The sequence below is a fragment of the Streptomyces siamensis genome (assembly GCF_039543605.1).
Classification (GTDB): domain Bacteria; phylum Actinomycetota; class Actinomycetes; order Streptomycetales; family Streptomycetaceae; genus Streptomyces; species Streptomyces siamensis.
In genome coordinates, this window is record NZ_BAABKB010000018.1 from 56,118 (window position 1) to 113,086 (window position 56,969).

A 56,969-nucleotide genomic window follows, 5' to 3' on the forward strand; every position below is an offset into this window, starting at 1 on the left:
GGGAGTTCGACCTCGTGGTGATGACCGGGCACGCCTTCCAGGTCCTGCTCGGTGACGAGGAGTTGCGGGGCGCGCTCGGCACCGTGCGCGAAGCCCTGTGCGACGGCGGGCGGTTCGTCTTCGAGACGCGCCATCCCGCCGCCCGCTCCTGGGAGTCGTGGAGCCCCGAGCACGTGCACGAGGTGAGCGACGCGCACGGAGCGGTCGTCCGCGTGTGGCACGAGGTGGAGGCGCCGGTGCTCGGTGAGCGCGTGACGTTCACGGAGACGTTCGAGCATCCGGCGTGGGAACGGCCGCGGACCAGCCGCAGCACGCTGCGCTTCCTCGGCCCCGAGGCGCTGTCCTGCTTCCTGGACGAGGCCGGGCTGGTGGTGCGCGAGCAGTTCGGGGACTGGGGGCGGGGGCCGCTGACCCCCGCCTCCTCCGAGATCATCACCGTGGCCGGCCCGGCCGGACGCCGCTGACCACTCCCGGCCGGGGACCGGGAGGCGGGCCTGCGTGGCCGGGCCACGATCCGGCCGACGGGCGCCGGGGGGTGCCGTTCGGCGCCCCCTCTAGTCGTCCTCGGCCTCCAGCGCCGCCAGCGCCGGATCCAGCACGATGTCCTCGGCACGCGCCTCGATGGTGGGATCCTCCGGGAAGTGGCACGCGGTGAGGTGGCCCTCGGCGTTGCCGGAGATGCGGACCAACGGCGGCTCCTCCTGCGCGCACTTGTCCTGCGCCTTCCAGCAGCGCGTGCGGAAACGGCAGCCGGACGGCGGGGAGATGGGCGACGGGACGTCGCCCTGCAGACGGATGCGTTCCTTCTTCTCGGCATCGATGTCCGCGTCGGGGACGGCCGACATCAGCGCGTGGGTGTACGGGTGTCGGGGGCCGGTGTACAGCGAGGTCCGGTCGGCGATCTCCACGATCTTGCCGAGGTACATGACCGCGACGCGCTGCGAGAAGTGGCGGACGACGGCGAGGTCGTGGGCGATGAAGACGAAAGCGATGCCCATCTCCCGCTGGACCTCCTGGAGGAGGTTCACCACCTGCGCCTGGATGGAGACGTCGAGCGCGGAGACCGGCTCGTCCGCGACGATCAGTTTGGGCTTGAGCGCGAGCGCGCGGGCCACACCGATGCGCTGGCGCTGACCGCCGGAGAACTCGTGCGGGAAGCGGTTGTAGTGCTCGGGGTTGAGACCCACCGTCTCCAGCAGTTCACGCACGCGCTTCTCGCGCCCGCCGGGCGGGTTGACGCCGTTGATCTCCATCGGTGAGGAGATGATCGTACCGACCGTCTGCCGCGGGTTCAGCGAGGCGTACGGGTCCTGGAAGATCATCTGGATCTCGGAGCGGATCGGGGACAGCTGACGCCGGCTGGCGCGGGTGATGTCCTTCCCGCGGTACGAGATCATGCCTTGGGTGGGTTCCATCAGGCGGGTCAGCAGCCGTCCCGTGGTGGACTTGCCGCAGCCCGACTCGCCGACCAGTCCGAGGCTCTCACCGGGGAAGACGTCGAAGGAGACGCCGTCCACGGCCTGCACGGCGCCGACCGTCCGGCGGATCGGGAAGCCTCCCTTGACCGGGAAGTACTTCTTCAGGTCGGTCACCCGCATGAGGGGTTCGCCCGGGTCCGCGTCCCGCTGACCGGGGATCACATCGGTCACGACCGCGGTTTTCTCGTCGCTCACAGTCAGTCCCCTCAGCCCAGCCTGGGCCGAATCGTCTCGGTGAAGATGCGGCTCTTTTGATCCGACGTCAGATGGCAGGCGGAGCCGCGACCCGTCGGCAGCTCGGGCCGGATGTCCACACACCGGTCGGCGCCCTCGACCTCGTTCCTGAACGTGCACCGCGGATGGAACGGGCAGCCCGAGGGCGGGTTCAGCAGCGACGGCGGCGCGCCCGGAATGGGGGTCAACGGCTCGTCCACGTCAGCCGTCAGGCGTGGCATGGACGCCAGCAGACCCCAGGTGTAAGGGTGTTGCGGAGTCTTGAGCACCTCACGGACGGTGCCGCGCTCCACCGCGCGGCCCGCGTACATCACGAGCAGGTCGTCCGCCATGTTGGCGACCACGCCGAGGTCGTGGGTGATCATGATGATCGCGGAGCCGAACTCCTGCTGGAGGTCCTTGAGCAGGTCCAGGATCTGCGCCTGGACCGTCACGTCGAGGGCCGTCGTCGGCTCGTCGGCGATCAGCAGATCCGGGTTGCAGACCAGCGACATCGCGATCATCGCGCGCTGGCGCATACCGCCGGAGAACTGGTGCGGGTAGTCGTCCACGCGCCGCTTGGCGTGCGGGATGCCCACCTTCTCCAGCATCTCGATCGCCCGCTCCCGCGCCTCCTTCTTCGAGGCGCCGGTGTGCTTGCGGAACGGTTCGCCGATCTGCCGACCGACGCTGTGGTACGGCGACAGGGCGGTGAGCGCGTCCTGGAAGATCATCGCCATCTTGTTGCCGCGGAGCTTCTCCAGCTCCGGCTCCGTGGCGGTGATGAGTTCCTTGCCGTCGAGGACGATCTCGCCCTCGATCGTGGTGCTCAGCGGGTTGTGCAGGCCCAGGATGGTCAGGTTGGTGACGGACTTCCCCGAGCCGGACTCGCCGACGATGCCGAGCGTCGTCCCGCGCTCCAGGTCGAAGGAGAGTCCGTCGACCGCCTTGACGACGCCGTCCTCCGTGGCGAACCGGACGTGCAGGTCGCGTACCGACAGGAACGCGTCGGAGGCGCCGGCGGCCGGGGCGTCCTCGGGCTTGGTGAGTGTGGTCACTTCAGAGGGCTCCTCAAGCACTAGGACAGCCGCACACGCGGGTCGATCACGGCGTACAGGGCATCCACGATGACGTTGAGCAGGAGGATGAACGCGGCGCTGAAGAGCATCACGCCCATGAGTTTCGGCAGGTCCTTGCCGACGACCGAGTCCACGGCGAGCCGTCCGATGCCGGCGAGTCCGAAGGTGAACTCGGTGACGACCGCGCCGCCGAGGAGCGCCGACAGGTCCATGCCGAGGATGGTGAGGATCGGGATCAGCGAGCCGCGCCAGGCGTACCGGAAGAAGACGTACTTCCCGGTCATGCCCTTCGCACGGGCCGCGCGGACGTGCTCCTCCTGGAGTTGCTCGATCATCGTCGAGCGGGACATACGTGTGTAGTTGGCGGTGAAGATGACGGACATCACGATCCACGGGATCAGCAGGCCCATGAACCACTGTGCCGGATTCTCGCTGAACGGCACGTACTTGGGCTTGTCCAGCCAGCCGGTGCTGTAGACGAAGATGCCGAGGACGACCGGGCCGAGGAAGTAGATCTGCATCGAGCTGAGCACCAGCGAGATGCTGGAGAACGTCTTGTCGAGCCAGGTCCCGCGGTAGCGGGCGGCGATGAGACCGGTGCCGAGACCGACGACCAGGAAGACGAGCAGGCCGCCGACGGTGAGGGACAGCGTCAGCGGGAAGCGGTCCATGATCGTGTCCCAGACCATCTGCTGGTCACGGAAGGAGACGCCGAAGCAGGGTGCCGGGCAGTGTCCTACGGCGAAGTCGCGCCCGACGAACAGGCCGGAGAGGAACTTCCAGTACTGCACCGGGATCGGATCGTCGAGCCCCAGGTTCTTGTGGATGATCGCCAGCGCGTCCGGGGTGCAGTTCTTGCCGCACGCGAGTGTCGCCGGGTCCTGGGGGATCGCGTAGTACATGAAGAACGTGAAGGCGCTGATCAGCAGGAGGATGAGCACCGCGCCGAACGTCCGGCGAAGGATGAATCGAAGCATGGCGGAACGCTGCTCTCAGGACGGCGGCCAGGGACAGGAGCGCCCGGGGCGCACTGCGCGCAGTGCGCCCCGGGAGGGTGGTCAGCTCTTGAGGAAGACCCGGGTCGGGTCGGTGTAGCTGGTGACCGTGGAGTAGCGCAGGCCGCCCACGTTGGTGCCGGCGATCTGGAACGTCTTGGTGTAGTAGATCGGCGACGCGGGGTTGACCTTCTCGCTGATGTACTGGTTGAGCGCGGTCCAGGCCTTGGTGGCCTCGGCGGTGTCCGTGATCTTCAGGATCCGCTGGATCTCGGAGTTCACGTGGTCGTCGTTGATGTGCGCGTAGTTCGACGCACCGTCCTGGATCTGCGCGCCGTCGTACAGCGGCGGGAAGACGGTCGAGGCGGAGGACCAGTCCTGGCCCCAGCCGGTCATGTAGATGTCGAAGCCGTTCTTGACCTTGCCCACCTGCTCGTACCAGGTGGCGGCGTCGATCTCCTTCTTCTGGACGTCGAGGCCGATCTTGGTGAGGGCGTTCTCGACGAGGACCGCCTGCTGCTGGCGGACCGGGACGTTGGCGTAGGCGTAGACGATCTTCTTGCCCTTGGCGCCGGCCTCGTCGATCAGCTTCTTGGCCTTCTCGATGTCACCGTTGGGCTTCTTCGAGCGCTCGAAGGGGTCGTAGTCCTTCTGGTAGCCCGGAGTGGTCGGCGACATCAGGCTGTTGGCGACCTCGCCGCCGTACGCGCCACCGTCCGCCTTGTACATGGCGGTGGACGGCATGGCGTAGGTGATCGCGTCGCGGATCTTCTTGTCCTTGATGCGGTCCATGTTGAAGTTCATCTGCCACACGTACGGCGCGTAGCCCTGGATGGTGCGCTTCATCGCCGCGGCGTTGGAGACGACCTTCTGCACCTGCGTGGTCGCGACCTGGCCGGTCATCATGATGGCGTTCTTGGCGTCACCACGGTCGGCGAGGATCGTCTTGGTCTGGTCCTCGTCGTCGTGGTTGATGTCGATGTTGAAGCCGTCGACGTACTGGTGACGCATGGCGTCGCTCTTGGCGTCCCAGTTGGTGTTCTTGACCAGCTTCACGCTCTTGCCGGCCTTGAACTCCGAGATCTTGTACGGGCCGATGGCGACCGGCTTGGTGTCGTACTTCGCCTTCGTGTCGGTCTTCTCCGGGACGACGGAGTAGCCGGCCATGGCCAGGGCCTGCGGCAGGTCGGGCTGGGCTTCCTTGAAGTGGAAGACGACGGTCTTGTCGTCGGGGGTGGCGAGCACCGAGTCCGGCAGGTGCTTGCCGCCCTTGAACGGACCGGCGTACGCCTTGCGGTAGGTGGTGCCGGTACCCGACAGCCACTGCTGGATGTAGGACGGGCCGTCCGTGATGAACGGGTCGTAGAGCCGCTCGAAGGTGTGCCGGACGTCGGCCGAGTCGATCACATGACCGGTCTCGTCCTTGATCCCGTCCTTCAGGGTGTACGTCCACGTCTTGCCGCCGTCCGACATCTTGCCGGGGTCGGTGGCGAGGTCACCCACGACGGTGAGGGCGCCCTTGTCGTCCTCCTTGTACGTGGTGAGGCCGCGGAAGATGAGCTTGGAGAGCAGGCCGGCGTCGCTCACGTAGATCTGGCCGGGGTCGAGGTGCGAGAAGTCGTCCTCCTCGTACACCTGGATCGTGCCGCCGGGCTTGGCGCCCTGGACCTCCTCGGCAGGACCCGTCGAGTCCGCTGCGGTACCCATCGTCACCGCGGCCGACTGGGCGGCGGCCTCCTTCTTGCCCTTGCTCTTGTCCTTGCCGTTGCCGCTGTCACTGCTGCTGCAGCCGGCCAGCGCGAGGGCGCCGGCCGCGACCGCGACGACGGCGGTCCGCGCTCTGCGAGAACTGATGATGCTCATGGAGTCGAGTCCACCTGCCTGTGAGTTGTGATCAGTGATCCACTGGTGCTGCCTGGCGGTGCACTGCCGGTTCGTCGCCGGCTCCCGGGTGGCAGCGGCACCCCGCACTCGGGGTCAGCGGCCCGTCTTGGGATCGAAGGCGTCCCGGACCGAGTCACCGAGGAGGTTGAACGCCACGACGAAGATGACCATGGCGACACCCGGGAAGAACATGTAGACGGGGTCCTGTTCGTAGATGTCCGACCCGATGGCGAACATCCGGCCCCAGTCGGGGGTCGGTTCGGTGTAACCGACGCCGACGAACGAGAGAAACGCGACCGACAGGATGGTGCTCGGCAGCATGTAGGTGCCCTGCACCAGGATCGGTGTGACGAGGTTGGGCAGCAGTTCCTTGCGGATGATGCGCCACGGCGAGGCGCCCGCGACCCTCGCGGCCTCGACGAACTCCCGCTCGCGCAGCGAGAGGGCGACCGCCCTGATCAGCCGGGCGAGGCCCATCCAGCCGAGGAACCACAGCACTCCGATGATCGCGAGCGCGTGGATATAGGTGGGCGTCTCCTCGTCGGGGGCGACGAACACCGCGGTGATGACGGGCATCGAGGCGATCATGAACAGCTGCTGCGGGAACGCGAGCAGGAAGTCCGTGAGCCGGCCGAGCCAGTAGTCGACCTTGCCGCCGAAGTAGCCGCCGACCAGGCCGATCAGCACGCCCATGAACACCATCGCGACGGTCGCCGCGAGCGCCGTGTACAGCGAGGTGCGCATGCCGTACAGGAGCTGCATGAACACATCGCGCCCGAGGGTGGGTTCGATCCCGAACCAGTACTCCGACGTGATGCCGCCGTTGGGGCCCGCCGGCATGTTGAAGTCGTTCAGGAGCGTGGGGTCGTCCTGCCCGTACAGCGTGTACGGGTTCTTGCCGTACAGCTTCGAGATCAGCGGAGCGAGGGCGGCGATCAGGAAGAAGAACAGCACCACGTAGGCGGAGACCACACCGGTGCGGTCTCGCTTGAACCGGCGCCACATCAGCTGGCCGGGCGATCGGCCCTCCAGCTTCTCCGGCGTGTCGGAACCCTTCTGCGGCGTCTGCTCGTCGACCTCGGTGGAGGCTTCCGCGCCCTCGATCTCGATCGGACTCGTCATGATTCGTCCATTTCATGGGTACGCCGAGTCCGTGGCCGCCTCAGGGTGCGGGCGGCCACGTTCGGACCATGCGGATCAGGAGAGACGTATGCCTAGCGGTCGCTGTGCGCCGCGGCGCGATATGCGACAACTCGCAGATGAACACGCGTAGTTGGCATCTGGTGCCTCCTCATGACTCAACCGGTGCACGGACAGGAGGGGTCCTGACTGACCTCCGACACCCCTGACGGAGGGTCAAACACCCCACTGTGCTCGTGAGTCGGCGCTGTCCCCACAGCGCATGACCCATTGACCCGAGCGTTACGCGGCTAACTATCTGACATGAGCCAACTACCGACCACTGCCTTTAGGTCTCGGTTCCATCACAGCTGTCGCGTACATCTTCCAAAATCTGGACAAAATGATCTGAGAGAGAAGCCCGCGAAACGGACGTGTTACATGCGTATCGGGCGGCAGGCTCCGCATTTCGGACACGAGAGCCGGAAAAAACCGGTTGTACGGGACGGCACGAACGGCTAGATCTTCCGCAACGAAAAAACCCGGGCACCCCGTGACGGGGTACCCGGGCTCGATTCCCGGTGGATCAGCCGCGCCCGGCGCGGTCGATCAGCCGCGCTCGGCGCAGTGGATCAGCCGTGCTTGGCGCGGCTCGCGGTGCGGCCGCGCTCCTTCTGGTCGAGAACGACCTTGCGGATGCGAACGGCCTCCGGAGTCACCTCGACGCACTCGTCGTCGCGGCAGAACTCCAGCGACTGCTCCAGGGAGAGCTTGCGCGGCGGGACGATCGCCTCGAACGTGTCGGCCGAGGAGGACCGCATGTTCGTGAGCTTCTTCTCCTTGGTGATGTTCACGTCCATGTCGTCGGAGCGCGAGTTCTCGCCGACGATCATGCCCTCGTACACCTCGGTGCCGGGGTCGGTGAACAGCACGCCGCGCTCCTGGAGATTCGTCATCGCGAACGCGGTGACGGCGCCGGAGCGGTCAGCGACCAGCGAGCCGTTGTTACGGGTCGTCAGGGTGCCGAACCACGGCTCGTGGCCCTCGTGGATGGAGTGCGCGATGCCCGTGCCGCGCGTGCCGGTCAGGAACTCCGTACGGAAGCCGATGAGACCGCGGGACGGGACGACGAACTCCAGGCGGACCCAGCCGGAACCGTGGTTCGACATGTTGTCCATCCGGCCCTTGCGGACACCCATGAGCTGCGTGACCGCGCCCATGTGCTCCTCGGGGACGTCGATCGTCATGCGCTCGACGGGCTCGTGGACCTTGCCGTCGATGACCTGGGTGACCACCTGCGGCTTGCCGATGGTCAGCTCGAAGCCCTCGCGGCGCATCTGCTCGACCAGGATGGCGAGCGCGAGCTCACCACGGCCCTGGACCTCCCAGGCGTCCGGGCGCTCGGTGTCGAGCACACGGAGGGAGACGTTACCGACCAGCTCGCGGTCGAGGCGGTCCTTGACCTGGCGGGCGGTGACCTTGCGGTCCTTGACCGCAGACTTGGCGTCCGCGCCCTTGCCCGTGCCGCCGCGGCCGACCAGCGGCGAGGTGTTCGTGCCGATGGTCATGGAGATCGCCGGCTCGTCGACCGTGATCAGCGGCAGCGCGATCGGGTTCTCGGTGTCGGCGAGGGTCTCGCCGATCATGATGTCCGGGATACCGGCGACGGCGCAGATGTCACCGGGGCCGGCCACCTCGGCGGGCTTGCGGGTGAGCGCCTCGGTCATCAGCAGCTCGGTGATGCGCACGTTGGACATCGTGCCGTCGCGCTTGATCCACGTGACGGTCTGGCCCTTGCGCAGCTCGCCCTGCTCGACGCGGAGCAGCGCGATACGGCCGAGGAAGTTGTCGGCGTCCAGGTTCGTCACATGGGCCTGGAGCGGCGCGGACTCGTCGAAGGACGGGGCCGGGACGTGCTCCAGGATCGTGGAGAAGAACGGCTCCAGGTTGTCGCTGTCGGCCGGGACGGTGCCGTCCTCCGGCTTGGTCAGCGACGCCACGCCGTCACGCGCGCAGGCGTAGACGATCGGGAACTCGATCTGGTCCTCGTCGGCGTCCAGGTCGAGGAAGAGGTCGTACGCCTCGTTCACGACCTCGTCGATGCGCGAGTCCGGGCGGTCCGTCTTGTTGATGCACAGGATGACGGGCAGGCGGGCCTGCAGCGCCTTGCGCAGCACGAAGCGGGTCTGCGGCAGCGGGCCCTCGGAGGCGTCGACGAGGAGGACGACCGCGTCCACCATCGACAGACCGCGCTCGACCTCACCACCGAAGTCGGCGTGGCCGGGGGTGTCGATGATGTTGATCGTGATGGCGTCGCCGCCATCCTTCGGGTGGTACTTGACCGCCGTGTTCTTCGCCAGGATCGTGATGCCCTTCTCACGCTCCAGGTCGTTCGAGTCCATCATGCGGTCGTCGAGCGACTCGGCGGCGTGCGCGGCGAAGGCACCGGCCTGCTTGAGCATGGCGTCGACCAGGGTGGTCTTGCCATGGTCGACGTGGGCGACGATGGCGACGTTGCGGATGTCGTGGCGCGTGGCCATATTGAGGCGCTTCTCCCGGGGTGAGTGGACGGCCTCCGCTGCGCGGGGCCTGCCGGGCTGAACACGCCACGGCCTTACCCCATGGTACGTGGCCGCGACGGAGGCGGCCTCCGCAGGGCCACGACGGCGACGGCCCGGCGAGCTCTTCTCCGAGCTCACCGGGCCTTTTCGGTCCGCCGGGTCCCCCTCCTGGGGAAGGGGGACCCCAGGACGTCCCCGGCTGTTCGACCGACGGTCCCCCACTGTTCGACGGCGGGCCCCCGGCGCGCCGGCGGGTGGTCCCGGCGGCTAGCTCTTCGACGGGCCGGCCGAGGGGTTCGCGCCCTTCTTCAGGAAGCCCATGTCCTCGTAGATCGGGGTCTGGAAGCCGAAGGCGCCGGTGTTGACGAGGGTGGAGCGGGCGGCGGTGAGCTGGGGGCGCTGGAAGAGCGGGATCGAGCCGGCGGCGGCCCAGATCCGGGCGTCGGCCTTGCGGACCAGCGAGCTCGCCTCGTCCTCGTCGAGGGTGGCGATGGCCTGGTCGAACAGTTGGTCGACCTGGTCGGTGCCGACGCGGGTGTAGTTCTGCTCGACGCTCAGGGAGCCGTCGGCGGCGGGCACCGGCTTGGCGTAGATCGGACGCGCGTCGGTGGCCGGGAAGGCGGAGGCGGGCCACGAGTAGAGCGCCAGGTCGTACTGGCCCGAGGCGATGTGGTCCTTGAAGTAGCTCTCGTCCGCGACCCTGGACACGTCGGTGCGGATGCCGATGCGCTGGAGCATCTGCGAGATCCGGTCGGCGACCGTGCGCAGGGGCTCCGAACCGGGTCCGGAGGGCAGGACGAAGCGGAGCGTGAGCGGCTTGCCGTCCTTGGCGAGCGCGCCGGCCGCGGCGCCGGCGGGGGCGGCCGTGCCCTTGGGGGCGTACGCCCCGGGCGCCCCGCCCGCCGGAGCGTCCCGATGGGCGTCCTTGTGCCCGTAGCGGGTGCCGTCGAGGTGCCCGCCGGCCTGTTCGTCGGCCGGCTTGTACTGGTGGTTCCCCGAGTGGTCCTTCGGGTCGTTCTTCTGCTCCCGGTCGGCCTCGGCGGGCTTGTTGTCCTCGCCGACGATGTACGTCCCGTCGTCGCCGGAACCGTCCTGGTCCTCGGCGTCCTCCGCCTTCTTGCCCTTGGACCCGGCGGCCTTCTCCGTCTTCTTCTCCTCGGTGATCGGGCCGCCACGCACCCATCCCGCGTCGGAGAGCAGGGCCTGCGCCTCGGCGGTGTCCTGGTCACCGAGCGCGCCGCTGTTGTCGGCGTACGCCTGCTGGCCCGCGAGCGCGAGGTGGCTGCCGACCGGCTCGGCGGGCAGACCGAGCGGCTGGAGCACCACCCGGGCGAGTTCCTTGCGGTCGAGGGCGCGGGCCACGGCGCGGCGCACGCGCTCGTCGGCGAGCGGGCCCTCGGAGCCGTTGAGGGCGAGCTGGGTGTAGGCCGGTTCGAGGGACTTGCGGATCACGAATCCGCTCAGGCCCGCGACCTGGTCGGCCGGCTCCGCCTTCTTCCCGTGCTTCGTGCCGCGTGCGGGCTTGCCGTCGTCGGACGCGCTCGCCGACGCCTTGCCGCTCGCGGACGCGGACGCCTTCTGGGAACCGTCGGGAGAGGACTCGCCGGACGCGCTCGCGGAGGCATCGCCGGACGCGCTCGCGGAGGCATCCTCGGACGCGCTCGCGGTCGCGTCGGCGGACGCCTCACCGGATGCCGTGGCCGACGCGGACGCCTCGCCGGATGCCGTGCCCGACAGCGACGCGGACGCGGACGCGGACGTGCCGGGCGAGACGTGCGCCCCTTGGAGGGGGGCGGTGCCCTTGTCGCGGGAGGCGAGGGTGATCTGCTCGGCCTGCGCGGCGTCGACCTCGGCGAGGTCGACCCGGCCCGCGGCGAGCGCCGTGGTCCGATCGGCGCGCGGGACGGCGACGAGGTCGATCTCGGAGAGCTTGGTGGGACGGCCCCACCAGCGCGGATTGCGGGTGAGAGTGACCTGCCCGGCCGTGCGGTCGACCGCCTGGAGGGCGAACGGCCCGGCGGTGACCTTCAGCTTCCTGCGCGCGCCGTCGTTGAAGGTGTCCGGGGTGCCCATGACGTCCTTCGGGTACAGCGGCGAGAACAGCGACTTCCAGTCGGCGTAGGGCCGGCTGAAGGTGACGCGGACCTCCAGGTTGTTCTTGCCGCGCTCGACCTTCTCGATGCGGTCGTAGCCGGCGTTGCGGGCGGTCCAGTACGCGGTGTCCTTGCCGGACAGGGCCCGCCACTGGGCGGCGAAGTCGGCGGCGCCGATCTCCCGCCCGTCGCTCCAGACCGCCTGCTGGTTGAGCTTGTACAGCACGACCTGCTTGGGCTCGCTCTCGACGACCTTCGCGGACTCCAGGTAGTTCGGGTTGATCTGCGGGCGCCCGTTCTGGTCGAGGCGGTACATCGACGGCAGGACGGCACCGGCGACACGCGTGGTCGCGGCGTCGGCGTCCGCCTGGAAGGCGTTCAGAGTCTCCGGAACGGAGTCCACGGCCCAGCGCAGCGTGCCGCCGTCGGTGATCAGGTCACGGGACGCGGGCGCGATGTCCTGCGCGGCGATGGGCTTGCTCGCGTCGTCCTCCGAGCTGCACGCACTGAGGAGGGGTACCGCGAGCGCTCCCGCGGTGAGGAACGCGACCGAGCGCATCACCGCGCGCAGTCCGACGCCGTCGTGGGACATCACTGCAACCTCCGGGGGATGCTCCGCTGTGGGGCAGGTCGGTTTCTGATCACGTTTGGCGGTATATGGAGCTGATCAGATCTATGCGCCCACTGAAGGGGAGAGGGGCTTCGCGGGCGCGGCGACACGGCGGTGGAGGGCCCGAAGCCCACCCGTGCGGAGCAATGCCGGGCGGTTCCGGGGCCTCCGGGGCCGCCCCGTGCGCCGGATTCCCGGCCTGTGACCGTTCCGCCCCCCGGAGCCGCGTCGCTCCCCGGAGCCGCGTCGCTCCCCGGAGCCGCCCCACCCCCCGGAGCCGCCCCACCCCCTGGAGCCGCTCCACCCCATGGAGCCGCGTCGCTCCCAGGAGCCCGCCCGCGCTCGGAGCCACGTCGGTCCCCCGGACCCACCCCGTCCGCCCCTTCAGCCTCGCCGCTCTCAGCGGCTCCGGACAGCCCCGGAGGGTTCCGGGGCGCTCCGGGCTCTCGTCCCCCGCGCCCCGGCTCTCACAGCCGATCCGGTGGCCGAGCCGCGGGGGGCGTGACCTCAAATCCGTGCACGCGCCTTCACACGGGCGTATGTGACGCGCAACACTCGCAGGCGCATGAACGTTGCCGCCTGGGACCGCAGTGTCCGTGGAAGTGAGGGCAAGTCATGTCCGTGCACGACGACTTGACGTCAGTCCAGCGCTGTCTCGACGACCTCCAGAGGTCGGTCGGGCGGCTGGAACAGCAGATGGGCGGCGGTCTGGAGATGCGCCGGGTGCGCACCGACGCCGATCACCTGCGCGAGAGCGTCGCGCTGCTGCGCGAGGCCGCCTCGGGGACCTCCCCCGAGCGCTCGGCCGCGACCGCCCGGGGTGGCCCCCCGTCGCCCCGCCGACCCGATCTGGTCCCCATCCCCGACACCCCGTACGACAGCTCCCTGTGGACCGATTCGGACGACGAGGGTCTCGGCGCCCGCGACCGGCACGCCCCCTGACCCCGACCGGAGCATTCGTTGACCACTGGTACGGAACCTCATCTGAACAGCGGCGGCGTACGTTCCGGTACGCGCGCCGCGATCGCCGAACCGCATCTGCGGACCGACCGCTGGTGGCTGGCACCCGCCGTCACGGCGGCCGGGCTGCTGGCCTTCGTCGTGTACTCGACCTGGCGGGCCTTCGCCGACACGTACTACTACGCGGCGCCGTACGTCTCGCCGTTCTACTCGCCGTGTCTCGCGGACCGGTGCAGGACGATGCACGCCGGGCCCAACGCGGACCTCTTCGGGAGCTGGTGGGGCCTGTCCCCCGCCATCATCATCCTGATCTTCCCGCTCGGCTTCCGGCTGACCTGCTACTACTACCGCAAGGCCTACTACCGGGGCTTCTGGGCGTCGCCACCGGCCTGCGCGGTCGCCGAACCGCACAAGAAGTACACCGGCGAGACCCGCTTCCCGCTGATCCTGCAGAACATCCACCGGTACTTCTTCTACGCGGCCGTCGTCGTCGCGGGAATCCTCACGTACGACACCGTGCTCACCTTCCGCGACGAGCACTACCGCTGGGGCCACATGGGCCTGGGCACGCTGGTGTTCCTCGTCAACATCGTCCTGATCTGGGCGTACACCCTTTCCTGCCACTCCTGCCGGCACATCGTCGGCGGCAAGCTGAAGCACTTCTCCAAACATCCCGTGCGTTACCGGATGTGGCAGTGGGTCGGGAAGCTGAATGCCCGTCACATGCTGCTGGCCTGGTCGTCGTTGGTGAGCGTGGCACTCGCCGACTTCTACGTGTACCTGGTCGCGTCCGGCGCCTTCGACGATCCGCGCTTCTTCTAGTGAGTGGGGCCTTGTGATGTCCGTGGTCGACCGGCAGGAGTGGGACGTGGTCGTGGTCGGCGCCGGAGGCGCCGGGCTGCGTGCCGCCATCGAGGCCCGGGAGCGGGGCGCCCGTACGGCGGTGATCTGCAAGTCGCTGTTCGGCAAGGCGCACACCGTGATGGCCGAGGGCGGCATCGCCGCGGCCATGGGAAACGTCAACTCCGGCGACAACTGGCAGGTTCACTTCCGCGACACCATGCGCGGCGGGAAGTTCCTCAACCAGTGGCGGATGGCCGAGCTGCACGCCACGGAGGCCCCGGACCGCGTCTGGGAACTGGAGACGTGGGGCGCGCTCTTCGACCGCACCGAGGACGGGCGGATCTCGCAGCGCAACTTCGGCGGCCACGAGTATCCGCGGCTCGCCCACGTCGGCGACCGCACGGGCCTGGAACTGATCCGCACGCTCCAGCAGAAGATCGTCTCCCTCCAGCAGGAGGACATGAAGGAGACCGGGGACTACGAGTCGCGTCTGAAGGTCTATCAGGAGTGCACCGTCACCCGGATCCTGAAGGACGGCGAACGCGTCTCCGGTGCCTTCTGCTACGAGCGGGAGACCGGCCGTTTCTTCGTCCTCGAAGCGCCCTCCGTGGTGATCGCCACCGGCGGCATCGGCAAGTCCTTCAAGGTGACGTCGAACTCGTGGGAGTACACCGGCGACGGGCACGCGCTCGCCCTGCTCGCCGGTGCGCCCCTGCTGAACATGGAGTTCGTGCAGTTCCACCCGACGGGCATGGTCTGGCCGCCGTCGGTGAAGGGCATCCTCGTCACCGAGTCCGTACGCGGCGACGGCGGAGTGCTCAGGAACTCCGAGGGCAAGCGGTTCATGTTCGACTACATCCCCGACGTCTTCAAGGAGAAGTACGCGCAGTCGGAGGAGGAGGGCGACCGCTGGTACGAGGACCCGGACCACAACCGGCGTCCCCCCGAACTGCTCCCCCGGGACGAGGTCGCGCGCGCCATCAACTCCGAGGTGAAGGCGGGCCGCGGCTCGCCGCACGGCGGTGTCTTCCTCGACGTGTCCACCCGTATGCCCGCCGAGGTGATCAGGCGCCGGCTCCCCTCGATGTACCACCAGTTCAAGGAGCTCGCCGACGTCGACATCACAGCGGAGGCGATGGAGGTCGGCCCCACCTGCCACTACGTCATGGGCGGCATCGCGGTCGACTCGGACACGGCGGCGGCACGCGGCGTACCGGGGCTGTTCGCGGCCGGTGAGGTCGCGGGCGGCATGCACGGCTCCAACCGGCTCGGCGGCAACTCGCTCTCCGACCTCCTGGTGTTCGGCCGCCGGGCGGGCCTGCACGCGGCCGAGTACGCCGCCGGCCTGGACGGCGGGCGCCCGCCCGTGGACGACGTCCAGATCGACACGGCGGCCGCGGAGGCGCTGCGGCCCTTCTCCGCCGAGGGCCCCGAAGCGGGTGAGGAGGACGGCCGCCCGCCCGAGAACCCGTACACCCTGCACCAGGAACTCCAGCAGGCCATGAACGACCTGGTCGGCATCATCCGGCGCGAGGCGGAGATGGAACAGGCCCTGGAGAAGCTCGCGGACCTGCGGGTACGGGCACGCCGGGCCGGCGTGGAGGGGCACCGCCAGTTCAACCCGGGCTGGCACCTCGCCCTCGACCTGCGGAACATGCTGCTGGTCAGCGAGTGCGTGGCCCGGGCGGCGCTGGAACGCACCGAGTCCCGGGGCGGGCACACCCGCGAGGACCATCCGTCGATGGACCGCGCCTGGCGGCGGATCAATCTGCTCTGCCGGCTGACGGACCCGACGGGCGGACTGGCCGCGACCGACCCCGTACGCGGGCAGATCGACCTGGTCCGCGAGACCACCGAACCCATCCGCTCCGACCTGCTCGCTCTCTTCGAGAAGGAAGAGCTGGTCAAGTACCTCGCCGAAGAGGAGCTCTACGAGTGAGCAGTTACGAGGCCCGCTTCAAGGTGTGGCGGGGCGACGTCAAGGGCGGCGGCCTGGAGGACTTCGCGGTCGAGGTGAACGACGGCGAGGTGGTGCTGGACATCATCCACCGGCTCCAGGCCACACAGGCCCCCGATCTGGCCGTGCGCTGGAACTGCAAGGCGGGCAAGTGCGGTTCGTGCTCGGCGGAGATCAACGGACGGCCGCGACTGATGTGCATGACGCGGATGTCCGTGTTCACGCGCGAGGAGACGATCACCGTCACGCCCCTGCGCGCGTTCCCTGTGGTGCGCGATCTCGTCACCGACGTCGGATTCAACTACACGAAGGCGAGGGAGGTCCCGGCCTTCGTACCGCCCGCCGGACTGGCGCCCGGCGAGTACCGGATGCAGCAGGAGGACGTCGACCGGTCGCAGGAGTTCCGCAAGTGCATCGAGTGCTTCCTGTGCCAGGACACCTGCCATGTCGTGCGTGACCACGAGGAGAACAAGACCGCCTTCGCGGGCCCGCGCTTCCTGATGCGGGTCGCGGAGCTGGACATGCACCCGCTGGACGCCGCCGCCGACACGGGACTCGACCGCAAGGCGACCGCCCAGGACGAACACGGCCTCGGCTACTGCAACATCACCAAGTGCTGCACGGAGGTCTGCCCCGAAGGCATCAAGATCACGGACAACGCGCTGATCCCGCTGAAGGAACGCGCCGTCGACCGCAAGTACGACCCGCTGGTGTGGCTCGGGTCGAAGATCGGCAGGCGCCGGACGTAGCGCACGCGGGGCCGGACCGGAGCCTGCGGGAGCCGGCGGCCGCGGGCCCGGCTCAGGGCCGGCCGGGTCGCTGCGCCGCCATCTGGAACACGTTGCCCAGCAGGAACAGGCCCATGCCCGCCATGGCGAACGAGGTCATTTCGACGTCGGGGCCGTGGAACGGGCCGAGGAACATGAACAGGGTCATCCCGACGCTCGCCGTCACCGCTCCGTAGCCCCACAGCTTCGGACGCAGCACGCGGTGGCGGCCCAGCGGCATCAACCAGCCCGTCGTGATGGCCACGATCCCCAGCGCCGCGAGAGCGACCACGGCCAGCACGGCCGCCGCCACCAGATACGGGTGCATCGCTCCCCCTTCCTCCGGCGCGCAGGAGAAGCACGCCGTCGCGTGGGCGGGCCGGAGCGCACCCACGGACCGATCATGGCAGGCGGGCGTCGGGGCCTCCAGAGCCCCTGCGTCAAGAACGCGTACGGATCGGCGGCCGCGGCGAGAGCAGGGCCCGTCAGCGCACCCAGCCCTCCCGGTAGGCGGTCCAGTCGGCCTCGGTCGCCGCGAAGTCGACGTAGAGGGCGAGGCCGAAGCGGTCGCGGTGGCGGTCCGTGCGGGACAGGCCGAGGCGCGCGCCGCGCACGGCCGCGGTGACCGTCTCGGCGGACTCGTGGTGGCTCATGTCGTCCTCGTGGAAGAACGGCAGGCCCATCAGCAGGTCGGTCGACTTCGGGGTGACCTCCAGGGCGAGCGAGGTCTGCTGGGCGACGTAGCCGCCGTACAGGCTCTCCATCGGAAGGGCCGTGTCGTACGACATGAGGGCGATCTGGTCGACCCGGCGGGCGACCTGTCCGAAGTACCACTGGGACCACCACTTGGGGTGGTTCGTGAGGGAGCCGCGGACCGCGTGGGCGGCCGGCAGCGGGTCGATCTGGTGGGCGGCGACGGAGAGCGGGACGTGCCGGGAGCGGGTCACCTCACGCAGGTCGTCGAGGAGGGAGAGGTAGTCGCGGTTGCCGGAGTGCAGGGGCTCGAAGTCGAAGTGGACGCCGTCGAATCCGGCCGCCAGGATCTGCCGGGTGGAGCCCACGACCGCCTTCCGGGTCCCCGCCCGCTCCATGCGCAGCCCGTTCGGCCCCTCGCTCGCCAGCGCGTCGCCGAGCCAGGCCTGCACACGTACGCCGGGCAGTTCGCGGTGCACCGCCGCGATCAGCCACGCGGCCCGCGGGTATGCCGTCCGCGGCAGGGTCCCGTCGTGCTCCAGCGGTCCCGCGTGCACGTACAGATCGCGTATGCCGGTGCTCCGCAGCCGCGCCGCCAGCGAGGTGACGTCCGCGTCCTTCTTCCGACCGTCGACCCAGGCGTGCCCCAGCCAGAGGGCGTCACGGTTCCTCGTCGCGGTCCCGGGCCCGGGGTCTCCGGCGTAGTTCACCCGCAGGGCGATGCCCGCGGCCAGGGAGGGCACCAGCAGGACGAGGACCAGCGCGAGCAGCGCGCGCTTGGGCCACCGCAGGCGCGGGTGCCGCCAGATCCGCCCGACGGGCCCGCGCCGGGTGCCCGCCCCGGACTCCGGGACGGCCCCGGGCGGCTCCTCGGTGGCGTGCCGCGGGGCCTCGGCGGGCCCTGACGGGGGCTCTGCCCGGCCCGCCGAGGTCTCCGCGGGGGCGGACACGATGTGGGTGTCCGCGGGGTCCGGCGCGGGATCTGTCGCGGAGTCCGGCGCGGGATCTGTCGCGGAGTCCGGCGTGGGACCTGTCGCGGAGTCCGGCGTGGGACCTGTCGCGGGGCCCTGCTCGGGATCGGCCGCAGGACCGGTCACGGAGGCCGACGCAGGGGTGGGTGCGGAGGCCGACGCAGTATCGGGTTCGGGGTCCGGCACAGGACCGGGTCCGGGGTCCGGCACCGGCTCCGGCGCGCGATCGGGTTCGTGGTCCGGGGGCGCGGCGGTGGCCCGTGCGGCGGCCGGTGTCCCCGTGCCGGGCTCCGTCGGCGATGTCTCCGTCTCGGGACCGGGGCCGCCCGCACGGGCCTCGTTTCCGGAATCCGCCCGCCCAGTAGCCATCCCCCGTGCCCCTCCCGTACGTCCCCGTATCCCCCGTACCTTAGGTGCCCCCGCCTCGGCGCACCCCGGTCGCGTCTGCGCGCATGCGGCCATACGCTCCCAAATGTGACGTCGCCCCTGAGCCGAAGCCGGTCGCGCCAGGCCCCGTCGCACATAGCCGTGCGGGTGGCGCATGCCGCGCTCGGGGGGCTCATGGCGGTGGGGTGGCTGGTGCTGCCCCTGGTCACGGAGGACGGCGGGGCGCCGTTGACCGCGGCACGGAACGCGCAGGGCACCGACGGGGTCGTGGCCCAGGAGACGGCGGTCGCGGACGGACCGGACGGGACGGCCACCGGGGACCTCGTCCTGCCGCTCGTCGCCGTCGGCACCGCGGCGGCGCTGGGGGCGTACGGATACGCGCGGCGCAAGCAGCGCGCGAGGACCCGCACGACACCCGGCGGGCACCCGGCCGGACTGACGTCCGTACCCGAACTCGACCGGCAGATACGGTCGTTACTCGTGGACACCGACGACTGCGTCCGCACGAGTGCCGAGGAACTCGACTGCGCCAGGACGCAGTTCGGCGACGCGGCCGTCGAGCCGTACACGGGCGCACTGGCCGGTGCGAGGTCCGAGCTCGCGGCGGCCTTCGGGCTTCGGCAGCTGCTCGACGAGACGGGCCGCGGCGCCGAGGACCGGGGCACGCTGGAGGAGATCCGGTCCCACTGCGGCGACGCCGGGCGACGGCTGGACGCGGAGGCGGCCGGGTTCGACCAGCTGCGCGGCCTGGAGCACGACACGGCCACCGCGCCGAGGCTCGCGGAGACCCGGTTCCGCGCGGTGGCGGCGCGCACCCCGGCCATGGAGACGACGCTGGGCGAGCTGCGCAAGCGGTACGGCCGCTCCGCGTCCGCCCCGGTCACGGGCCACCGCGAACACACCAAGGAGCGGCTGGTGTTCGCCACCATCCGTCTCAACCTCGCACGGCAGTGCGCCGACCGGGGCAAGGGCGGCAAGGCAGCAGCCTTTCTGCGCGCGGCGGAGGGCGCCCTCGGCCAGGCCGCCCTGCTCATCGACGGGGTCGACCGGCTCGCGCGGGAACTGGGTTCGGCGGAACGGCGGTTGCCTGCCGCACTGGACGCACTGGAGGACGATCTCGCCGAGGCACGCGGTCCGCGCGCCGACGGGGCCGTCGGTGGGCTGCCCGTGCGGGTCGCGCACGCCGAGGCGCTGCTCACCGACGTGCGCCGGGAGATCACGGCCGGGCCGTACGATCCGCTCGACGCGCTGCGGCGGGTCGCCGAGGCCGGCGTGGTCCTCGCCGAGGCGTGTGCCGTGCCCGGGGAACGTTTCCGCGCCCTGCGCGACGACGCCCTCCTTCCGGCCCGTGCGGCGGTCGGTGCCGCGGCGGACTTCGTGGCCACGAACCGGGGGGCGGTCGGCTGCGCGGCGCGTACACGTCTCGCGGCGGCCGAACAGCTCCTGACGGCGGGGGCCTTCGCCCTCGCCGAGGTGCGCCGGGCCGACGCGCTCGCCCGGGAGGCACGGGACCTCGCGGAGCGGGACGTGCGGACGCACGGCAACCCCGCCGGTGGGTACGAGGGCGCCGGGGTCGGCGGTGCCGTGCTCGGCGGCGTCCTGCTGCCCGGCGCTGCCGGTCCCGCGTGCTTCGGCGGTCCCCGCACCCGGGGCCGGCGGGCGGTGCGTCCCGACTGACGCCGGGTCCGTGCCGACGACCCGCCGGGAGCCTCGGCCCGTCGCGCCCCGACGGCGGGGGCAGTTGCCGGCCGCTCCGCCTCAGAACAGGCTCAGGAGCGCCTCCGCCGGGTCCACCAGGCCCGATTCACCGTCCGGCAGGGGGAGTTCGAACCACACCGTCTTTCCGCGAGGGGTTCGCCTGGAGCCCCAGGCGGCGGACAGCAGGCCGACGAGCTGAAGGCCCCGGCCGCCCTCGTCGGTGTCCCGGGCACGGCGGCGGCGCGGCTGCACGAGGCCCGCGTCCCAGACCTCGCACACCAGGGTGCGGTCGAGGAGCAGCCGGAGTCTGATCTCCCCCTCGCCGTACCGCAGTGCGTTGGTCACCAGCTCGCTGACGAGGAGTTCCGTCGTGTCCACGAGGGGCTCCAGGTCCCAGGCCTGGAGCTGGGTGCGCGCGTACTCGCGGGCGCGGCCCACGCTGCGCGGCTCGCGCGGCAGCGTCCAGTCTCCGACGGACTCGGCGGGCAGCCCCTGAACACGTGCCATCAGCAGGGCGATGTCGTCCTCGCCGTGGTGGGTGTCGAGGGTGTTGAGGACGTGGTCGCAGACGTCCTCCAGGGGGCGGGTGGGGTCGGTCAGGGCGCCGACGAAGGCCTGCAGGCCCTCGTCGAGGGGATGGTCGCGGGATTCGACCAGCCCGTCCGTGTAGAGCGCCAGCAGCGCGCCCTCGGGGAGTTCGACCTCGACCTCCTCGAAGGGCTCCCCGCCCACGCCGAGCGGCATCCCGGGCGGCACGTCGAGCATGAGCGCGCTCTCGCCGGGTTCGACGAGCACGGGCGGCAGATGGCCCGCGTTGGCGAAGGTGCACCGGCGCGTGACGGAGTCGTAGACGGCGTACACGCAGGTCGCGAGGTACACCTCGGAGAGGTCGGCGTCGCGGGGCTGACGGGCCGTGCGGGTGGCCTGCTGCACTCCGCCGGGGGTGCCGAGGCCGCGGGCGATCTCGTCCAGCGCCGAGAGGACCTCGGCGGGTTCCAGGTCCAGCAGCGCCAGCGTCCGTACGGCGGTGCGCAGTTCGCCCATCGCCACGGCGGCGCGCAGCCCGCGCCCCATCACGTCACCGACGACCAACGCGGTGCGGTGACCGGGAAGTTCGATCACGTCGAACCAGTCGCCGCCCACCTCGGTCGCCGCGTTGCCCGGCAGATAGCGGCACGCGATGTCCAGGCCGGACGCCTCGGGGTCGCCCGGGGGCAGCAGGGAGCGCTGGAGGATCAGCGCGCGCTCGTGCTCACGGCGGTACAGGCGCGCGTTGTCGATGCAGACGGCGGCACGCGCGGCCAGCTCGATCGCGAGCGCGCGGTCGCGTTCCCCGAACGGCTCGCTGCCCTTCGTGCGGGAGAACTGGGCGAGCCCGACGACGGTGTCGTGGGCGACCATCGGGACCGCGAGCGTGGACTGGATGAGGCCGCCCTCGTCGGCCGGGATGTTCTGCGGCCGCGCGGTGCGCAGGGCGTCCGCGCAGGGCGAGTTGAAGGGGTAGTGGTGGACGGCGCCCACGGCCACCGGTGCGGGCCCGCCGACGAACGGCGCGTCGGCGACGGCGCTGGCGAAGGCGACACGGCGGAGTTCGGCGCTGCCGTCGGCCAGGCCCGGCGGGGTCTCGTCGCCGGCCAGCAGGCCCTGGTACAGGTCGACCGTCGCCAGGTCGCAGAACCCGGGGACGACGACGTCGAGGAGTTCGCGTGCGGTGGTCTCCAGGTCGAGGGAGTTGCCTATGCGGGCGCCGGCCTCGTTCAGGAGGGCGAGATTGCGCCGGGCGGCGGCTGCCTCACGGGCGGCGGCGCGGCGGGCGGTGATGTCGGTTCCGAGCCAGGCGATGCCGATGGGGCGCCCGGTTCCGCTGTGCACGCGATACAGGTTGACGGACCAGTGGCGGCGTTCGTCGGACCCGGGGACGTGGCCGGTGACGTGCATGTCCGTGATGGAGTCGCCGGTCTCCAGGACGCGGCGCAGGGTCGCCGAGACGCGTTCGGCCTCCGCGTGCGGCAGGTAGTCGTGGACGCCACGTCCGCGGTGGTCGTCGACGGTGCCGCCGAAGGTCGAGGCGAACCGCTGGTTGGCGCGACGGACGTGCAGGTCGGTGTCGATCAGCAGGAAGCCGAAAGGAGATTGACCGAAAATCGCCTGCGAGGCGGCGAGGTCCGTCTCGATCCGGCGGAGGGTGCGGACGTCCACGACGATGCACACGGCGGCCCGCTCGCCGTCCTCCGTCGTGGTGGGCATCACATAGACCTCGGCGAGCCCCTCGGCGCCCTCGCCGACGCCGTCGGGGTCGGCGTCGAGGGGGTCGGGCATCCGGAACGGGACCACACCCGTCCACTCGCGGCCGTCCAGGATCTCCGCCATCTTGCGCTGCCCGAACTCACGCCGGTCGGGGGTGACGAACGCCTCGATGGGGTCCATGCCCACGGCGCGTTCGGAGGAGATGCCGAAGAGCTGTTCGGCGCGCAGACTCCACTGGTCGATCAGCCCGTCGGCACCGATGGAGAAGGAGGCGACCTTGATGTAGTCGTACATCGAGCCGGGCGGGCTGCTCTGCCACATGGTGTCGCCCGCGGAGTCGCTCTCGCCGGGCGTCGTACGCAGGGAGTCGTGCGCCTCACCGACCGCGGAACCGCCCTGGTCCCGGACCTCGCTCCGGGGGGCTTGCTCGCTCCGGGAGCCTTCCTCGCTCCGCGCCCCGCGACGGTCGGCCTCCTCGGCCCTCGCGCCGCTCCGGGAACCGTCGGCGGCCTCCGTCCCGCCGGGCGTCGCGCGCCGGGGGGCGCTCACATGGTGGCCCCCGTCGGGCGTCTCGCGCACGGAGTCGTTCCCCGAGTGGCCCGCAGGATCGCCCGACGCATCAGCCCTCGCGCCGTCCGACGGGTCCTCGGACTCCGTGGCCTTCGCTGGTATCTCGCTCACGCGAACCGTCCCCTCCAGCTCACCGCGTCCGGCACCGGTCACCGGAGGCGGCTGCCCGCAGTATCCAGCACTACGGCGCCGCACAACACGGTGTTCACGATCACAGCAGGGTCCCGATGGTTTTTGGACCCGCCGCGACATACTCCCAGTCTTCTAACCAGGTCGCGCCCCCTCGAACCAAAGAGTCCGGCAAGCGCCAGTGGCCTGAACCATACGGTCGCATCCCGCCGCGTCCGGACGCGCCCCGCCCGCCCCGCCCGGCCTGCTCATGGGGCCGCTCGACGGGGGAGGGTCCGCCGGCGCTCAGCCGGGTACCGCGAGTTCGAACCAGACGGTCTTGCCGGCTTCCGCGAGGCGGGTGCCCCAGCGCCGCGACGATCCGGCCACCAACTGGAGTCCGCGGCCGCTCTCGTCCTCGGCGTCGGCGGTCCGCTCGCGCGGCGGTTCGGGCAGCGGGTCGGACACCTCGACCAGCAGGGTTTCGCCCGGCAGCCCGTCGGGGCGGACGAGCCGCACGCCGATGGGACCGGTGGCGTACCGCAGGGAATTCGTCACCAGCTCGCTGACCAGCAGGGCGGCGATGTCACCGAGCGAGTCCAGCTCCCACGTGCGCAGCTGGCTCCGGACGACGGCGCGTGCCGTACGGACGGCACCTGGCTCCGCGGGAAAGGTCCACTCGGCGCAGTCGCCTTCGGTGTCGATCACGCCGATCACTTCCCAGGCCAGCAACCCATGTCCGGTTTCGTGGGGTTAATGGGCACATACCCGATATCCGGGACGGCTTACCGCCCACGGAGGCGCACTGTGGCACGAACGGCGTACGAGCCGGGAAACCCGTTCCGCCCTTTCCTTACGCCATTCGTACGACGCGTCCGCCGCGGCGACCGGGGCACGGCCGGGGCACACCGGCACGTCCGCGCGCCGGGCCGTCACGCCCGCGCGTCCAGCTTCTGCAGCGCGCCCTTCACCGCCGGCACGTCCTGGTCCAGCCAGTCCACGTCCCAGATCTCGTCGGGAGTCAGCCAGCGCAGCTCGTCGTGGTCCTCCAGGGGCCGGGGCTCTCCGGAGAGCAGCCGGGCGGTCCACACCCGCAGGACGTATCCGGGCTTCAGGGGCCACTCGCCGGGGATCCGCTCCAGCGGTTCCGCCTCCACGCCCAGCTCCTCGCGCAGTTCGCGTACGAGCGCGTGCTCGGGGGTCTCCCCCTCCTCGACCTTGCCGCCCGGCAGCTCCCAGCGCCCGGCCAGCTCGGGGGGCGCACTGCGGCGCGCGGCGAGCAGGCGTCCGCCGCCGAGCAGGGCGGCTCCGACGACCACGATCCGTTCCGTCATGCGCCGGAGCCTACGGGAGCGCCGTCCCGGTCACCGGCTTCCGTTCTGTCCGATGCGCTCGACCCAGTAGAGCTGCTTGTGCCCGCGATCGTCGAGGCTGTCCGCGATCTTCTGGGCCTCCGCGCGGGTCGCGTACCTGCCGACGCGATAGCGATTGCCGTTGTCGTCCTGTCGTATGACGAGCCAGGGAAGAGTGATCGTGCCGTCGTTCATCGCGCCCCTCCACTTCCCGCCCCGGGCCCCCGTCGTGCTCCGCCCTCTAAGGAAACCGCAATCCGCATATGCCCGAGCCTACGCCTAACCTTCACGCAGCGAATACGGCTTTTCACAAAGAGGTACGCAACCAGCCAATAAGGGAGCCGGGACCGGGGGGCGCGCGCCGTCGAACGCGCTGTCGGCCGCTCCTGGTGCGCCGTGGAGCAGGGCGAAGTCCGGTCCCGGCACGGCACTTGAGAAAGGCCAGATTCCAACCGGGCTTCACGGGGTGGTCATTTGGCGGCCGGCCTGGTCGGCGCGGCAGCCCCGTCACCGCGGTGGCCACCAGGCGCTCCTCGCCCCGGAAAACCCGTCCGCAACAACGTCCGCAGGCGCCCCACCCCCCTTCACTCCCGGGCCGAATCCGGGCACTTCGCGCGACGGCATCCCGCCCCGCGCCGGTCGGTCCGCATGCCGGCTCTCCTCCCCCGGACCCACCGCCGGTCGGTCCGTGCGCCGGCACGCCCGGCCCCACCGCCGGTCTGCATACCGGCGCCCGGCCGCCGCGACGTGCCGTCCGCGGGCGACGGGGCGGGGCCCGCCCGCCCGTCCCCCGGCAGACCCGTCCGGCTCGCCGCCGGAACGGCGCCCGCTACTTCACCGGCAGGTGATAGGCGATCCGGTACCGGTCCGCAGGGACGACGACGTCGGCCGTCTCGACCGGACGTCCCGACGCGTAGAACGTCCGCTGGATCACCAGGACCACATGCCCGGGGACCCCGCCCAGCGCGAGCAGCTCCTCGGCGAGGCCCGGGCGCGCTCCGACCTCCTCGGTGACGTTGTCCACGATCACGTCGATGGCGGCCATGCGCTCGACCACGCCCATGCCGCCGAGCGGCCCCTCCTCGGGGAGCATGACGGGGGTGCGGCCGGTGACGGCGAGGGGTTCCCAGGACGTGGAGAGCATCATCGCCTCGCCGCCGTCCCGATAGACGTAGTGCGTGCACATCACGCGGTCGCCGGGCGGGATGGACAGCCGCTCGGCGATCGCGCCGCTCGCCTCGACCTGCCGGCTGTGGGACTCCCAGGTGCCGCGCGCGGCGAGGTCGGCCTGCTCCTGCCGGAAGGGGGTCGCGCCGCTGTCCGGGCGGTACCCGGAGCGGGCCACACGGCGCGGCACCGGGCGCTCGCGCACATAGGTGCCCGAGCCGGAGCGGCCCTCGACCAGCCCTTCGGCCATGAGCACCTTGCGGGCCTCCAGGGCGACGGTGTCCGAGACGCCGTACTCCTCGCGGATTCTCGCCTGCGAGGGGAGGCGGGTGTGCGGTGGCAGCGAACCGTCGACGATCTTCTTGCGGAGATCACCCGCGACGCGCAGATACGCCGGCTGCTCACCGAATGTCACTTAGCCGCTCCCATCAGGTTGTACAGACAGCAACAGCGTGGCAACCGTGGGTTGTGCCATGCAAGCAAAGGCCAGAGAATCACTCGATGTGATGACGAGATCTGTACAAGGGCTTTACGCAGGCACTTTCTCCCCGCTATAGCCGCCGTCACACCTCCATACCGGTGCCACTTCCCGCGCCGCTTCCGTCGCCGCCCTCCTCGTCGACCGCCGGCGGTGTGGTGGCGAGGCCCAGAGCCTTGCGTGCGGTGACCGTCTTCTTGGGATCGATGAGCTTCATGGCCTTCTCGTAGTGGGCGTAGAAGGCCTCGGCGTCGTCCGCCTTCGCCGCCTCGGCCCACTCCTTCCGCGACCGGCCGATGTCCTCGACCAGCGCGGCGACCGGCTTCCCGGCGGCCGGGGCGAAGGTGTGGCCGCGGAGCCGGTCCGACTGCCGGCCGAGCGCCTCCGCGACGTCGGCCGCCCACTTCTTGTGGCCGGGCAGGTCGTCCTCGACGTACTCCTCGTCGGGCGCCGCCTCCATCGCCCTGTTGAGGATCTGAGCGGCCCCCAAGTAGGCGTACTGGTCGGGATCGAGCGTCAGGGAGTCCTTGCGCAGCGAGCCCGTCAGGCTGCCCTTCTCGTCGGTGTTGCCGAACAGGCAGGTGATCTCGCGGTCGCCGAGGCGCCAGCTCTGCGAGGTCGGGGTGAAGTAGTACACGTCGACGTCGTCCGGGACGGCCCAGGTGTCCATCGCGTAGCTGTCCTTCAGCGCGTAGCACCGCTGATCGGCGGTCTCGGTGATCGAGCTGTCTCCCGGGTAGCCGCCGCTGTCGTGCAGCTCGAAGTCCGCGAACACCTCGGCGTCGTGCTCGCCCGTGCAGGGCACCTTGTCGACGTCGTACGCCATGCCCTCCAGCGCGCCGCCGGGCGCGTCGAAGCACTCGCCCTTCTCGAGCGAGAAGGCGGCGCCGCCCCCGTCGTTCGCCGCGTCGCGGAAGCCGTCCCAGAAGTCGCGGGCACCGCCGGTCGCCACCGCGACCGCGAGCAGCACCACGCCGATCGACGACATCACCATGCCGCCCACGGCCATGCCCCGGCCGCGCTCCCCCCGCTTCTTGATCTGCGCGAGCGCCACGGCGCCGAGCACGAGACCGACGGCGGGCAGGAAGCAGAGGATGCCGAGCACGAGGGCGGAGATGGCGAGCCCGTTGACCGGCGCCGGACTGTTGTACGGGGAGTACCCCTGGCCCCACGACTGGTACTGCCCTGGGACTCCTGGCTGCGGATACGCGCCGGGCTGCTGGTAGGGACCCGGTTCACCGGCCTGCGGATACGCGCCCGACTGCTGGTACGGACCCGGCTCGCCGGCCTGCGGATGAGCACCGGGCTGCGGGTACACCCCGGGCTGCTGGTACGGCCCTTGGGGGTGCGAGGGGTACGCGGGGTGTCCGCCCGGCGGCGTCCCTGGAGGCGGGTACTGGCCCTCGGGCTGCTGCGACCCGGGCGGCGGGGGTATGGCCACGAGTTCCCTTGCTCCTAGTCCAGGCGGGATGGAACGTGCGTACGGCTGCCAACTGGCTGGGCGCATCGTAAGCGCGCGGCGGCCGGGCGCGGAACGCGGGCGTCCCGTTGCCCCGCCCGTCCTGCCACGGCCTCCCCGGCCACCGCATCTAACCTGCGGGCATGACTTCCTTGCCGGACTGTTTCTGCCCTGTGGACGGCACCCGCGTCCCCGGGGGTTCCCTCGCCTGGTGCTGCCCGGTGTGCCGCGGTCCGCTCGACCTCGACTTCGCACCGACCCCGGCACCCCTCAAGTCCCTGACGGGGCGGGTGAACTCGCTGTGGCGGTACACGGAGTGCCTGCCGCTGGCCGCTCCCTCGGTGAGCCTGGGTGAGGGCCGCACCCCGCTGGTCCCGCTGCGGGACGGCATCTCGGCCAAGCTCGACTTCCTGATGCCGACCCTGTCGTTCAAGGACCGCGGGGCTGTCCTGCTGGCCGAGCTGGCGCTGCGGCTGGAGCCCCGGCGGGTGCTCGCGGACAGCAGCGGCAACGCGGGCACCGCGATCGCCGCCTACTGCGCGCGGGCCTCGCTGCCCTGCACGGTGTACGTCCCCGAGGGCACCTCGCCGAAGAAGCTGGAGCAGATCGAGGCGCACGGGGCGCGGCTGCGCGTGGTCGAGGGCGACCGTGAGGCGACGGCACGGGCGGCGCGCGAGGACGCGGACGAGCCCGGCACCTTCTACGCCTCGCACGTCTTCAACCCGTACTTCCTGCACGGCACGAAGACCTACGTCCACGAACTCTGGGAGGACCTCGGCGGAAGGCTCCCCGACGTCATCGTGGTCCCCGTCGGCAACGGCACCCTGCTGCTCGGCGCCGCGCTCGCCGTGGCCGAGCTGCACGCGGCGGGGCTCGTGGACCGCCGGCCCGCCCTGTACGCCGTGCAGTCCGCCGCGGTCGCGCCGCTGGCGCACGCCTGGTCGAAGGACGCGGACGACCTGGTCGGCGTCACCCCCATGGCGCCCACCTTCGCCGAGGGCATCGCGATCCCGGCTCCGCCCCGGGCCCGCCAGATCCTGCGGGCGGTCCGGGACTCCGGGGGCACGTTCCTGACCGTGACGGAGGATCAGATCCGCCACGCCCAGGCGGATCTGGCCTCCCGCGGGCTGTACGTGGAGTCCACGGGGGTGGCCTGCTGGGCGGCCGTCCGGGAGGGAGCGCTCGGCGAGCGCTCGGCCGTGGTGCCGCTGTGCGGGGCGGGACTGAAGACGGGGCCGGCGCGGGCATGACGCACGGCGGCCCGCGCCGCGGCCGGAACGGCCCCTCGGGTGAGCGTCCCGGACCGCCGCCGGATGCGCTCCGCGCGGCACAGGGCAGTGCGAGCCCGTACCGCCGCCGGAACAGCTCCCGGGCGAACGGCCCCTGCCGCGGCGGGATGCGCTTCGCGCGACACGGGCGAATGCGAGCCCGTACCGCCGCCGGACACCCTCCGCGCGGCACGGGGCGGTGCGAGTCCGCGCCACCCCCGGAATGACTCCTCGGGTGAGCGGCTACAGCCGCCGGCCGCGATCCGCGCGGCACGGGGCGGTGCGAGTCCGCGCCACCCCGGAATGACTCCTCGGGTGAGCGGCTACAGCCGCCGGCCGCGATCCGCGCGGCACGGGGCGGTGCGGGCCCGCGTCGTCGCCGGCTGCGCTCCGTCCGTGGGACGCCCCGGCGCGCGTACCGCTGCCCGGCCGGTGCGCGCCGCATGGTCGGACGGTGATCACCCCGCGCCGCCTCGTCCCGCTGCTCGCCGCCGCCCTGCTGCTGCCTGTCCCCGCGGCGTCCGCGGCCGACGGGCTCCGGGGCTGCGCGGAGGGCGACCCCGCCTGGTCCCCCACCGCGACGACGATCGACCCCGCGGACAGCCACCACCCCTACGTCGGGAACGGCTACCTCGGTGCCCGCGTCCCGCCCGCCGGCACCGGCTACGCGGCCACCGGCGAGAGGACGGGCTGGCCCCTCTACACCCCGCGCTACGACGGCGCGTTCGTGGCGGGGCTCTACGCCCGGGGCCCGGAGAACACGGCCGGCCGCGAGGCACTGGCCGCGCTGCCCACCTGGACGGGCCTCGACATCCGCGTCGGCGACGAGACGTACGGCGCGGGCAGCCGGACCTCGCACTACCGCCAGACCCTCTCCCTGCGCTGCGGATACGTGCGCACCTCCCTGACCTGGACGACCGCCGACGGCCGCCGCACCGACCTGACGTACGACGTGCTCACCGCCCGGGACTCCCCGCACACGGGGGCCGTACGCCTGCGCCTCACCCCGCACTGGGACGGCGAGGTCACCGTCACCGACCGCATCGACGGCCGCGGGGCCCGCCGCCTCACGCAGACGGGCACGGTCCGCTCCGGCCACCGCACGACGGGAGTGACGTTCCGTACGGACGGCACCGCGGTGGACGGCGCGGTCGTCTCCACGCTGGACGCCCCCCGACGCCCCCGGCGGGCCGCCACACACGGCACGCTCGGCGCGGACCGGCCGGCGACGTTCCCGGTCCGCGCGGGCCGCGCCGCCGACGTCACCAAGTACGTAGGCGTCGACACCGCGCTCACCGCGCACGATCCCCGCGACGCGGCCCGCAGGGCCTCGCTGCGCGCCGCGGACCGCGGCTGGGACGCGCTCGTCACGGCGCACACCGCGGCCTGGCGCACGCTGTGGAGCGCGGACATCGAGGTGCCGGGCCACCCGGACATCCAGCTGTGGACGCGCTCGGCGCAGTACGGCCTGCTGTCCGCGCTGCGGGCCGGAGCCCGCGACAGCGTCGCACCGGCCGGGCTGACGAGCGACAACTACGCGGGCATGGTCTTCTGGGACGCCGAGACGTGGATGTTCCCGCCGCTGCTCGCCACCCGGCCCGAACTCGCCCGCCCCGTGGTCGAGTACCGCTACCGCACACGCGGCGCGGCGGCCGACAACGCGCGCAGGACCGCCGTCCAGGGGCTGTTCCATCCATGGACGAGCGCGCGGCACGGCCGGCTGTGGACCGAGTGCCAGAGCTGGAACCCTCCGCACTGCCTCACCCAGAACCACCTCCAGGGCGACATCGCGCTGGCCGTCTGGCAGTACTACCTCGCGACCGGGGACCGCGCGTGGCTGCGCACGCACGGCTGGCCGCTGCTCAAGGGCCTCGCGGAGTACTGGACTTCGCGGGCCACGGCGAACACCGACGGCTCCTACTCGGTCAAGGGCGTCGCCGGACCGGACGAGTACAGCAACGGCGTCGACGACGGCGTGTACACGAACGGCGTCGCGGCCACCGCCCTGCGCGCCGCGACCCGCGCGGCGGCTCTCCTCGGCACACCCGCCGCCCCCGAGTGGGCCGAGGTCGCGGGCAGGCTGCGCATGCCGTACGACCCTGCGCGCAAGATCTTCCTCCAATACGCGGGGTACGACGGGTCACGGATCAAGCAGGCGGACACCGTTCTGCTGATCTACCCGTTGGAGTGGCCCATGCCCGAGGGTGCCGCGTCCGCGACCCTCGACCACTACACGGCGCGCACCGATCCGGACGGCCCCGCGATGACCGACTCGGTGCACGCGATCGACGCGGCCGCGATCGGCGAACCGGGCTGCGCCGCGTACACCTTCCTCCAACGTGCCTACCGGCCCTTCGCCCGCGGCCCGTTCGCCCTCTTCTCCGAGGCGCGCGGCGACAAGGCGGGCGCGGGCGACACCCTCGCGGGCTCCCCGGCCCAGGACTTCCTCACCGGCAAGGGCGGCTTCCTCCAGATCTTCACCCACGGGCTGACGGGCCTGCGGCTGCGCGAGGACGCCCTGCGTCTCGATCCGCTGCTCCCGCCCCAACTGTCCGCCGGGGTGCGCCTGTCGGGCCTGCGCTGGCGTGGCCGTACGTACGACGTCGCCATCGGGCCCACGACCACGACCGTCCGGCTGCGCTCCGGCGCCCCCTTCACCCTGGAGACGCCCGAAGGGCGCCGCACGCTCACCGGCACCACCACCCTCAGGACCCGCCGCCCGGACCTCGCCCCGACCTCCGACCTCGCCCGCTGCCGCAAGGCGACGGCCACCTCGTCGGAGCCCGGCCTCTATCCGGAGGCGGCGGTGGACGGCAACGCGGCGACCGCGTGGGCGCCGGACGCCGACCGGGCCTCCCTCACGGTCGACCTGGGACGCGTGACCCCGGTCGGTTCCGTCCGGCCGAGCTGGACGACGCGGCCCGCCTCGGCCCGTGTCGACGTCTCGGCGGACGGGCGTGCCTGGCACGCGCCCGACGGCGGCGCGGCCCGGTACGTACGCGTGAGCGTGCGGGGACCGGCGGCGCTCGCCGCATTGGACGTCCGGCGCTGACGGCGGAACGGGGGACCTGAACCGACCGGGGCCTGGGGGCCTAGGGGCCTAGGGAGCCAAGGAGCCTAGGGGCGTTCCTTCTCCAGGAGTGCGACGCACCGGCCGACGAGGCCGACCAGCGTCGCGCGTTCCTCGTCGGTGAACTCGGCGGCGAGGGCGCGCTCGACCCGCACCGCGCGGGCGTCCGCGTCGGCGAGGACGGAGCGTCCTTCGTCGGTGAGCCGGGTCTCCAGGACGTTCTTGTGCCACTCGTGCGGAGTGCGCTCGATGAGCCCGCGGTCCTGGAGGTTCTTCAGGACCGTGTTCATGGTCGGGGGCGTGACCGCGCACAGGCGGGCCAGGGCCGCGGCCGAGATGCCGGGGTTGGCGCCGAGGTGGAGCAGCGCCGAGTACTGGGCGACGGTCACGCCCGCCGGTTTGAGGACCGCGGTCTTGGTCGCGTTGAGAGCCTGTTCGGCCCGCTTGAGGTGGGAGCCGAGGCGCTCGGACACGGGCATGGACGTCATCTCCGCATGGTAGCGGCGCACCGTACAGGCGATATGAAGGTGAGCATCCACCCATCAATAAATACATTGACGATGATTAGAGCTCTAACATAGATTCGCATGCGTCGCTCGCAGCCGGATGCTCGTGCCCGTTGCCGCTTGCTCCTCGCCCGTTGCTCCTTGCTGCCAGCTCCTTGCTCGTGCCGTCGAATTCGAGAAGCCGACCGAGAGGCACCGTCGTGTCCCGTCCGATCCAGCACCCTCCGCTTCTGGACCACACCCGTCACACGCTTCAGCAGACCCCCTCCCGGCAGCCCTCCTCGCTGCCGCGCCGTTCGTTCCTGGCCGCCGCCGCCTCGACCGTGGCCGCGGTCGCCGTCGCCACTCCGGCCTCGGCCTCCGCGCACCGAGCCTCCGCCGCGGCCCCCGCTCGCATCTCCACCGCCTTCGCGCTGCCCGGCGACGGCGTCTATCCCGAGGGCATCGCGGCCGACCCGCGGACGGGAGACCTGTATGTGGGCTCGTACACCACCGGCGCCGTGTACCGGGCGGCACCCGGCCGTCGCACGGCCGAGGTCTTCCTGCCCGCCGGCGCGGACGGCCGGAACACCGCGAACGGGCTGAAGGCCGACGCGGCGGGGCGCCTCTGGGTGACCGACTCGACCGCCGGCGTCGACGTGTACGACCTGCGGACCCGCGCGCTGCTGGCCCGCTTCGACGTGCCCGGCGACGCGCCGTGCTTCGTCAACGACCTGGCGATCGCGGGGGACGGCAGCGTGTTCCTGACGGACAGCGTGCGCGAGGTCGTCCATCGGGTCACCCCGGCCGACCTGGCACGCGCCGTGGCGCGTGGGGGCCGCGGCGAACTCACCGTCGCGTACGACCTCGGCGGCGTCGTGGCACCCCACCCCGCGGGCACCTTCACCCTGAACGGCATCGTCGCCCGCGGCCGCCACCTGTTCGTCGTCGACATGACCGCGGGCGCCCTCCACCGGGTTGACCTCGTCGACGGTTCCGTACGACAGGTCACCCTGCACGGGGGCGACCTGGTGAACGGCGACGGCCTGGAACTCGTGGGCGGCACGCTGTGGGCCGCCCAGAACAGGACCGACACCGTCAGCCGCTGGCACCTTTCGGCGGACGGCACCTCGGCCCGCCTGGAGCGGAGCGTCACGGACCCGGCTCTCCAGATCCCGACCACCCTCGTCCGCCACCGCGGCCGCACGCTCGTCGTCCGCTCCCAGTTCGACAAGGGCGGGCCGATGGGGCCGGGCACACCCGAGACGCCCTTCACCGTGGCTCAGGTGCACGGGATCTGAGTCGCACGGGATCCGAGGGGCACGGGATCCGAGGGGCACGCGATCTGAGGGGCACGCGATCTGAGCAGCACTCGATCTGAGGAGCACTCAGCCTGCGGCGGCCAGCCGCCGTTGCTCCTCCTCGACGATGCGCCGGGCCAGTCCACCGTCCGAGACGTCGACCGCGTCCGGGGTCGCCTCCGCCGTGTCGCTGCGACGGGCGTAGGCGTCGAACAGGCGGTCCTTGTCGCGCAGGATGTGCAGGAGCCGGTCGTCCACGCTGTCCGCGGCGAGCAGTCGGTGCACCTGGACCGAACGGACCTGCCCCATGCGGTGGGCACGGGCCACCGCCTGGTGCTCCAGGGTCGGCTTCACCTGCGGTTCGCACAGCACGACCACGGAGGCCGCCTGGAGATTGAGGCCGACGCCGCCGGCCTCGATCTGGCAGAGCAGCACGGCGTGCCCGTCCGCCGCCGCGAACTCGTCGACGAGCCGCTGGCGCCGGGCGGCGGACACGCTCCCGGTGACCGGCCCGAACACGCGACCGCCGTCGGCTCCCCGGCCCGGCCCGCCGTCCGGGGCCGCCGAACCGGCCCCGCTTTCGGGGGCGGACCCCTCGCAGGTCGCGCCGGCGTCGTCGTCCAGAGCCTCCCGGACGGTGGCGAGCACGTCGCGGAAGTACGAGAACACGACCACCTTCAGCCCGTTCCCCGCCGCCTCGGAGACCAGTTCGCGCAGCCGCTGGAGCTTCGCGGACCCCTCCGCGTCCGCGTACGCCGCCCTGCGCATCGCCATGAAGTTCCCCGCCTCGACGGCCTCCCGGTACGCCTGCCGGTCGGCCGCGCTGAACTCCTCCCACTCGTCGACGTGCAGCAGCGCGGGGAGTTCGGTGAGCACGTCCCGCTGGTTGCGACGCAGATAGGCGGGGGCGACGGAACGGCGGAAGGCGTGCGGGCCCGCCGCCGCGCTGCTGCCGTCGATCTCCGGCAGCAGCTCGGGGCGGAGGTGGCGCACAAGGGTGCGGAACTCCTCGACGCGGTTCTCCATCGGTGTGCCGGTGAGGAACAGGACGCGGTCGCACCGGCCGGTCCAGGCCGCGACGGCCCGGGAGCGGCGGGTGTCCGGGTTCTTCACGTAGTGCGCCTCGTCGACGACGAGCATGCCCGGCGCCGCGCCGTCCGGTGCGGGCAGCGTGTGCAACACGTCGTACGTGGTGATCGCGACACCGCCGGTCTCCCGCCACTCGGCGTACGCGTCCTGCCGGTCCGCGCCGTGCACCGGGAGCGCGCGCAGCGTGCTGCGCGCGCGGATCTCCCTGGTCCAGTTGATCAGCACACTGGCCGGGCACACCACCAGGAAGTGGCTGTCGCCCTGCCCCGCGAGATGGGCGAGCGCCGCGATGGCCTGGACGGTCTTGCCCAGCCCCATCTCGTCGCCGAGGACGACCCGGCGCTGCGCGAGCGCGAACCGGGCGCCGAAGGACTGGTAACCACGCAGCGAGACCCGGCGGTGGGTGTCGTCGAGCGGCTGCGCGTGGACGCGCTCGGCGATCTCGGACGGCAGGAAGCCCTCGGCGGCCTCGACGTCCCCCGCTCCTCCGGGACGGTCGGAGATCGCGGCGAGCTGGCTGTAGTACTCCGTGGAGCGCAGCTCGAAGTCGACCCACGCCTCGATGTCGGAGGCCGGTTCGCGCAGCAGGTCGGTGGCGGCCTGCGCGAGCAGCAGGCGTACGTCCCTGGCGACGGCTTCCGCGGCCAGTTCGCGGATCTCGGCGACGGCCGCGAGCGCGTCCCGGCGCCGGCTGCGCCCCGCGAAGGCCATGCGGAGCCGTCCGCCGGCGGGGCGGGCGGCGGGCAGCAGCACCCCGAGCCGCCCGTCGAGCCGCCGGGCCGCGTCGACAGCCCGGCGCAGCTCGGGCCCGGCCTCGACCAGCCGGCCCAGGGCCATGACCAGCGCGGTGGTGCGGGGCTCGGGGTGGTCCACGTCGATCCGTACGGACACGGTCTCCTCGACCGCGCGGGCGATCTGCCGGGCGGCGGCGAGCGCCTGGTCGGCGGTCTGGGCACCGACCCCCGGGATCTGCCGCAGTTCGTAGCGGCTCGCCTCGTGCACCGCGCGCACCGAGCCGAGGCCGGCCGCCTCGACCGCCGCGAGACGCAGTCGCCCCTCGGTGACGTCCTTCAGTCGTGAGACCGGGATGGACTCCAGTTCCTGGGCGACGAGTTCCGCACGGAGCGGCGCCAGGGCGGTACGCACCGCCTCGACGGCGCGGGTGTGGTCGGCGAGGACGGTGCGTGCGGCCTCGTACAGCCCCTCGCCCTCGGCGAGCAGCTCGCGCGCCGCGCGCCCGACGGTCGGTGGGCCGCCCGCCGCCGCTCCCGCCTCGCCCCTCGCCATGACACCCCCCGCGCCTGCGTCCCCACCGCTCCGTACGCACCGATGCGCGCATCCTTCCACGCGGTGCCGACAGAGATCAGCCTGGACCTCGACAGGCTCACCCCGCCGAGGCGCACGTAGGGTCGGCGTCGACGGAACGCGGAAAGGGGCCGGGCTCGCGGGAGCCCGGCCCCTTTCCGCTGCGCGCACCCGACGGTCGTCGGCGCGCGGCGGGCGTTCGGTCAGACGTTGAAGCGGAACTCCACCACGTCGCCGTCCTGCATGACGTAGTCCTTGCCCTCCATGCGGGCCTTGCCCTTGGCGCGGGCCTCGGCGACCGAGCCGGTCTCGACGAGGTCGTCGAAGGAGATGACCTCGGCCTTGATGAAGCCCTTCTGGAAGTCGGTGTGGATGACACCGGCGGCCTCGGGGGCGGTGGCGCCCTTCTTGATCGTCCAGGCCCGGGACTCCTTGGGGCCGGCCGTCAGGTAGGTCTGGAGGCCGAGGGTGTTGAAGCCGACCCGGGCGAGGGTCGCGAGACCCGGCTCCTCCGCGCCCACGGACTCCAGCAGCTCCATGGCGTCCTCCTCGTCGAGCTCGGCGAGGTCCGCCTCCAGCTTGGCGTTGAGGAAGATCGCCTCGGCGGGGGCGACCAGGGTGCGCTGCTCGGCCTTGAAGTCCTCGTCGACCAGCTCGTCCTCGTCCACGTTGAAGACGTAGAGGAACGGCTTGGTGGTGAGCAGGTGCAGGTCGTGCAGCAACTCCTCGTTGCCGGAGCCCTGGACGATGCCCGCGGAGAACAGCGTGTCGCCCTTCTCCAGGATCTCCTTCGCCGCCTCGACGGCCGCGACCTTGGGGGCGATGTCCTTCTTGATGCGCGACTCCTTCTGGAGGCGCGGCAGGACCTTCTCGATCGTCTGGAGGTCCGCGAGGATCAGCTCGGTGTTGATCGTCTCGATGTCGTCCTTGGGCGAGACCTTGCCGTCGACGTGGACGACGTTCTCGTCCTTGAAGGCGCGGATGACCTGGCAGATCGCGTCCGACTCGCGGATGTTCGCGAGGAACTTGTTGCCCAGGCCCTCGCCCTCGGAGGCGCCGCGCACGATGCCCGCGATGTCGACGAAGTCGACGGTCGCCGGGAGGACGCGCTGCGAGGCGAAGATCTCGGCCAACTTCGTGAGCCGGGTGTCCGGGACGCCGACCACGCCCACGTTGGGCTCGATCGTGGCGAACGGGTAGTTGGCCGCGAGCACGTCGTTCTTGGTCAGGGCGTTGAACAGGGTCGACTTGCCGACATTGGGCAGACCGACGATTCCGATCGTGAGCGACACGTTGCGACTTCCCGTACGTGAGGATGGTGTGGAGTGCGGACCGAGCCGTGTGGCCCCGGACCTTCCTGGCCGGCATGACCGACGTGGCGATGCGCGGGCCGATCCACCAGTCTACGGCGTGCCGGGGGCCCGGACCGGCGGCGTATCGAACGCTTGGCCAAGCTCTTCTCATCGGCGTGTCTGTGGGGCCATTCGGCACATAAACCGACCTAAGTTGGTCCAGTGGAGCAACACAGGACGCGTCCCCCTCAGTACAGGCCGCGGCGCGGCATGCCCGTTCCGGCGCAGACGGGACGTGGCGGGGCCGACGCGGTCCGGCGGACCGCGCCCGTGGTGCGACGGCCCCCGCCGCCCCGGGCCCCCGCGGCGCGGCGCATGCCGAACCCCCGGCTCACGGGGCTGGGCACCGGGCTTTTCTGCGGCGTGACGATGTTCGTGCTGGCCTGCCTCGACCAGTTGCTGTTCGGGGCGTCGATGGTGCTGTACGGGGTGCTGTTCCTGCCGGTGTGCGCGCTGACCGCGGTGTGGGTGCGGCGGGGGGACCTGGTGACGGCACCCGTCGTCGTTCCCATCGCCTTCACCTTCGGGCTCCTGCCCGTCGCCGACGACAGTGGCGGCGGGCTCGCGGGCCGGTTCATGGGCCTGGTCACGGCGCTCGCCCTCCAGGCGGGCTGGCTGTACGGGGGGACGCTGGTCGCGGGTCTGATCGTGACCGTCCGCAAGGTGCGGCTGATGAGCCGCCGCGCGGCGCAGCGGCGGGCGGCCCGCCGCCCGGTCTGACCCCGCCGGGCCCCGGGCGCGTGCCGGGTCCGGCTCCTCCGCCGGCCGTGAACCAGGGGGATGCCAGGTCAGAGTCCCTCAGTCCCCCTGGGCGACCCGACCCGGGCGCATCCGCGGGCGGAGTCCCGCAGCACCGTCGGCGACCCGAACCCGGTCGCACGATCGGTCCGGGTCCTTCACAGCCCGCCGTGAACCCGTCGCACGCCCGGTCCGAGTCCCCCGCCTGCCTCTCCGGGCGACCGCCCCGGGCCCGGGCGGGCGACCGCGGGTGTCAGCCCCCGGCCTTCGCCGCCCGCATCGCCGCCCCGACGATTCCCGCGTTGTTCTGCAGCTGCGCCGGGACGAGCTCCGCCTTGATCCCCTCGATCAGGTGCAGGAACTTGTCCGCCTTGCGGCTGACACCGCCGCCGATGATGAAGAGCTCGGGGGAGAACAGCATCTCCACGTGGGCGAGGTACTTCTGGACGCGGTGCGCCCACCGCTCCCAGGAGAGGTCCTGGTCCTCCTTGACCTTGGTGGAGGCCCGCTTCTCCGCGTCGTGGCCGCCCAGCTCCAGGTGGCCCAGCTCGGTGTTCGGGACGAGGTCGCCGTCGATGAAGAGGGCGCTGCCGATGCCCGTGCCGAAGGTGAGGAGGATGACCGTGCCCTGGCGGTCACGCCCGGCACCGAACTGCATCTCGGCCACGCCGGCCGCGTCCGCGTCGTTCAGCACGGTCACCGGGAGGCCGTCCAGCCGTTCGCCCAGGAGGGTCCGCGCGTCGGTGTCGATCCAGCCCTTGTCGACGTTCGCCGCCGTACGGATGGTGGCACCGCCGGTGACCACGCCGGGGAACGTGATGCCGACGGGGCCCGTCCAGCCGAAGTGGCCGACGACCTCCTTCACGCCGTCGGCCACCGCGTCCGGTGTCGCCGGATGCGGGGTCAGCACCTTGTAGCGCTCCTGCGCCAGGTCCCCGCGGTCAAGGTCCACAGGGGCGCCCTTGATCCCGGATCCGCCAATGTCCACGCCGAAGATCTGCATGGCTCTACGTTACGTCGTACGACGGACAGTCACTCCGCGGAGGGACCGGTGCCCGTGCGCCGCTCCACGAGGGCCGCCGCCTCCGCGCGCAGGTCGCGGCGCAGTTCCTTCGGCAGCGAGAAGGTGATGGACTCCTCGGCGGCCTTGACGATCTCCACGTCCTCGAAGCCGCGCTGCGACAGCCGCTCCAGGACCTGCTCGACCAGGATCTCCGGGACGGACGCGCCCGAGGTGACACCGACCGTGGTCACGCCGTCCAGCCAGGCCTCGTCGATCTCGTCGGCGAAGTCCACGAGGTACGCGTCGCGCGCGCCCGCGAGCTTGGCGACCTCGACGAGCCGCTTGGAGTTGGAGGAGTTCCGGGAGCCGACGACGATCACGAGGTCGGCCTCCGCGCCCATCTGCTTCACGGCCAGCTGGCGGTTCTGCGTGGCGTAGCAGATGTCGTCGCTGGGCGGGGAGATGAGCTGCGGGAACTTCTCCTTGAGCGCGTCGACCGTCTCCATGGTCTCGTCGACCGACAGTGTGGTCTGGGACAGCCAGACGACCTTGGACGGGTCGCGGACCTCGACCTTGGCGACGTCCTCGGGGCCGTCGACGAGGGTGATGTGGTCGGGCGCCTCACCGGAGGTGCCGATGACCTCCTCGTGGCCCTCGTGCCCGATGAGCAGGATGTCGAAGTCCTCGCCCGCGAACCGGACCGCTTCCTTGTGCACCTTGGTGACGAGGGGGCAGGTCGCGTCGATCGTGGCGAGCTTGCCGGCCGCGGCCTCCTCGTGGACCACGGGGGCGACGCCGTGCGCCGAGAACATGACGATGGACCCCTCGGGGACCTCCGCCGTCTGCTCGACGAAGATCGCGCCCTTCTTCTCCAGGGTCTGCACGACGTACTTGTTGTGGACGATCTCGTGGCGGACGTAGATCGGGGCCCCGTACTGCTCCAGGGCCTTCTCGACGGCGATCACGGCGCGGTCCACGCCCGCGCAGTAGCCCCGGGGGGCGGCGAGCAGGACACGGCGGCCAGGCGAAGCAGACATGCCCCCCATCGTAAGGCCGCGTCCGGCGGGTCGGAGATCGCCTCCTTGGGGAGACTGGTGGAGAGCCGGGAGGGGTGGGACAGGCGCGACCCTCGGGAGAGACGATGTCCGACACGCGGACCGCCGCGGACGCCGCCGGCGCCGAGCAGGGACTGCGGCGCAGCCTCGGATTCCGCGATCTGGTGGTCTACGGACTGCTGTTCATCGCGCCGATGGCGCCGGTCGGTGTCTTCGGGACCCTCGACGCCAAGTCGCACGGTGCCGTGGCGCTGGTCTACGTCGTCGCCACGGTCGCCATGGCGTTCACCGCGTTCAGCTACGCCCAGATGGTGCGTGTGGTCCCCCAGGCGGGGTCGGTGTTCGCCTACGCGCGCGCGGGGCTGGGCAGGAGCGCGGGGTTCGTCGCCGGGTGGATGGTGATGCTCGACTATCTGCTCATCCCCGCGGTCGCCTACCTCTTCTCCGGGATCGCGATGAACGCCCTCGTCCCGGGGGTCTCCCGGTGGGTATGGACGGCGCTGGCCGTGGTCGTGACCACGGCGCTGAACCTGTGGGGGGTGCGGACGGCCGCCCGGGTCGGGTTCCTGGTCCTCGCGATGGAGATCGTGGTCCTGCTCGTGTTCGTCGTCTCCGCGGTGGTGGTGCTCGGGCGGGACGGGGCCCACCGCGGCTGGCTCTCCCCGCTGTCCGGTGACGGTCCGCAGGGGGCGTTCGCGCTGTCGGCGGTCGTCGGTGCGGTCTCGGTCGCGGTCCTGTCGTACCTGGGCTTCGACGCGATCGCCACGTTCGCCGAGGAGGTCACGGGCGGCTCGGAGAAGGTGGCCCGCGCGGTGCTGTTCTGCCTCGCTCTGGCGGGCTTGCTGTTCGTGGCTCAGACGTATCTGGTCGCGCTGCTGGAGCCGCTGTCGTCCGCGCAGCTGGCCGCCGATCCCGGGAAGCAGGGGTCGGCCTTCTACGACGCCGTGGACTCCTCGGTCGGCGCGTGGCTGCACAACGTGGTGGCCGTGAGCAAGGCGATCGGCGCGGCTTTCGCGGCGCTCGCGGGGCAGGCCGCGGCCGGCCGGCTCCTCTTCGCGATGGCCCGCGACCGGCGGCTGCCGCGGGTCCTGGCCCGGACGGACTCCGGTGGGCCGCGGCCGGCCCTGCTGTCCGCGGCGGTCATCACGCTGGTCGCCGCGGTCTGGGCGGCGCGGCGCGACGACGGCCTGGACAAGCTGGTGTCCGTGGTGGACATCGGCGCGCTGACCGCGTTCACGCTGCTGCACGCGAGCGTGGTGGGCTGGTTCGCGGTACGCCGCCGGGGTGGGCCCGTGGTGTGGTGGCGGCATGTCCTCGTACCGGTCGTGGGGGCGGCCGTCACCGTCGCGGTGGTCGTCGAGGCGTCGGGGGCGGCGCAGGTGGTGGGGGTGGTGTGGCTGGGGGTGGGGCTGGTCGTCCTGTTCGTGCAGCGGGGGCGCGCGGAGCCGGGGGGTCCCGTCCCGCCGGGCACGCTCCGAGGAGCCTCGGACGGTTCGCCCGGGCGGCCGTGACGGCCCGGCTCCAGCCTGGGGCGGCGGGAGTTCTGGCGGTCCGCCGGCGGCGCCTGTCCGGTGGGTGGGTCGGGTTCGTGCCGGTGAACCGCCCGTTGCAGCCCTGGTGCGGAGCGGTACTGGTAGGACCTCGGTGGGTGCGTGGCGCCGTCCGCAACGGGCATGTGATTCACCGGCACGGCCCCTTCCGTGAGAGGGCGACCGCGGGTGGTGGAGGGGTGCGGTCCAAGGACCATGCCTCGGGACCGCATCTGATTCGACGGCTCAGCCGTAACGCCGACGGGGATACCGGGGGCGCTGTCGGTGGTGGCCGTTACGCTCGGGCGCATGGCTCTCAACACGTCCGCGGACGCCCCGCTGCCCGTCGGAGAGGTGTCGCGGCTCATCGGGGGATGGATCGACCGGCTCGGCGCCGTGTGGGTCGAGGGACAGATCACCCAGTTGTCGCGGCGCCCGGGTGCGGGCGTCGTGTTCCTCACGCTGCGCGACCCGTCGCACGACATCTCGGTGAGCGTGACCTGTTACCGCCAGGTGTTCGACGCCGTCGCCGACGTGGTGAGCGAGGGCGCCCGTGTGGTGGTCCACGCGAAGCCCGAGTGGTACGCGCCGCGGGGACAGCTGTCGCTGCGGGCCGCCGAGATAAGGCCGGTGGGCGTGGGTGAACTCCTCGCCCGGCTGGAGCAGTTGAAGAAGTCCCTGGCCGGCGAGGGGCTGTTCGCGCCCGAGCGCAAGAAGCCCCTGCCCTTCCTGCCGCAGCTCGTCGGGCTGGTGTGCGGGCGCGCGTCCGCGGCCGAGCGCGACGTCCTGGAGAACGCGCGGCACCGCTGGCCCGCCGTCCGCTTCGAGGTCCGCAACGTCGCCGTGCAGGGCGTCCACGCGGTGCCGCAGGTGGTGCAGGCCGTGAAGGACCTCGACGCCCTCGACGACGTCGACGTGATCATCGTGGCGCGCGGCGGCGGCAGCGTGGAGGACCTGCTGCCGTTCTCCGACGAGCAGCTCGTCCGGGCGGTCGCGGCGTGCCGGACGCCCGTCGTGTCCGCGATCGGGCATGAACCCGACACCCCACTTCTCGACTATGTGGCCGACCTGCGCGCGTCGACCCCGACGGACGCCGCCAAGAAGGTCGTGCCGGACGTCGGTGAGGAGTACGAGCGGGTGAGGTTCCTGCGGGACCGGGCCCGGCGCTGCGTGGCGTCCTTCATCGATCGCGAGGAGCGCGGCCTGGCGCACGCGCTGGCCCGGCCGTCGATAGAGGACCCGCACCGGATGGTCGACGAGCGGGCGGACCACGTCGCCTCCCTGCTGGACCGCGGGCGGCGCACCCTCGGCCACCTCCTCGACCGCGCCGACTCCGAGCTGACGCACACGCACGCGCGCGTGGTGGCCCTGTCCCCCGCCGCCACCCTCCAGCGCGGGTACGCGGTGCTGCAGAAGGCCGACGGTCACGTGGTGCGCGACCCGGAGGAGATCGCGGCGGACGAGACGCTGCGGGCGCGGGTCGCCGAGGGTGAATTCACGGTTCGAGTCGATGCATAGGGTGGGCGCATGACCAGCAAGGTGGACGAGGCGCTCGGGTACGAGCAGGCGCGGGACGAGCTCATCGAGGTCGTGCGCCGCCTGGAGGCCGGCGGTACGACCCTGGAGGAGTCCCTCGCCCTGTGGGAGCGGGGCGAGGAGCTGGCGAAGGTGTGCCGGCGCTGGCTGGAGGGCGCACGGGCGCGGCTGGACGCTGCGCTGGCCGAGGAGGAAGCGGAAGAGGGGGGCACCGCCGCCGACTCCGAGTGATCGACACCGACGGCTCCTCGGGGTCCGTCGGCTTCCTGTCACGGACGGAGCCTGTCGGGGCGCCGTCACCGTCACGCCGGGCGCGCCACGGAGTTGGCGGTCGGCGCTCTTCGTCGTCACGGCCGGCGCCGCGTCGCTGTCACAGCCGATGCGCCTCGCCGTCACGGTCGACGTCCTGGCGGCATCACGGCCGGCGCCCCTTCATCGCCTCGCCGCCCAGGTCAGACGGTGTTTCCTCACTCCATGGCGCGTGAAGCGGATCACCACACCCCGCTTTTGGTTGAAAATTAAACCTCCAACTCGTAGTGTCGGTGGCGCAAGAAGATCCCCCCGGATCGACCGCACGTACCGAGAAGGTTTTCGATGTCCCTCGTTCTTGACCCCACCGCACAGGACCTGCTGTTCCGCGAGGCCCGTACCGCGAACACGTTCACCGACGAGCCGGTGACCGACGAGCAGGTGCAGGCGATCTACGACCTGGTCAAGTACGGCCCGACCGCCTTCAACCAGTCGCCGCTGCGCATCACCCTGGTCCGCTCCCCCGAAGCCCGCGAGCGCCTCGTGCAGCACCTCGCCGAGGGCAACCAGGCGAAGACCTCCACCGCCCCGCTGGTCGCGATCCTCTCCGCGGACAACGAGTTCCACGAGGAGCTGCCGACCCTCTTCCCGCACTTCCCGGCCGCCAAGGACGTCTTCTACTCCGAGCGCCCCGCCCGTGAGGGCGCCGCCGCGCTGAACGCCGCCCTCCAGGCCGCGTACTTCATCATCGGCGTCCGCGCCGCCGGCCTCGCCGCCGGCCCGATGACCGGCTTCGACTTCGCCGGTGTCCAGAAGGAGTTCCTGGACGACGACCACACCCCGCTGATGATCGTCAACATCGGCCGCCCGGGCGACGACGCCTGGTTCCCGCGCTCCCCGCGCCTGGAGCTCGACCAGGTCGTCACGACCGTCTGATCCGGCACGTAGGGCGCGTACCCCGACCCCGTACGCGCACGAGAAGGGCCCCCGGCATTCCGCCGGGGGCCCTTCTGCCGTCTCGGTGCGCACGGGGCGCCGACACGGGGCTCAGGAAGTGGCGAGCGACTGCGCCATCTTCGTCAGCCGGTCGAAGGACGCCGTCCCGGTCACCACGGTCGTGGAGCCCTTGCTCCTGAGCACGAGCGCGTCGTAGTGGTCGCCCTCGTAGCGCTCCCAGGTCTGGTCGCCGATGCGCTGGGTGCCCTTGGTCTGTTCGGCGCCCTGGCTGGCCGTCTCGATGAAGACGGCGGGCTTCTGAGTGGACTGCTCGACCGCCACGTACTGACCGTCGGGGTCGTGGAAGCCCAAGTGCCAGGCGTCGAACTCGGAGCCGTCGTACCGCACCGACGTCGCCTTCCACGTCCGGGGCAGGCCCTCGGGCGCCGCCACGGGATAGCTCGCCGCACGGCGCGCCGTCAGCAGCTCGACACGGTAGTCGACACGCTTCAGAGGGGGCTCGGAGTCGTCGTGCGGGATGAAGATGTAGATGATGCCCGCCATGAGCCCGATGAGGCCCAGGGAGATGAGCATGTCCCGGACCGACTGCTTGCCTTTCATACCTGCCACGTACCTATCGTCGCAGGTGCCCTGGCCTGCTCATCCGTGGGGCCCCCTGCTCATTTTGTCTGCCTGACGATAGAGTCGGGGCACACCCTCATCCGGCCGTCGTCGTATCAGAAAGGTGCGCTCCGATGACCGAGCATCATCTGCCGTCCGAACTCGAGGTCCCTTCCGAGGCCCCGGACCGAAACCTCGCCCTGGAACTGGTCCGGGTCACCGAGGCCGCCGCCATGGCCGCGGGCCGCTGGGTCGGCCGCGGCGACAAGAACGGCGCCGACGGCGCCGCCGTCCGGGCCATGCGGACCCTCGTCTCCACCGTCTCGATGAACGGCGTCGTCGTCATCGGTGAGGGTGAGAAGGACGAGGCCCCGATGCTCTTCAACGGGGAGCGCGTCGGCGACGGGACCGGACCCGAGTGCGACATCGCCGTCGACCCGATCGACGGGACCACGCTCACCGCCAAGGGCATGACCAACGCGATCGCGGTGCTCGCCGCCGCCGACCGCGGCACCATGTTCGACCCGTCCGCGGTCTTCTACATGGACAAGCTGGTCACCGGCCCCGAGGCCGCCGACTTCGTCGACATCAACGCGCCCGTCTCGGTGAACATCCGGCGGGTCGCCAAGGCCAAGCGGGTCACGCCCGAGGACGTCACGGTCGTCATCCTCGACCGTCCCCGCCACGAGGGGATCATCAAGGAGATCCGGGAGACCGGCGCCCGCATCAAGCTGATCTCCGACGGCGATGTCGCGGGCTCGATCCTGGCCCTGCGCGAGGGCACCGGCATCGACCTGCTGCTCGGTATCGGCGGCACGCCCGAGGGCATCATCTCGGCCTGCGCGGTCAAGTGTCTGGGCGGCACGATCCAGGGCAAGCTGTGGCCCAAGGACCAGGACGAGCGGCAGCGGGCCATCGACGCCGGTCACGACCTGGACCGCGTGCTGACCACCGGCGACCTGGTCTCCGGCGAGAACGTGTTCTTCGTCGCGACCGGCATCACCGACGGCGAACTGCTGCGCGGGGTGCGCTACCGCTCCGAGACGGCGACGACCGAGTCGATCGTCATGCGCTCCAAGTCCGGCACCGTCCGCCAGATCAACTCCGAGCACCGGCTGAGCAAGCTGCGCGCGTACAGCGCGATCGACTTCGACCGGGCCAAGTGAGCGCCACCGTATGAGCGGCGCCGGGTGACCGGCGCCGCCCCGGCACCCGAAGCAGCCGTACGGACGCGGTCAGGCGGTCGTACGGACACGAGTGCAGGCGGGTCTGCGGGCCCGCCGGAAGCGGTGGTACAGGCGCGAAAGAGGGCGCCCTCCGTGCGGGGAGGGCGCCCTCTTTCGCGTCCGACGGACCCGGGCGGGCGGCTTTGGCCCGCGAGGGCGGGCCGCCCGGTCACGGTCCCGGCTAACCGGCGGCCGCTATCCTCCCCGTCGCGCGCGCGGCCTTCTTCAGTTCGAGATCGCGGCGGCGACGCCGGGCGAGCACCACACGGCGCTCGGCGGCGGTGAGGCCGCCCCACACGCCGTAGGGCTCGGGTTGCAGGAGCGCGTGTTCGCGACACTCGACCATCACCGGGCAGCGGGCACAGACTCGCTTGGCCGCCTCCTCACGGGAGAGCCGGGCCGCGGTGGGCTCCTTGGAGGGGGCGAAGAACAGGCCGGCCTCGTCTCGGCGGCACACGGCCTCCGTGTGCCATGGCGCTTCCTGATCCCTGTCCCGCACGGGCGCCCGCGGGGCCGGAACGGCAGCTACCTGCAGGGACTGATGCGGCGGTTGCAGCACGGTCTACTCCTGACGACGGCTTCGCGAGCGTGCCGGGCGCCGCGGAAAGTCCCACAGCGCCCTCCAAGAGACGATGCAGCAAGGCCTACCCGCTGTGCGCGCGCCTATGCACTGAGTTCCGAAGCCCTGGAATTCTCGTGCGCGGCACGGGTGTCGGGACTGGACCAATACGCGGCCGGCGCCGTTGAATTCACAAGCGTCAACGGTCCAGATGCTTGCGCAAACCCCTGTCGACGCGGTCCGCCACACGCTCGCTCACGCGGCTGGTCACGCGGTCGAGAATGTCCGCGACGAGCTTGCCGCGCCTGGGCCGTGCCTCGACATTTCCCAGCACGGCGATTCCGTCGACATAGACGACCGGCGCGTGAGGATCGCCCGAATCCAGCGTGTCCACTTCGAAGTTGCCCAGTACGCCGCCGCCACTGCCGCGCAGCGAGACATTCTCCGGGACGCGGACCTCCACGTGACCGAAGACGGAGATCGCCTTGATCACGACCTGCTGGTACTCGAAGATCGCCTCGCTGAGGTCTATCTCGACGCTGCCGAAGATCGAGTACACGTGGATACGGCGGCCGGCGCGCCAGCGGCCCTTGCGGACCGCGGCGCTGAAGACCGCCACCACGTTCTCGTCGGCCTCGACCGGGATCGCGCCCGCGGCCGGGCGGTTGGGCGCGGAGGTGTACGCCGCGTTCGCCCGGGCCGCGTGGGCGGCGGGCAGGTCCTGGACGAAGCGGTCGAGCTCGCCCACGGTCTTGGTGGCGAGCACCCCCTCCACCCGCTCGGCGTGCTCCTCGGCGGTCAGGCGCCCTTCGGCGAGCGCCTCGCGCAGGATGTCGGCGATCCGGTCACGGTCGGCGTCCGAGGCACGGAGCTCGGACGGCTGCACGGCCGTGGCCGTGGTCGGCTTCGCCGCCGTCGGGGCGGTCGGGTCGGGGCGCTTGTGAAGGTCCACGACAGCAGCGTACCCAAACGCGATAGATCGCGACTAGGGCCTGTCCGGCAATTCCCGGCGTCGCCCGAAGGGCGGCCCGGCGGCGTCAGGTGCGTGCGCTCGGCGTGCCGGGCGCGGCCCCTCGTACGGGATGTACTCGGGGCCACGCCCGGTGCGGCGAGCGTGCGTGCATGGCGTCGCCGGGCAGGCGGGAATTGCCGGACAGGCCCTATCGAGGTGTGGGCGACTCTCGGTCGGGCGACGTCGGGCGACGTCGGGCAACTGAGCCCTACCTCACAAGCTCACCGTCCGAGCCAGGTTCTAGGCTGGTGGGCGCTGCCAATGGAGGCACGCCGCTGTCTGTCGAGTGAGGAATGGGCGAGATGCCTGAGTTCGCGTACACCGATCTGCTCCCCATGGGAGAGGACACCACCCCCTATCGGCTGGTGACCTCCGAGGGTGTCTCCACCGTCGAGGCCGACGGGCGCACGTTCCTCAAGGTCGAGCCGGAGGCGCTGCGCAAGCTCGCCGAAGAGGCCATCCACGACATCCAGCACTATCTGCGGCCCGCCCACCTCGCCCAGCTGCGCCGGATCATCGACGACCCCGAGGCGTCGGCCAACGACAAGTTCGTCGCGCTGGACCTGCTGAAGAACGCGAACATCGCGGCGGCGGGTGTGCTGCCCATGTGCCAGGACACCGGCACCGCCATCGTCATGGGCAAGCGCGGCCAGAACGTGCTCACCGAGGGCGGCGACGAGGCGGCCCTGTCCCGCGGCATCTACGACGCGTACAAGAACCTGAACCTGCGCTATTCGCAGATGGCTCCGCTCACCATGTGGGAGGAGAAGAACACCGGCTCGAACCTGCCGGCGCAGATCGAGCTGTACGCGACCGACGGCGGCGCCTACAAGTTCCTCTTCATGGCCAAGGGCGGCGGCAGCGCCAACAAGTCCTTCCTCTACCAGGAGACGAAGGCGGTCCTCAACGAGGGCTCCATGATGAAGTTCCTGGAGGAGAAGATCCGCTCGCTCGGCACGGCGGCCTGCCCGCCGTACCACCTGGCGATCGTCGTCGGCGGCACCAGCGCCGAGTACGCGCTCAAGACCGCGAAGTACGCCTCCGCCCACTACCTGGACGAGATCCCGGCGGAGGGCTCCGAGCTCGGCCACGGCTTCCGGGACAAGGAGCTGGAGGAGAAGGTCTTCGAACTGACCCAGAAGATCGGGATCGGCGCGCAGTTCGGCGGCAAGTACTTCTGCCACGACGTGCGTGTGGTCCGTCTCCCCCGGCACGGCGCGTCCTGCCCGGTCGCGATCGCCGTGTCCTGCTCGGCCGACCGCCAGGCCGTCGCGAAGATCACCGCCGAGGGCGTGTTCCTGGAGCAGCTGGAGACCGACCCGGCGCGCTTCCTGCCGGACACCACGGACGAGCACCTGGACGAGTCGTCGGACGTGGTCCGCATCGACCTCAACCAGCCGATGGACGACATCCTCGCCGAGCTCACCAAGTACCCGGTCAAGACCCGGCTCTCGCTCTCCGGACCGCTCGTCGTGGCCCGCGACATCGCGCACGCGAAGATCAAGGAGCGGCTCGACGCGGGTGAGGAGATGCCGCAGTACCTGAAGGACCACCCGGTGTACTACGCGGGCCCGGCCAAGACGCCCGAGGGCTACGCGTCCGGTTCCTTCGGTCCGACGACGGCCGGCCGCATGGACTCCTACGTCGAGCAGTTCCAGGCGGCGGGCGGCTCCAAGGTGATGTTGGCCAAGGGCAACCGGTCCCAGCAGGTCACGGACGCGTGCGGCAGCCACGGCGGCTTCTACCTCGGCTCCATCGGCGGCCCCGCCGCGCGTCTGGCGCAGGACTGCATCAAGAAGGTCGAGGTCGTCGAGTACGAGGAGCTCGGCATGGAGGCCGTCTGGAAGATCGAGGTCGAGGACTTCCCGGCGTTCATCGTGGTCGACGACAAGGGCAACGACTTCTTCAAGGACCCGGCGCCCGCGCCGACGTTCACGTCGATCCCGGTCCGGGGCCCCGGCCTGGCGTAGGACGCCCCGGGCGTCGTGACGGACGCGCGACGCCTGCGGCGTCATGAGGGACTCGCGCAGGGCCGCTCCTCGGGGGGTGGCCCTGCGCGAACGGGGGTCGACCGAAGGGGGCCGCTCCGTCGGAGCGGCCCCCTTCGGCATGTGCGGGTGAGAGCGGTCCTTCGCCGTCTCCGCGCTTGTGCGGGTGAAGGCGGTCCTCGGCCGTCTCCTGTGGACGGGTCCATCGCCGTCTCCGCCCGTGTCCAGGACGGGCGGCGTGCCCAGTGGCGTACGGCTGGTCCGCCCGGACGAACGCCCCCCGCCCCGCTGACCGGCCGCGATGGGAACACCCGTGGGCTCCGGGATGCTGTCCCCCATGGAGGTGTCGTCAATGACAGATGGCCAGGCGGAAACCGCGTACCGGACCGAGCACGACTCCATGGGTGAGGTCCTGGTGCCGGCCGACGCGAAGTGGCGGGCGCAGACACAGCGCGCCGTGGAGAACTTCCCGATCTCGGGGCAGCGGATCGAGCGGGCCCACATCGAGGCGCTCGCCCGGATCAAGGCCGCCGCGGCGAAGGTGAACGGCGAGCTGGGCGTGATCAGCAAGGACGTCGCGGAGGCGATCCAGGAGGCCGCCGCCGAGGTCGCGGAGGGCCGCTGGGACGCGCACTTCCCGGTCGACGTGTTCCAGACGGGTTCCGGGACGTCGTCCAACATGAACACCAACGAGGTCATCGCCACGCTCGCGAGCGAGCGGCTCGGCCGGGACGTGCACCCCAATGACCAGGTGAACGCGTCCCAGTCGTCGAACGACGTGTTCCCCTCCTCCATCCACATCGCGGCGACCGCGGCCGTGACCCGGGACCTGATCCCCGCGCTGGAACACCTGGCGACCGCGCTGGAGCGCAAGGCGCGGGAGTTCGCCGACGTCGTGAAGTCCGGGCGCACGCACCTGATGGACGCGACACCCGTGACACTGGGGCAGGAGTTCGGGGGGTATGCCGCCCAGGTCCGGTACGGGGTGGAGCGGCTGCGCGCCTCGCTGCCGCGGCTCGCCGAACTGCCGCTCGGCGGCACCGCCGTGGGGACCGGGATCAACACGCCGCCGGGGTTCTCCGCCGCCGTCATCGCGGAGGTGGCCCGGGCCACGGGACTGCCGCTGACGGAGGCCCGCGACCACTTCGAGGCGCAGGGCGCGCGGGACGGCCTCGTCGAGACCAGCGGACAGCTCAGGACCGTCGCGGTGGGTCTGACGAAGATCGCCAACGATCTGCGGTGGATGGCCTCCGGGCCGCGCACCGGGCTGGCCGAGATCGCCCTGCCCGACCTCCAGCCCGGATCGTCGATCATGCCGGGGAAGGTGAACCCCGTCGTCCCGGAGGCCGTGCTCATGGTCGCCGCCCAGGTGACCGGGAACGACGCCACGGTCGCGGTGGCCGGAGCGGCCGGGAACTTCGAACTCAACGTCATGCTGCCGGTCATCGCCAGGAACGTATTGGAGTCGGTCCGGCTGCTCGCCAACGTGTCCCGGCTGCTCGCCGACCGCACCGTCGACGGGATCGTCGCGCACCGCGAGCGGGCCCGTGAGTACGCCGAGTCGTCACCGTCCGTGGTGACGCCGCTCAACAAGTACATCGGGTACGAGGAGGCCGCCAAGGTCGCCAAGAAGGCGCTGGCGGAGCGGAAGACGATCCGCCAGGTGGTCCTGGAGTCGGGTTACGTGGAGCGCGGGGACCTCACCCTGGAGCAGTTGGACGAGGCGCTGGATGTCCTGCGGATGACGCGCCCGTGACGGCGCCCGCCTCCCCGCGGACGCCCGATGACGTGGCGGTTACGTCCTGGGCCGGCTGACGAGAACCGTGACGCGTGCAGCAGCGTCGTATGCCTGGGGCACCTAATATCTGTTCATGGCAGACGGTGGAGCGGTGAGGCGAGTGGGAGCGGGCGGGCCGGCGGAGCACTGGACCCCCGGCAGTCACATCCTGTGGCGGTACCGGGAGAACGCCGGCGCGCGCTTCCACATCTGCCGTCCGGTGACCGTCGTGCGCGACGACCCGGAGCTGCTCGCCGTGTGGATGGCCCCGGGCACGGAGTGCGTGAAGCCGGTGCTGGCCGACGGCACGCCGGTGCACGGGGAGCCGCTCGAGTCGCGCTACACCAAGCCGCGCTCGGTGCTGCGCGACCGCTGGTTCGGCACCGGGGTGCTGAAGCTGGCCCGGCCCGGGGACGCCTGGTCGGTGTGGCTGTTCTGGGAGCCGGGCTGGCGTTTCAAGAACTGGTACGTGAATCTTGAGGCGCCGCTGGCCCGTTGGGAGGGCGGGGTCGACTCCGAGGACCACTTCCTGGACATCTCCGTGCACCCGGACCGGAGTTGGCGCTGGCTCGACGAGGACGAGTTCGCGATGGCGCAGCGGGCCGGTCTGATGGACGCTCAACTGGCCGCGCGGGTGCGGGAGGCGGGCTGGTCGGCCGTGGACGTGATCAGGTCGTGGGGTGCTCCGTTCTCGGACGGATGGCAGCACTGGCGGCCGGATCCGTCCTGGCCGGTTCCCTTCCTGCCCGATGACTGGGACCGTACGCCCGCGCACGTGTCCTCATGAGACCCTTGATGCGCCCCCGTGGTACAACCGTAGGATCGTCTTCCGCAAGGGCGCACCGCAGCAACAACTCCCGCAGTACGAGCCGGGCTTGACCATATGTCATCGAGGGGCGGCAGGACGTGAGCGAGCGGTACGAGGGGCACGGCGGCGCGGCCCGTGGCGGACCGGACGGAGCGGCGGCCCGCGCGGCGCTGCCGTCGGCGTCCGGCGCGCGGTCGCGTACGGTTTCCCTGTCGGCGTCGTCCGGCACGGCGTCATCCGCGCGGCCCGCAAGGCTGCCTGACGCGGTGTCGCGCACGGCGCTCCGGTCGGCGCGGCCCGTCCCCGGCACGGCCGCGACCGTGCTCACCCTCGGGCCCGACCCCGACGACGCGCAGATTCCGTTCCTGGGGCACACATTCCGGGTATCGGGGCTGCGGGACGAACTGCACGCACGGCGCGCAGCCCCGGACGGATGGATTCGACACGCGTGACGGAGTACCCCACCTCGCACGAGCGCCGCCAGCCCGGTGCCGGCCGGCCGCCCGCCCCCGCGGACCCCCGCGGGGCACTCCTGCGTACCCCGGAACAGTCGTCATCCCTGCCGGGTGCCTCCGCGTTACCCGTCCAGTCCGCCCGCACGGGCGACGCGTCCCAGGGACCGGCCGCCGCCACGCCGTGCAGTCGGCGCGCCACGGGTCAGGTCTCGGCCGACGTCGACATGACGTCGTCGTCGGGCTCGTCCGGCACCGGCGCGTCCACACCGCCGCCCGCCTCCTCCGGTTCCGAACACTCCCAGCCGTCGGCGACCGAACCCGATGCGCACCGCCCGCGCCCCGCGCCGGAGGGCATCCCGGCCCAGCCGGCCGCGGAGCAGGACCGCCCGCCGCGCGCCCCCGGCGCCAAGGAGCGGCGCACCGGGCAGACGCTGCCGCAGGGCGGCCCGATGCCGATGCGCAGGGACGGCGACCGGCTGCGCTTCGTGGGTGCCGCGACGCGCAGGATCGCGCGCGGCATCGACCTCGACGAGATCGTGATGGGCCTGTGCCGGGCCACCGTGCCCACGTTCTCGGACGCGATCCTCGTCTATCTGCGCGACCCGCTGCCGGTCGGCGACGAGCGGCCCACCGGGCCCCTCGTGCTGCGTCTGCGGCGCACCGACCGGATTCCCGAGGAGCGGGACACCGACGGCGGCTTCATGCCGGCGCTGCGGCCCGAGCCGAGCGAGCTGTCGGCGATGACGGCCGAGCTGTGCGAGGTGCGCCCCGGCGGCGCCCTCGCCGAGGTGCTGCGCGGTGTCCGCCCGGTGTTCGCGGACGCGCCCGCCGCACGGGCGGCGCTGCCCGAGCTGCTCGGCGACGATCTGGTGGTGCCCGGCGGGCAGCGCGCGATCCTGGCCCCGCTGCGCGGACGCCGCAGGGTCATCGGCGCGGCCCTGTTCCTGCGCCGCCCGGAGCGTCTCGCCTTCGAGGCGGACGACCTGCTGGTCGCCGCGCAGCTCGCCACGCACAGTGCCCTCGGCATCGACAAGGCGGTGCTGTACGGGCGTGAGGCGTACATCGCCGACGAGCTGCAGCGCACGATGCTGCCCGAGACGCTGCCGCGGCCCACGGGCGTGCGGCTGGCCAGCCGTTACCTGCCCGCCGCCGAGACGGCGCGGGTCGGCGGGGACTGGTACGACGCGATCCCGCTGCCGGGCAGCCGGGTCGCCCTGGTCGTCGGTGACGTCATGGGGCACTCGATGACGTCGGCGGCGATCATGGGGCAGTTGCGGACGACCGCGCAGACCCTGGCGGGGCTCGATCTGCCGCCGCAGGAGGTGCTGCACCACCTCGACGAGCAGGCGCAGCGGCTGGGCACCGACCGCATGGCGACGTGCCTGTACGCGGTCTACGACCCGGTCTCGCATCGCATCACCATCGCCAACGCCGGCCATCCGCCGCCGGTCCTGCTGCATCTGGGCGGGCGCGCCGAGGTGCTGCGGGTGCCGCCTGGCGCCCCGATCGGTGTGGGTGGCGTGGACTTCGAGGCGGTCGAGCTGGACGCGCCCGCCGGGGCGACGCTGCTGCTGTACACCGACGGTCTGGTCGAGTCCCGGCTCAGGGACGTGTGGACCGGCATAGAGCAGCTGCGGGAGCGGCTGGCCGCCACGGCGCAGCTGACCGGGCCCGACCACCCGCCGCCGCTGGAGGCGCTGTGCGACGAGGTGCTCGACATGCTCGGTCCGGGCGACCGGGACGACGACATCGCGCTGCTCGCCGCCCGCTTCGACGGGATCGCGCCGAGCGACGTCGCGTACTGGTTCCTGGAGCCGGAGGACGCCGCCCCGGGGCGGGCCCGCAAGCTGGCCCGGCGTGCGCTGTCGCGGTGGGGCCTGGAGGAGCTGACCGACTCGGTGGAACTGCTCGTCAGCGAGGTCGTGACGAACGCCGTGCGCTATGCGTCACGGCCGGTGACGCTGCGGCTGCTGCGGACCGACGTCCTGCGCTGCGAGGTCGGTGACGACGTGCCGCAGCTGCCCAGGCTGCGGCAGGCCCGCGCCACCGACGAGGGCGGCCGTGGGCTGTACCTGGTGAACCGGCTGGCCAGGCGGTGGGGCGCGACACGGCTGAGCACCGGAAAGGTCGTCTGGTTCGAGTTGAACCGGGGCTGAGGGGGTACTCGCCCGGTCTCACCCCGGGGCGGCCCGGACCGGCACGGATGTGCGGCGCCGGGCGGCCGCCCCCGGTGCCGGGCCCGTTTTCCGGCGTCGGCATCCCCGTCGGCGCCGGACCGGTGCCGGACACGGTCCACATGTGGACCGGCTCGGTCCACATGTTGCCGACATTCCGTCGGCGGCGTTGACTGCTGGGGTGAGCGAAGCGACCTGACGACTCTTTTCCGACGGGAGGACGCTCGTGACGCAGGCACCCCAGAAGGCTCCGTACACCACGAACAACGTCGGGAATCCGGTGGAGAGCGACGAGCACTCGCTCACCGTCGGCCCCGACGGCCCGATCCTGCTCCAGGATCACTACCTGATCGAGAAGATGGCCCAGTTCAACCGGGAACGGGTCCCCGAGCGGGTGGTGCACGCCAAGGGCAGTGGAGCGTACGGATTCTTCGAAGTCACCAACGACGTCAGCCAGTTCACCAAGGCGGATCTCTTCCAGCCGGGCAAGCGCACCGAGATGCTGGCGCGGTTCTCCACCGTCGCCGGCGAGCAGGGATCGCCGGACACCTGGCGCGACCCCCGCGGCTTCGCGCTCAAGTTCTACACGGAGCTCGGCAATTACGACCTGGTGGGCAACAACACTCCGGTCTTCTTCGTCCGTGACACGATCAAGTTCCAGGACTTCATCCGCTCGCAGAAACGCCACCCGGCGACCGGGCTGCGCAGCAACGACATGCAGTGGGACTTCTGGACGCTCTCGCCCGAGTCGGCCCACCAGGTGACCTGGCTGATGGGCGACCGCGGCATCCCCAAGACGTACCGCCACATGAACGGCTACTCGTCCCACACCTACATGTGGATCAACGGTGCCGGTGAGCGGTTCTGGGTGAAGTACCACTTCAAGACCGACCAGGGCATCGACTTCCTCACCCAGGCGGAGGCCGACGAGCTGGCCGGCACGGACGCCGACGTGCACCGCCGGGATCTGTACGAGTCGATCGAGTCGGGGAACGCGCCGAGCTGGACGCTGAAGGTCCAGATCATGCCGTTCGACGACGCGGCGGACTACCGCTTCAACCCGTTCGACCTGACGAAGGTCTGGCCGCACGGGGACTACCCGCTCATCGACGTCGGCCGGATGACCCTGCACAGGAACCCCGAGGACTACTTCATCCACATCGAGCAGGCCGCCTTCGAGCCCTCGAACCTGGTCCCGGGCATCGGCCCCTCGCCGGACAAGATGCTGCTGGGCCGGCTCTTCTCCTACCCGGACACGCACCGGTACCGGATCGGCCCCAACTACAGCCAGCTGCCGCCCAACCGGCCGCACTCCCCGGTCAACTCGTACGCCAAGGACGGCCCGATGCGCTACGAGGCGTCGAACGCCGCCCGGCCGTACGCGCCCAACTCGTACGGCGGGCCCGACGCCGACTACGGGCAGTTCGGCGATCCGGCGAGCTGGGAGACCGCGGGCGAGCTGGTGCGCGAGGCGTACCGGCTGCACAGCGAGGACGACGACTGGGGACAGCCGGGCACGCTGGTCCGCCAGGTGCTCGACGACGCGGCCCGTGACCGGCTGGTGTCGAACGTCACCGGGCATCTGAAGGCCGACGTGTCGCGGCCGGTCCTGGACCGCGCGCTCCAGTACTGGCGCAACATCGACAAGGAGATCGGCGACCGGATCGCGCACCAGGTCAACGGAGGCTGACCCGGTTCCGTCCGGACGACGACGGCGCCCCGCCCTCCGCGCACCGCGGAGGGC

Annotated in this window: 43 protein-coding genes (1 of these 43 only partly in view); 20 read left to right on the forward strand and 23 right to left on the reverse strand. The window is 71.5% G+C overall.

Annotated features, from left to right (window positions below):
* Positions 1-464, forward strand: the 3' portion of a protein-coding gene (locus ABEB03_RS23705) for a class I SAM-dependent DNA methyltransferase (protein WP_345652914.1). Its footprint begins 280 nt before the window's first position; the window shows 464 of its 744 coding nt (coding positions 281-744); its start codon lies beyond the left edge, outside the window; the stop codon is at positions 462-464.
* A 90-nt stretch (positions 465-554) separates the two neighbouring features.
* On the opposite strand, the gene ABEB03_RS23710 is transcribed toward ABEB03_RS23705, so the two are convergent.
* From ABEB03_RS23710 to ABEB03_RS23740, 7 genes are all read right to left on the reverse strand, one after another.
* A complete protein-coding gene (locus ABEB03_RS23710) occupies positions 555-1,598 on the reverse strand; it encodes an ABC transporter ATP-binding protein (RefSeq protein WP_345653031.1) in 1,044 nt (347 codons plus the stop codon).
* 86 nt (positions 1,599-1,684) lie between these two features.
* Positions 1,685-2,749 carry an ABC transporter ATP-binding protein gene (locus ABEB03_RS23715; protein WP_345652916.1) on the reverse strand — a complete coding sequence of 355 codons (1,065 nt, stop codon included), beginning with the start codon at positions 2,747-2,749 and terminating at the stop codon, positions 1,685-1,687.
* 20 nt (positions 2,750-2,769) lie between these two features.
* Positions 2,770-3,747 (reverse strand): ABC transporter permease, encoded by a 978-nt coding sequence (locus ABEB03_RS23720; protein ID WP_345652918.1) that lies wholly within the window; start codon positions 3,745-3,747, stop codon positions 2,770-2,772.
* 81 nt (positions 3,748-3,828) lie between these two features.
* On the reverse strand, positions 3,829-5,628 hold the full coding sequence (locus ABEB03_RS23725; RefSeq protein ID WP_345652920.1) for an ABC transporter substrate-binding protein: 1,800 nt from the start codon (positions 5,626-5,628) through the stop codon (positions 3,829-3,831).
* 114 nt (positions 5,629-5,742) lie between these two features.
* Positions 5,743-6,771, reverse strand: a complete 1,029-nt coding sequence (locus tag ABEB03_RS23730) for an ABC transporter permease (RefSeq protein ID WP_345652922.1) — start codon at positions 6,769-6,771, stop codon at positions 5,743-5,745.
* Positions 6,772-7,400: 629 nt separating this feature from the next.
* Positions 7,401-9,308, reverse strand: a complete 1,908-nt coding sequence (gene typA, locus ABEB03_RS23735) for a translational GTPase TypA (protein ID WP_345652924.1) — start codon at positions 9,306-9,308, stop codon at positions 7,401-7,403.
* Positions 9,309-9,596: 288 nt separating this feature from the next.
* Positions 9,597-12,014 carry an ABC transporter family substrate-binding protein gene (locus ABEB03_RS23740; protein ID WP_345652927.1) on the reverse strand — a complete coding sequence of 806 codons (2,418 nt, stop codon included), beginning with the start codon at positions 12,012-12,014 and terminating at the stop codon, positions 9,597-9,599.
* Between the two features lie 633 nt (positions 12,015-12,647).
* On the opposite strand from ABEB03_RS23740, the gene ABEB03_RS23745 reads away from it, so the two are divergent.
* From ABEB03_RS23745 to ABEB03_RS23760, 4 genes are read left to right on the forward strand one after another with little or no spacing between them, the layout of a single operon-like run.
* A complete protein-coding gene (locus ABEB03_RS23745) occupies positions 12,648-12,974 on the forward strand; it encodes a hypothetical protein (protein WP_095936428.1) in 327 nt (108 codons plus the stop codon).
* Between the two features lie 18 nt (positions 12,975-12,992).
* Positions 12,993-13,814 (forward strand): hypothetical protein, encoded by an 822-nt coding sequence (locus tag ABEB03_RS23750; RefSeq protein ID WP_345652936.1) that lies wholly within the window; start codon positions 12,993-12,995, stop codon positions 13,812-13,814.
* 16 nt (positions 13,815-13,830) lie between these two features.
* Positions 13,831-15,774: a fumarate reductase/succinate dehydrogenase flavoprotein subunit gene (locus ABEB03_RS23755; protein WP_345652939.1), complete on the forward strand. Its 1,944-nt coding sequence runs from the start codon at positions 13,831-13,833 to the stop codon at positions 15,772-15,774.
* The gene (locus ABEB03_RS23760; RefSeq protein ID WP_345652942.1) at positions 15,771-16,541 is read left to right on the forward strand and encodes a succinate dehydrogenase/fumarate reductase iron-sulfur subunit; all 771 of its coding nucleotides are present in this window, start codon (positions 15,771-15,773) and stop codon (positions 16,539-16,541) included. The genes ABEB03_RS23755 and ABEB03_RS23760 overlap by 4 nt, the downstream gene beginning before the upstream one ends.
* Before the next feature lie 52 nt (positions 16,542-16,593).
* Here ABEB03_RS23760 and ABEB03_RS23765 read toward each other — a convergent pair whose 3' ends face one another.
* A complete protein-coding gene (locus ABEB03_RS23765; protein ID WP_345652945.1) occupies positions 16,594-16,953 on the reverse strand; it encodes a hypothetical protein in 360 nt (119 codons plus the stop codon).
* Positions 16,954-17,044: 91 nt separating this feature from the next.
* Positions 17,045-18,205, reverse strand: coding sequence for a glycoside hydrolase family 18 protein (locus ABEB03_RS23770; protein ID WP_425589292.1), 1,161 nt, complete (start codon positions 18,203-18,205; stop codon positions 17,045-17,047).
* Positions 18,206-18,697: 492 nt separating this feature from the next.
* Here ABEB03_RS23770 and ABEB03_RS23775 point away from each other — a divergent pair, with 492 nt between their 5' ends.
* Positions 18,698-20,287, forward strand: coding sequence for a hypothetical protein (locus ABEB03_RS23775; protein WP_345652951.1), 1,590 nt, complete (start codon positions 18,698-18,700; stop codon positions 20,285-20,287).
* 81 nt (positions 20,288-20,368) lie between these two features.
* On the opposite strand, the gene ABEB03_RS23780 is transcribed toward ABEB03_RS23775, so the two are convergent.
* From ABEB03_RS23780 to ABEB03_RS23805, 6 genes are all read right to left on the reverse strand, one after another.
* Positions 20,369-23,236: a SpoIIE family protein phosphatase gene (locus ABEB03_RS23780; RefSeq protein ID WP_425589291.1), complete on the reverse strand. Its 2,868-nt coding sequence runs from the start codon at positions 23,234-23,236 to the stop codon at positions 20,369-20,371.
* Positions 23,237-23,539: 303 nt separating this feature from the next.
* A complete protein-coding gene (locus ABEB03_RS23785) occupies positions 23,540-23,950 on the reverse strand; it encodes an ATP-binding protein (protein WP_345653037.1) in 411 nt (136 codons plus the stop codon).
* Between the two features lie 215 nt (positions 23,951-24,165).
* Complete coding sequence (locus ABEB03_RS23790) at positions 24,166-24,567, reverse strand: (deoxy)nucleoside triphosphate pyrophosphohydrolase (RefSeq protein WP_345652954.1); 402 nt, start codon at positions 24,565-24,567, stop codon at positions 24,166-24,168.
* Between the two features lie 30 nt (positions 24,568-24,597).
* Positions 24,598-24,780, reverse strand: a complete 183-nt coding sequence (locus ABEB03_RS23795; protein ID WP_028804678.1) for an SPOR domain-containing protein — start codon at positions 24,778-24,780, stop codon at positions 24,598-24,600.
* Positions 24,781-25,414: 634 nt separating this feature from the next.
* Positions 25,415-26,167 carry a GntR family transcriptional regulator gene (locus ABEB03_RS23800; protein WP_345652958.1) on the reverse strand — a complete coding sequence of 251 codons (753 nt, stop codon included), beginning with the start codon at positions 26,165-26,167 and terminating at the stop codon, positions 25,415-25,417.
* A 148-nt stretch (positions 26,168-26,315) separates the two neighbouring features.
* On the reverse strand, positions 26,316-27,671 hold the full coding sequence (locus ABEB03_RS23805) for a DUF4190 domain-containing protein (protein ID WP_345652961.1): 1,356 nt from the start codon (positions 27,669-27,671) through the stop codon (positions 26,316-26,318).
* A 161-nt stretch (positions 27,672-27,832) separates the two neighbouring features.
* On the opposite strand from ABEB03_RS23805, the gene ABEB03_RS23810 reads away from it, so the two are divergent.
* Together ABEB03_RS23810 and ABEB03_RS23815 are read left to right on the forward strand one after the other, a co-directional pair.
* Positions 27,833-28,939, forward strand: coding sequence for a threonine synthase (locus ABEB03_RS23810; RefSeq protein WP_345652964.1), 1,107 nt, complete (start codon positions 27,833-27,835; stop codon positions 28,937-28,939).
* Positions 28,940-29,411: 472 nt separating this feature from the next.
* Entirely contained in the window at positions 29,412-32,009 is a 2,598-nt protein-coding gene (locus ABEB03_RS23815; RefSeq protein ID WP_345652967.1) for a glycosyl hydrolase family 65 protein, read from the forward strand.
* A 65-nt stretch (positions 32,010-32,074) separates the two neighbouring features.
* On the opposite strand, the gene ABEB03_RS23820 is transcribed toward ABEB03_RS23815, so the two are convergent.
* A complete protein-coding gene (locus tag ABEB03_RS23820; protein ID WP_257004935.1) occupies positions 32,075-32,515 on the reverse strand; it encodes a MarR family winged helix-turn-helix transcriptional regulator in 441 nt (146 codons plus the stop codon).
* 218 nt (positions 32,516-32,733) lie between these two features.
* Between ABEB03_RS23820 and ABEB03_RS23825 the strand changes: the two genes are divergently transcribed.
* Complete coding sequence (locus ABEB03_RS23825) at positions 32,734-33,813, forward strand: SMP-30/gluconolactonase/LRE family protein (RefSeq protein WP_345652973.1); 1,080 nt, start codon at positions 32,734-32,736, stop codon at positions 33,811-33,813.
* 87 nt (positions 33,814-33,900) lie between these two features.
* Here the strand turns inward: ABEB03_RS23825 and ABEB03_RS23830 are convergent, their stop codons facing one another.
* Together ABEB03_RS23830 and ychF are read right to left on the reverse strand one after the other, a co-directional pair.
* Positions 33,901-36,189: a DEAD/DEAH box helicase gene (locus ABEB03_RS23830; protein ID WP_345652976.1), complete on the reverse strand. Its 2,289-nt coding sequence runs from the start codon at positions 36,187-36,189 to the stop codon at positions 33,901-33,903.
* A 221-nt stretch (positions 36,190-36,410) separates the two neighbouring features.
* Complete coding sequence (gene ychF / locus ABEB03_RS23835; protein ID WP_345652979.1) at positions 36,411-37,499, reverse strand: redox-regulated ATPase YchF; 1,089 nt, start codon at positions 37,497-37,499, stop codon at positions 36,411-36,413.
* 375 nt (positions 37,500-37,874) lie between these two features.
* Here ychF and ABEB03_RS23840 point away from each other — a divergent pair, with 375 nt between their 5' ends.
* Positions 37,875-38,279 carry a DUF6542 domain-containing protein gene (locus tag ABEB03_RS23840; protein WP_345652982.1) on the forward strand — a complete coding sequence of 135 codons (405 nt, stop codon included), beginning with the start codon at positions 37,875-37,877 and terminating at the stop codon, positions 38,277-38,279.
* A gap of 271 nt (positions 38,280-38,550) precedes the next feature.
* Here the strand turns inward: ABEB03_RS23840 and ppgK are convergent, their stop codons facing one another.
* Together ppgK and ABEB03_RS23850 are read right to left on the reverse strand one after the other, a co-directional pair.
* Positions 38,551-39,300, reverse strand: a complete 750-nt coding sequence (gene ppgK / locus ABEB03_RS23845; RefSeq protein WP_345652985.1) for a polyphosphate--glucose phosphotransferase — start codon at positions 39,298-39,300, stop codon at positions 38,551-38,553.
* A 29-nt stretch (positions 39,301-39,329) separates the two neighbouring features.
* Positions 39,330-40,346 carry a 4-hydroxy-3-methylbut-2-enyl diphosphate reductase gene (locus ABEB03_RS23850; RefSeq protein ID WP_345652988.1) on the reverse strand — a complete coding sequence of 339 codons (1,017 nt, stop codon included), beginning with the start codon at positions 40,344-40,346 and terminating at the stop codon, positions 39,330-39,332.
* 95 nt (positions 40,347-40,441) lie between these two features.
* Between ABEB03_RS23850 and ABEB03_RS23855 the strand changes: the two genes are divergently transcribed.
* The 4 genes from ABEB03_RS23855 (at position 40,442) to ABEB03_RS23870 (ending at position 44,605) form a co-directional block, all read left to right on the forward strand.
* A complete protein-coding gene (locus tag ABEB03_RS23855) occupies positions 40,442-41,866 on the forward strand; it encodes an APC family permease (protein WP_345652991.1) in 1,425 nt (474 codons plus the stop codon).
* A 327-nt stretch (positions 41,867-42,193) separates the two neighbouring features.
* Complete coding sequence (xseA, locus tag ABEB03_RS23860) at positions 42,194-43,402, forward strand: exodeoxyribonuclease VII large subunit (protein ID WP_345652994.1); 1,209 nt, start codon at positions 42,194-42,196, stop codon at positions 43,400-43,402.
* A 9-nt stretch (positions 43,403-43,411) separates the two neighbouring features.
* Positions 43,412-43,651 carry an exodeoxyribonuclease VII small subunit gene (locus ABEB03_RS23865; RefSeq protein WP_345652997.1) on the forward strand — a complete coding sequence of 80 codons (240 nt, stop codon included), beginning with the start codon at positions 43,412-43,414 and terminating at the stop codon, positions 43,649-43,651.
* 363 nt (positions 43,652-44,014) lie between these two features.
* Positions 44,015-44,605 (forward strand): malonic semialdehyde reductase, encoded by a 591-nt coding sequence (locus ABEB03_RS23870; RefSeq protein WP_345652999.1) that lies wholly within the window; start codon positions 44,015-44,017, stop codon positions 44,603-44,605.
* 111 nt (positions 44,606-44,716) lie between these two features.
* On the opposite strand, the gene ABEB03_RS23875 is transcribed toward ABEB03_RS23870, so the two are convergent.
* On the reverse strand, positions 44,717-45,235 hold the full coding sequence (locus ABEB03_RS23875) for a DUF4245 domain-containing protein (protein WP_345653002.1): 519 nt from the start codon (positions 45,233-45,235) through the stop codon (positions 44,717-44,719).
* Between the two features lie 125 nt (positions 45,236-45,360).
* Between ABEB03_RS23875 and glpX the strand changes: the two genes are divergently transcribed.
* Positions 45,361-46,392, forward strand: a complete 1,032-nt coding sequence (glpX, locus tag ABEB03_RS23880; protein WP_345653005.1) for a class II fructose-bisphosphatase — start codon at positions 45,361-45,363, stop codon at positions 46,390-46,392.
* A gap of 241 nt (positions 46,393-46,633) precedes the next feature.
* Here glpX and ABEB03_RS23885 read toward each other — a convergent pair whose 3' ends face one another.
* Together ABEB03_RS23885 and ABEB03_RS23890 are read right to left on the reverse strand one after the other, a co-directional pair.
* On the reverse strand, positions 46,634-47,011 hold the full coding sequence (locus ABEB03_RS23885; RefSeq protein ID WP_095936405.1) for a WhiB family transcriptional regulator: 378 nt from the start codon (positions 47,009-47,011) through the stop codon (positions 46,634-46,636).
* 199 nt (positions 47,012-47,210) lie between these two features.
* Entirely contained in the window at positions 47,211-47,963 is a 753-nt protein-coding gene (locus ABEB03_RS23890) for a DUF1707 SHOCT-like domain-containing protein (protein WP_345653011.1), read from the reverse strand.
* A gap of 362 nt (positions 47,964-48,325) precedes the next feature.
* Here ABEB03_RS23890 and ABEB03_RS23895 point away from each other — a divergent pair, with 362 nt between their 5' ends.
* The 5 genes from ABEB03_RS23895 (at position 48,326) to ABEB03_RS23915 (ending at position 56,915) form a co-directional block, all read left to right on the forward strand.
* Positions 48,326-49,993, forward strand: coding sequence for a fumarate hydratase (locus tag ABEB03_RS23895; protein WP_345653013.1), 1,668 nt, complete (start codon positions 48,326-48,328; stop codon positions 49,991-49,993).
* A gap of 370 nt (positions 49,994-50,363) precedes the next feature.
* On the forward strand, positions 50,364-51,767 hold the full coding sequence (locus tag ABEB03_RS23900) for a class II fumarate hydratase (RefSeq protein WP_345653016.1): 1,404 nt from the start codon (positions 50,364-50,366) through the stop codon (positions 51,765-51,767).
* 115 nt (positions 51,768-51,882) lie between these two features.
* Positions 51,883-52,575: a cytidylyl-2-hydroxypropylphosphonate hydrolase gene (fomD, locus tag ABEB03_RS23905; protein WP_345653019.1), complete on the forward strand. Its 693-nt coding sequence runs from the start codon at positions 51,883-51,885 to the stop codon at positions 52,573-52,575.
* 454 nt (positions 52,576-53,029) lie between these two features.
* Positions 53,030-55,207 carry an ATP-binding SpoIIE family protein phosphatase gene (locus ABEB03_RS23910; protein WP_345653022.1) on the forward strand — a complete coding sequence of 726 codons (2,178 nt, stop codon included), beginning with the start codon at positions 53,030-53,032 and terminating at the stop codon, positions 55,205-55,207.
* A gap of 244 nt (positions 55,208-55,451) precedes the next feature.
* Complete coding sequence (locus ABEB03_RS23915) at positions 55,452-56,915, forward strand: catalase (RefSeq protein WP_345653025.1); 1,464 nt, start codon at positions 55,452-55,454, stop codon at positions 56,913-56,915.
* The last annotated feature ends 54 nt before the right edge of the window (positions 56,916-56,969 follow it).

Excerpts from the sequence above, each read along its gene's own strand:
- ABEB03_RS23710 (WP_345653031.1), bottom strand. The coding sequence starts at position 1,598 with ATGCGGGTGACCGACCTGAAGAAGTACTTCCCGGTCAAGGGAGGCTTC.
- ABEB03_RS23720 (WP_345652918.1), bottom strand. The coding sequence starts at position 3,747 with ATGCTTCGATTCATCCTTCGCCGGACGTTCGGCGCGGTGCTCATCCTC.
- ABEB03_RS23725 (WP_345652920.1), bottom strand. The coding sequence starts at position 5,628 with ATGAGCATCATCAGTTCTCGCAGAGCGCGGACCGCCGTCGTCGCGGTC.
- ABEB03_RS23730 (WP_345652922.1), bottom strand. The coding sequence starts at position 6,771 with ATGACGAGTCCGATCGAGATCGAGGGCGCGGAAGCCTCCACCGAGGTC.
- typA (WP_345652924.1), bottom strand. The coding sequence starts at position 9,308 with ATGGCCACGCGCCACGACATCCGCAACGTCGCCATCGTCGCCCACGTC.
- ABEB03_RS23740 (WP_345652927.1), bottom strand. The coding sequence starts at position 12,014 with ATGTCCCACGACGGCGTCGGACTGCGCGCGGTGATGCGCTCGGTCGCG.
- ABEB03_RS23745 (WP_095936428.1), top strand. The coding sequence starts at position 12,648 with ATGTCCGTGCACGACGACTTGACGTCAGTCCAGCGCTGTCTCGACGAC.
- ABEB03_RS23755 (WP_345652939.1), top strand. The coding sequence starts at position 13,831 with ATGTCCGTGGTCGACCGGCAGGAGTGGGACGTGGTCGTGGTCGGCGCC.
- ABEB03_RS23790 (WP_345652954.1), bottom strand. The coding sequence starts at position 24,567 with ATGACGGAACGGATCGTGGTCGTCGGAGCCGCCCTGCTCGGCGGCGGA.
- ABEB03_RS23795 (WP_028804678.1), bottom strand. The coding sequence starts at position 24,780 with ATGAACGACGGCACGATCACTCTTCCCTGGCTCGTCATACGACAGGAC.
- ABEB03_RS23810 (WP_345652964.1), top strand. The coding sequence starts at position 27,833 with ATGACTTCCTTGCCGGACTGTTTCTGCCCTGTGGACGGCACCCGCGTC.
- ABEB03_RS23820 (WP_257004935.1), bottom strand. The coding sequence starts at position 32,515 with ATGACGTCCATGCCCGTGTCCGAGCGCCTCGGCTCCCACCTCAAGCGG.
- ABEB03_RS23830 (WP_345652976.1), bottom strand. The coding sequence starts at position 36,189 with ATGGCGAGGGGCGAGGCGGGAGCGGCGGCGGGCGGCCCACCGACCGTC.
- ABEB03_RS23840 (WP_345652982.1), top strand. The coding sequence starts at position 37,875 with ATGCCGAACCCCCGGCTCACGGGGCTGGGCACCGGGCTTTTCTGCGGC.
- ppgK (WP_345652985.1), bottom strand. The coding sequence starts at position 39,300 with ATGCAGATCTTCGGCGTGGACATTGGCGGATCCGGGATCAAGGGCGCC.
- ABEB03_RS23850 (WP_345652988.1), bottom strand. The coding sequence starts at position 40,346 with ATGGGGGGCATGTCTGCTTCGCCTGGCCGCCGTGTCCTGCTCGCCGCC.
- ABEB03_RS23855 (WP_345652991.1), top strand. The coding sequence starts at position 40,442 with ATGTCCGACACGCGGACCGCCGCGGACGCCGCCGGCGCCGAGCAGGGA.
- xseA (WP_345652994.1), top strand. The coding sequence starts at position 42,194 with ATGGCTCTCAACACGTCCGCGGACGCCCCGCTGCCCGTCGGAGAGGTG.
- ABEB03_RS23865 (WP_345652997.1), top strand. The coding sequence starts at position 43,412 with ATGACCAGCAAGGTGGACGAGGCGCTCGGGTACGAGCAGGCGCGGGAC.
- ABEB03_RS23870 (WP_345652999.1), top strand. The coding sequence starts at position 44,015 with ATGTCCCTCGTTCTTGACCCCACCGCACAGGACCTGCTGTTCCGCGAG.
- glpX (WP_345653005.1), top strand. The coding sequence starts at position 45,361 with ATGACCGAGCATCATCTGCCGTCCGAACTCGAGGTCCCTTCCGAGGCC.
- ABEB03_RS23895 (WP_345653013.1), top strand. The coding sequence starts at position 48,326 with ATGCCTGAGTTCGCGTACACCGATCTGCTCCCCATGGGAGAGGACACC.
- ABEB03_RS23900 (WP_345653016.1), top strand. The coding sequence starts at position 50,364 with ATGACAGATGGCCAGGCGGAAACCGCGTACCGGACCGAGCACGACTCC.
- fomD (WP_345653019.1), top strand. The coding sequence starts at position 51,883 with ATGGCAGACGGTGGAGCGGTGAGGCGAGTGGGAGCGGGCGGGCCGGCG.
- ABEB03_RS23910 (WP_345653022.1), top strand. The coding sequence starts at position 53,030 with ATGGATTCGACACGCGTGACGGAGTACCCCACCTCGCACGAGCGCCGC.